The organism is Pseudochelatococcus sp., from assembly GCF_050946405.1.
Taxonomy (GTDB): domain Bacteria; phylum Pseudomonadota; class Alphaproteobacteria; order Rhizobiales; family Beijerinckiaceae; genus Pseudochelatococcus.
In genome coordinates this window covers 226,278-283,787 of sequence record NZ_JBMNUS010000004.1, presented here as the reverse complement: position 1 = coordinate 283,787, position 57,510 = coordinate 226,278, and the positions used below count along the sequence as shown (strand labels likewise).

Sequence of the window (57,510 nt, the reverse complement as noted above, 5' to 3'; positions counted from 1 at the left end):
GCCGCGCGCACGGGCCTGTTGCCGGACCCGTATTTCTCGGCGACCAAGCTGGGATGGCTCCTGGATACCGTGCCCGGCGCGCGCGAAAGGGCGGAGGCGGGTGAACTGGCCTTCGGCACCATCGACAGCTTTCTGATCTGGCGGCTGACGGGGGGCAGGCGGCACGTCACCGATGCCACCAACGCCGCCCGGACCATGCTCTACAACATCGACAACGGCTGCTGGGACGCGCAGATATGCGCGCTGCTCGGCATTCCGATGGCGCTCCTGCCCGAGGTGCAGGACTGCGCCGCCGAATTCGGCGTGCTGGCGCCGGATATCCTCGGGGCACCGGTGCCGATCCGGGGCGTGGCGGGCGACCAGCAGGCGGCGGCGCTCGGCCAGGCCTGTTTCAGCCCCGGCATGGCCAAGGCCACCTTCGGCACCGGCTGCTTCATGCTGGTCAATACCGGGGCGCGGCGGGTCGACAGCCGCAACCGCCTGATCACCACCATCGCCAGCCGGATCGCCGGGCAAGTGACCTATGCGCTGGAGGGCTCCGTGTTCGTGGCCGGGGCGGTGCTGCAATGGCTCCGCGACGGGCTCGGCATCATCGGCCGGGCCAGCGAGGCGGGCGAGTTGTCGGGGCTGGCGGCGGAAGATCAATCGGTGATCATGGTCCCGGCCTTTACCGGGCTTGGCGCACCATACTGGACGCCGGAATGTCGCGGCGCCATCTACGGCCTCAGCCGGGGCACTGGCCGGGCCGAACTGGCGCTGGCCGCGCTTGAAAGCATAGGCTATCAGGCGCGCGATCTGCTTGAGGCGGTGCGGGCGGACCTGGACGCCGCCGGGGGCGACGGCGTTTCCGCCCTGCGTGTCGACGGCGGCGTGAGCGTCTCCGATCCGGCCATGCAGTTTCTGGCCGACATCACGTCCCTGCCGGTGGATCGCCCGCAGGATCAGGAGGCGACGGTGCTGGGCGCGGCCTGGCTCGCGGGCTTGCAGGCGGGCCTCTGCCCCGGCCCGCAGGAATTCGCGCGGGGCTGGCGGCTCGAACGCCGCTTCACTCCCGGGATGGCGGAAGAACGGCGAAAGGCCCGCTACCGCAGATGGACGGCGGCCGTTGCGGCGACGCTGTCCTACCATCGCGGCGCCGGGGATCTGTAGTTCCCCCCGCGCATGTTACGATCGAGCGGAATCGTTTGATCGAAGAAAACTCGCCCAAAATCACCGAATGAGAGCATTTCGGCGTTTCGTTGAAACGCAGAAATACTCCATATTATTGAATTGAAGCGTTTTCTTCACGCAAAGCGGTATCCGATTTGCTTGAAAACGCTCTAGCCCGACGGCCACGTCGCCTGAAAGCGGCCTATCGCGCCGTATTCGGCGGGCATGATGAATTTTGCGGAAACCGGGTACGCATAAGATAACATATATATCTTTTGAAACTACAAAGAATAGGTTTTTGTCGTTTCTGTTCCACGGCTAAGATCATGCAATTCCGGCCGGCATGGCGCCGCATGTTCCCGTCCATCCGAGGAGCACCAGCATGTCTGACAGAGCCAGATTCAAGCAGCCCCGCAAGAAAGATGCGCCTGGAAAGACATCCTTGGCCGCGAAGTCCGTCGGGGTGTTCCGGCGGAATGCCCGCAGGTGCCGGAACGCCGTTCGCGCGGCAGGTCGATAAAGGAGAATTTCATGAGATTTGGTCTGTTTTGCCTGATGTCCGTTCACGACAATCCGGGCGGTTTGGGGGGCGTGATCCGCGATGCCGAGCGTCTCGTCCAAATGGCCGACGACATCGGCTTCGAAACCGCCTGGTTTGCCGAGCATCACTTCTCGAACTACTCGCTTTCGGTCTCGCCCGTGATGATGGGAGCGCGGTTCAGCGGGCTGACGAAGCAGATCCGCATGGGCACAGGCGTCATCGTGCTGCCGCTTTACCATCCGCTGCGGGTGGCGCAGGAGATCGCGCTGCTCGATCAGATGACCGAAGGGCGGATCGCGATCGGCATCGGCTCGGGCTACCAGCCCTACGAATTCACCCGCTATGGGCAGGATGTCGCGCGGAAGACCGATATCTTCCTGGAATACTGGGACATCGTGGAACAGGCGCTGACCCTGGGCGAGGTCGAATACGGGGGCGAGTTCATCTCGCTTCCCAAAACCGTCATCACCGCACGCCTGAGCGGCGGCATGCCGGACATCTTCCTGACCGCGGCCGACCCGCGTGTCCTGAAGCGGTTCGACAAGCACCGGCCGATCTCCTTCGCGACGGCGGGGGCGGCGGGCACCCCGAAGCTCTATGGTCTGTACGACAACCTTCGCAACGCCTGGGAGGTTGCCGACATGCGGAGCCCGATGGCCTTCGCGCCGCAGCAATACGTCCATGTCACGGATAGCCGGGAGCAGGCGCTGAAGGTGGCGGCCCATGCCCGCGAAGTCGCCCGCGGCGTGGCGCTCCTGCGTGACCCGCAGCCCGAACTCGACGGCTCTCATCTGGTCAGCAAGCCCGTTCAGGGCGAGGTCCCGCTGGAGGAAACCGTCAGGAACATCATTTGCGGCGATGCGCATTATGTCGCCGAGCGCATCGTCGAGGAAATCCGCCGTCTCGATCCGGTGCATTACAGCACGTTCTTCAACTTCGGCGACATGCCTGTCGCATGGGCGTCGAAATCGCTGGAGCGTTTCGGCAAGGAAGTGATCCCGCTCGTCGAAAGAGAAGTCGGCCCGCTTGATCGCTTCGGGGCGCAATCCGAACTCGTCGCGGCCGACTGACGGGCTTCGTTCGATCCGCGGCACCGGCTTGCACTGTTCCGGCTCGATCGTTTTCGCGCTGTTCTGGAGTTTCATAGAAGGAAAAATTCGACCGAATGAAGCTTTTCAAGCCTTTATGTCATGCTGTGGCAGGAGAAAAGTGATGAGGATATGCTGGATCAATACGACGGCAAGAAACGAGAATTTCGAACCGCTCTATGCGAAACTGAATGAGATGGTGCGTCCCGTCCTGCACCCGGAAACCGAACTGGACTTCAGGTTTCTGCCTCAGGGGGGCGATTTTCTGCGCTCACTTTATGCCGAACACCTCAATTCGGTTCTCGTGGTCGAAGCCGCCTTGCAGGCCGAGGCGGAAGGCTTCGATGCCGTGTTCATCGGCTGCTGGAATGATCCGCTCTGGGAAGCGCGCGAGGTGCTGGGCATCCCGGTCGGTTCGGTCAGCGAGCAATCGATGCTGGCTGCCCTGACTCTGGGGCGGCGTTTCGCCGTCGTCACGGTTTCCGAGAAAACCACCGTCGCGATCGAGCGTGACCTGCGCGCCTATGGCCTTGCGGACCGGGCGATCGTGCGTCCCGTGCGCGCCATCACTCCGGAATCGGATGCCGCCATGCTGCTCGGCACGGTGGACGCGGAAACGGCGCGGGCCGAGATCGTTCCCCGTTTCGACGCGGTGGCGCGGGAATGCGTGCGCGACGGGGCCGAGGTGGTGTTGATCGGCTGCACCTTCTATTCGCCGCTGCTGCGGGCGGCGGGCTACACCGAGGTGGCCGGCACCGGCGTTCCCGTCGTCGACGCGGCGACGGTTGCGCTGAAGTACACGGAGGCGATGGGGCAGATCGCGTTGAGCACGGGCCTCGTCAAGAGCAACCGTCTGGCGCTGCGGGCGCCCGCGGCGGCCAATCTGGCGCGTGCGCGCCGCAGCCTGGGATTGATCGGGGACTGACCGCGCGGCATCTGGCCGAACGCGGCCTGGAATCGAGTAGACTGCAAGAATCATAACAAGACCAGAAATACAGAGGGTATCCATGACAAAAATTTCGCAACGTCTCGCCGGCATTCTATGCGGCTGCGCTTTCGTCGTCGCGGCGGCTCTGCCGTCCTTCGCCGCCGACAGCAATACGCTCGCCCAGGTCAAGAAACGCGGCGCGTTGAACTGCACCGGCCATAACGGTTCGTATCTCGGTCTGGCCGAGGTGGACGACAAGGGCAACTGGAAGGGCCTGGACATCGACCTTTGCCGCGCCGTCGCCACGGCCGTTTTCGGCACCTGGGAAGGGCATCTGAACATCATCCCGATCAGTTGGGCGCAGCGCTGGCCCTTGCTGCAATCGGGGGAAATCGACGCGGTCATCAAATCCTCGGGCTGGACGGCCAGCCGGGACACGGAACTGGGCGTCCAGTTCAGCAACGTCTACGTCTTCGCCTCGCAGAAGATCATGGTGCGCAAGGAACTGGGGGCGACTTCGGTGAAGGATCTGGATGGCGGGTCGCTCTGCGTGCCTGCCGGCACCTCGACCGAGAAATCGCTTGCGGACTATATGAAGCGTTCGGGGGTGGAGATGGAATTCGTCGTCTCCGAAAAAACCGAGGAAAGCCAGGCGGCCTATCTGTCGGGACGCTGCGACGCCTATGGGGAGTGGGATGTGCAGCTTGCCGTGCTGCGCCTGAAGGCCGACAATCCCGACGATCACATGATCCTGCCGGAAACGTTTGCCGCCGAGCCGACCAGCATGGTGGTGCGCGAGAACGACGATCGCTGGCTCGACTTGCTGAACCTCACGCTCTCCACGATGCTCACCGCCGAGGAAGCCGGCGTGACGCAGGCCAATGTCGACGAGATGAAAGCCAATCCTCCTTCGCCGCGGGTTGCCAAGATGCTCGGCGTCACGCCCGGCTTCGGGGCGCCGCTCGGTCTGAGCGACGATTTCGGCTACAACGTCATCAAGCGCGTCGGCAATTATGCCGATATCTGGGAACGGAACCTCGGCCGGCAATCGCCCTACAAACTGGAGCGCGGCACGAATGCGCTGTGGCAGAACGGCGGCGTGCTGTGGCCGATCCTGCTGGACTGATTGCAACGCGAATACCTGTGGAGCGTCAGCTCCGTACCGAGCCATGGCCCGTTCCTGCGGGTCATGACGACAGTATCGCCTGAGCGAGGGGATTGCGGATGTTCTCAATCCAGCATCGGAAAAGTTTTTGGATTCAGTTCGTTATCGGGACGGCCATCCTGATCGGATGCGTTCTGCTGGCGCGCGGCGCGTATCGGTCGCTGACGGAGCAGGGGATCGCCTCCGGTTTCGGGTTTCTGGACCGCGCGACCGGATGGGATGTCGGATTCAGCCTGATCCCGTATACAATCAACGATCCTTACTGGCGGGTCATTCTGGTCGGTCTGCTGAACACGATGTTTCTGGGGCTGATCGGCCTGATACTGGCGACGCTCATCGGCATCGTCATCGGGACCATGCGCATCTCGAACAATCCGGTGATGTCCTTCCTCGGCACCTGCTATGTCGAAGCGCTGCGGAACGTGCCCCTGATCCTCCAGGTTTTCTTCTGGTATGCGGTGTTCATTCACCTGCCGCAGCCCAGGCAGGCGATCACCTTTCTCGGGGCGGTCGTCCTGTCGGCGCGCGGCATATTCATTCCGGGGCTGAACGTGGCGCCGACGGCGGCGGCGGTGGCCGGGGCGGCCCTGATGGCAGGGATCGTTCTCGGCCTGGTTTTCGCGCTCCTGCCGCGCCGCAGCCTCGCGGCCCGTGAGGTGCTGCCGAAGCTGGCGCATGCCGGCCTGATCGGCGGGATCGTGGTTGCGGCGGCGGCTCTGTGGCTCGGCCGGACGCCGGACATGCCGCTGGTGCAGGTCGCTGAACTGAGGGGGTTGAACTTCCGCGGCGGCATCCGCATCGCGCCGGAATTCGCCGCGCTGCTGACCGGCATGAGTCTCTACGGCGGTGCCTTCATCGGCGAGATCGTTCGCGCGGGTTTCCTGTCGGTCGGCAAAGGGCAGGTGGAGGCGGCGCAGGCGCTGGGGCTCGGCCCCGTGCAGGTTCTCGTCCGCGTGCGCCTGCCGCTGGCGCTGCGCATGGCGTTGCCCACGCTGACCAATCAATACGTCTGGCTGCTGAAGGCCACGACACTGGGCATCGCCGTGGGTTTCGCGGACCTGTTCCTGGTGATCTCGACGTCGATCATCCAGAGCGGCCAGACGCTGGAACTGCTTGGCATCATGATGGCGGGCTTTCTGATCATGAACAATCTGCTGGCCGCGGTGATGAACTTCATCAACCGGCGCATTGCCCTGCGCGGCAACCAGCTTCGCCTGTGAATGGACGACCATGACCGATGTTTCCCTGACCATTCCGGCGCGCGGCGACCTGTTCACCGATTACCTGAAACGCCGGATGTTCCCCACGCCATTGAGCGGACTCGTCAGCCTGCTGGGCATCGCCCTGACGGTCTGGATCTTCTGGTCGTTGCTGCAATGGGCGGTGATCGACGCCGTGTTTTCCGGCCCCCCGGAGGCATGCCGCGCCGCTTCCGGCGCCTGCTGGGCGATCATCACGGCGCGCTGGCGGCTGATGTTCTTCGGCCTTTATCCGCATGAGGAACACTGGCGCTCGGCGCTGGCCTGCATGATCTTCCTCGCCGTCATCGTGCTCTCCTGCCTGCCGCGGTTCTGGAGCGCGGCGCGCCTGACGGCGTTGTGGGTCATCGGATTCGCGATCTTCGTCCTGCTGATGCGCGGCGGGACTCTGGGCCTGACCTATGTCGGCGAGGATAAATGGGGCGGGCTGACGCTCTCCATCTTCATCTTCGTGGCGACGGTCCTCATCGGCATGCCGCTGGCGGTGGCGCTGGCGCTGCTGCGCCGTTCCTCCCTGCCGCTGGTGGCGAGATTGTCCGGGGTGTTCATCGATACGGTGCGTTCGCTGCCGCTGGTGACGATCCTCTTCGCGGTGGCCGTGGTGCTGCCCATCCTGGCCCCCGGCGCGCTGGGGACCAAGCTGAGCCGGGTGATCGTCGGTATGTCGATCTTTTTCGCCGCCTATCAGGCCGAAATCATCCGCTCGGGAATCCAGTCGCTCCCGGCGGGGCAGGAGGAAGCGGCGAAGACGCTCGGTCTGCATTACTGGCAGCGCATGCGCAAGATCGTGCTGCCTCAGGCCTTTCGCCGGGCTCTCCCGCCGACCATCAGCCAGCTCTCGATCAGCTTCATGGAAGTGGCGCTGGTCATGATCGTCGGCATCTTCGACTTTCTGGCCTCGGGCAACGCCGCCTACGGCGCGGGGGAATGGTCGTTCGCCAATGTCGAGGTCTATGCCTTCATCGCCTTGGTCTACTTCGTCTTCGTATTCTGCCTGTCGCGGTACGGCGCCTATCTGGAACGCCGGATGCGGGTCGGAAAGTGAGCAGGAGCTGCCAGATGACCACCAGTTCAAATGTTGCAGTCACCATCGATCGGCTGAACAAGTATTACGGCACCTATCATGCCCTGCGCGACGTGTCGCTGCATGTCGCCAAGGGCGAGAAGGTAGTGCTTTGCGGCCCCTCGGGATCGGGAAAGTCCACCCTGATCCGCTGCATCAACCGGCTTGAGGCGCACGAGTCGGGCACGATCAACGTGCTGGGCACCGTGCTCGACGACAAGACATCCCATATCGACGAAATCCGCCGTGAAGTCGGGATGGTCTTTCAGAACTTCAACCTGTTTCCGCATATGACCATTCTGGAAAATTGCGTCCTGGCGCCGATGCTGGTGCGCGGCGCGTCCCGCCGCGAGGCGGAGGAGCAGGCGATGTATTTCCTGCACAAGGTGCGCATCCCCGAGCAGGCAATGAAGTTCCCCGGCGAATTGTCGGGCGGTCAGCAACAGCGCGTCGCCATCGCCCGCGCGCTCTGCATGCGGCCGAGCATCATGCTGTTCGATGAACCGACCTCGGCGCTGGACCCGGAAATGGTCTCCGAGGTGCTGGATGTCATGGTCTCGCTGGCGCTGGAAGGCATGACGATGATCTGCGTCACCCATGAAATGGGCTTCGCGCGTCAGGTCGCGGACCGGGTGATGTTCATGGATTGCGGCGGGATCGTGGAAACCGGGACGCCGAAGGCGTTCTTCGGCAATCCGCAGCATCAGCGCGCCCGTGATTTTCTGTCCCAGGTTCGCGTGCATTGAGCGACGGGCATGGCCGGAAGCCTCCCGTCCGGGAGGCCGTCGCAAGGATCGGACCGATCGGCCCCCACCGGCGTGTAGCGGTTTTTCTCAGGATTCTGGAGGTTTAAGGATGTCCACTGCCGAATGGATCGACACCAGCATGAAGGGTGTCACCTGGACGCGGACCTGTAAGGAAAAGCGGGTGCAGCGTGGCCCGCTCACGCAGGATGAAACCGCCGATCTGGTGGTTGTCGGTGGCGGCTTTTGCGGTTTGACCACGGCGATCACCGCCGCCAGGGCGGGGCTCAGGGTCACGGTGCTGGAGGGCGGGATCGTCGGCGTCGGCGCCTCCGGACGCACCGGCGGCTATACGGTGCCCAATCATCCCCATGGGTTGACGCCCGGCGATGTGGAAGAGCGTCTCGGCCCGCGCAAGGGACACGCGTTCAACGCGCTGGTGGCGGAAGGGCCGAACCGCGTGGCCGAACTCGTGCGCGAATACGGCATCCGGAGCGATTATCTGCAAAACGGCTGGACGTTGCCGGCGCATTCCAGCATCTCTCTGGCCAAGGTGCGGACGGCCTACGACCAATGGAAGGCGTTCGGCGCTCCCGTCCAGTGGCTCGATCGGGAGCAGATCGCCGCGGAAACCGGCGCTTCGGGCTATATCGCGGGCTGGAAGAATCCCGTCGGCGCGGTGGTCAATCCTTTCGCGCATTCGCAGGGCCTTGCCCGCGCCGCCGAGCAGGAAGGCGCGCGGATTTACGAAGACACGCGGGTGACGGCGATCGATCAGCCTGCGCCGGGCCAGGTGGTGATCACCGCCAGGGCGAACGGCGTGTCCCGCCGCGTGCAGGCCGGCAAAGTGCTGATCGCCACCAATGCCTATACGGACGATCTGGTCCCGAAACTGTCGAAGAGCATCATCACGTTGTATCTCTACACATGTGCGACCCGTCCGCTCTCGCCGGAAATCCTGAAAACCGTCGTTCCGAACAAGAATTGCTTCACCGACCTGCGCGACGCCACAGGCTTCGCGCGGCTCGACGTCGAGGGGCGGCTGATAGCGGGCGGCGCGGTATTCGTGTCGGCGATCAACCCGCGTAACTACGGGCTCAAGTATTCGCGCGACAAGGTGCTGATGCTGTTTCCGCAGCTCAGGGGACATGACATCACGTTTCAGGACTACTGGGAAGGTTATAACTGCATCACCGAAGCCTATCTGCCGCACATCCAGCGGTTGAAGCCGGATGTCTTCTCGCTGCTCGGCTGCTCGACGCGCGGTGTGTCGCTGATGCAGAATCTCGGCCTGCTGATGGGTGAATTCTTCGGCGGCCGGCGCAACCTCGACGATGTGCCCGTCGAGCTGGTGGACGGTGTGCGCACCATCCGGATGCAAGGGTTCAAGACTGCGGTCGGGCGTAATATCTTCCCGATTTTCCAGCTCAAGGACCGCCTGCGTCTCACCTGAAAGACAAACCTCCGGCTCTTGCGAGAGCCGGAGGCCGTATGTCATTCCCGGTTTCGGTTTCAAGAAAACATGCGTGCCGGCTGTCAGGCCTGCGCGCCCTTCGGCTCACGCGCGATACCGCTCGACCAATGCGGCCAGCCGCTCGACGGCGGCAAGCGCGGCGCTGTGATCCTGCGAGAAGTTCAGCCTTACGCTGTTGCCGGCGTGGGGGCTGAATTCGATGCCGGGCGTGACCACGACGCCGGCCTGAATCCGCAGCGCCTTGACGAAATCCGTGCCGGACATCCGCAGGGCGGGCAGGCGCGGGAAGAGATAGCTTCCGGCCTGCGGGGTACGGACGAAGGCTCCGTCGATACCGCGCAGCACCCGAAGCAGATCGTCGCGGATCGCCTGATGCCGGCGGATGCGGTCTTCCAGCCAGCCCGTGGGTTCGCGGAACCAGCAGCGCAGCACGGCCTGGCTGTAGCCGGCGGCGCGCAGGCTGACGATGGCCTGCACTTTTTCCATCCGGGCTATGATCTCCGGCGCGCCGAAGGCTACGCCAAGCCTGTAGCCCGACAGGGATTCGGTTTTCGACGGCCCCATGATGGTGACGACATGCGAAGCATCCCGCATCTGCGCGCGCAGATGAGTATAGGATGCTCCGGTATAGAGAAGACGGGAATAGAGCTGGTCCGCGACGACCGTGACACCGTATTCGCCGGCGAGGGCACTGATGCGGGCGATTTCAGTCGCGGAATAGATCACGCCGGCGGGGTTGTTCGGGTTCGAGAACAGGAACACCTTCGCCCCGCTCCTGAACGCCTCTTCAAGCCGCGCCAGATCGACCCCGGCGTGGCTCTCGTCGGCCGATACGTATGCGAGCGGCACCGGCACCATCTCACCTTCGAAAAATTCCACCAGCTTGCGGTTGGCGAAATAGTCGGGCTGGACGATGGCCACCTTGACGCCGCGTGAGACTGTCGCGGCCATGGCGAGGAAGAGCGCGCCTTGCGTGCCGGGCGTGATGATCAGGCCGTCGCGGGCGTCGACCGGGGCGCCGGTGAAGGCGGCGAGATGCGCCGCCACCTGTTCGCGGATGCCGATGTCGCCGCGATATTCGGTATAGGCCTGCTGCCCGCCCAGAGCCACGCCTGCGGAAAAGAATTCGAACGATCCCGGTGTCGGTTCGTGGGCATTCAGATCGCCATGCGAGAAATCGACCGCCCGGCCGGCGAGAACCTCTCCCCCGAGCAGCGCGTCGATCCCGGAGGTGTGTTGGCGGACTTCCTGCCCGGGGGCATTGTCCGTGCCCAACCGCGTGAATCTGGCTTCGATCGACATTCTGACGCTTCTCCGACAGGCTTGGACTTGCGGCGCGAGACCGTTTTGGAATTTCGTGATCCTAGCCATGGAACAGAAGCGAAAAAACCTACGTTTTTGTAGCTTTAAAAGATAAGTGAGCTTGCTTTACAGGCAGTCGTCCTTTCGAAAATTCGCCCGTGATTGCCGGGCGCCGCCCGATCCGCCACGGTCGGCCCCTTGATGATACCCGCGCGGATTGCGGCCCTGGCTTCGCCGTGGAGGTACGTGCGCTGTCTCTCCCCGGCGGGAGCTTGGAGAGAAACCGGCCTTCTGCGATGGGCAGATCGTCATTGTCGGTCGCTCGCCGCCAAAATCCGCTTCCGGGAGCCATCCGCCATTGTTCCCCTTCAAGATTGGCTTTATATGATTCCTTACAACTGTCAGGAATTTTCGGGAGGGCGACATGGAAGCAATTTCCGCACGCGATCTGGGTCTCCATGTGGGCAAGGAAGTCGGTGTATCGCAATGGCTTGAGATAAATCAGCCGCTGATCGACGCGTTCGCCGATCTGACGGGAGACCATCAGTTCATCCATGTCGATCCCGATCGCGCGGCGCGGGAAGGGCCCTTCGGGACCACCGTGGCGCATGGATTGCTGACGCTTTCGCTGCTGCCGGAACTCGCCAGAACGGCCGTGCCGCGGCTGAACGGGGTTCGCGCCAGCGTGAATTACGGCTTCGACCGCGTGCGTTTCGTATCGCCCGTCAGATCCGAGGCGCGCATTCGCGGGCGTTATACCCTGAAGGACGTGGAGGCCCGTGGCATCGATGCGATCCTGACCGTTTGGGAAGTGCGGGTCGAAATAGAAGGCGAGGATCGTCCGGCGCTGATCGCCGACTGGCTGGGCCTGCGCCATCTCGAAACGGCGACGGCGTGAGCGGCCGCGACGCCGCGCGCCGCTTGGGAAAATCGCGGCGTCCGCCGGTTTTTTGCAAGGAGTGACGGGACATGCCGCAGATCATCATGGTGCGCCACGCGCAGGCGTCGTTCGGCGCCGACGATTACGATCGCCTCTCGCCTCTCGGGCATGAGCAGGCGCGTGCGCTGGGACGGGCGCTCGCCGGGCTCGGCGGGATGGCGCCCGTGCGGGTTTACACCGGCGCCATGCGCCGCCACCGCGAGACCCTGGCCGGAATGGCCCCCGCGCTCGGTCTCGACCCGGACGACGCGGTCGAGCATGAGGGGCTGAACGAGTTCGATGCCAAGGCCCTGTTCGCCGCGCGTTTCGGCCCGGCCGGGCTGCCGGACGAGATCAGGCTGGACCGGCGGGCTTATTTCCGCGCCCTGCGCGAGGCGGTTCTCGCCTGGCAGCGCGATGAAATCGCCGATCCGCCAGAAAGCTGGCGCGCCTTTTGCGCCCGGCTGCGCGCCGCGCGCGAGGCCATGCTGGCAGAGGATGGCGATGTTCTCGCGGTCAGTTCGGGCGGCGCCATCAGCCACCTCGTCGCCGAGGCGCTTCAGGCTCCGTCGGCGCAGATGATCCGGCTGCAACTCCAGATGAAGAATTGCGGCGTCACCCGGCTCGTGGGCGGGCGGGAAACCCTGTTCCTGAACGCGTTCAACGAAACGCCGCATCTGCGCGGTATCGAGGACGAGAGACTTTCGACCTATGCCTGATCCCCGACAGATCAGCGGAAGCTGGAGAGAAAACGATGACTGATACCGGCGATGACCTGACCGTGGCGGAAGGCACCTATCCGTTTCAGCGGCTGCTGGGGTTCCGCATGCTCGGCTGGAGCGAGAATCGCGCCCGTTTCGAACTGCCGATTGCCGAGCATCTGTTCAATCGATACGGCATTCCGCACGGCGGCGTCTATGCAACCATCCTCGACACCGTGATGGGCTACAGCGGCTGCTACACCGGCGACGCCGAACGGCGGTCGCTGGCCATGACGCTGTCGCTGACCACCAATTTCCTGTCCCGCCCTACCGGATCGTTGATGATCGCGGAAGGATGGCGCACGGGCGGCGGGAATTCCACCTTCTTCGCGGAGGGGCGGGTAACGGACGAGAACGGCACGTTGCTCGCCACGGGCAGCGGCACGTTTCGCTATCGCAGGCCCGCCGCGCGGTCATGAGACATCAAGATAAAAAACAGGATATGGGGGAAAATGCAGATGGAATGGATGGGAGCGCCGCTTGAGCCGATGGCCGTGCCGGGCGAGGAGCCGTCCGATTTGCCGCGCCGCATCCGGGCGGCGGCGATCGCCCGGCCGGATCATGTGATGCTGGTCGACGGCGAGATCACGTTCACGGCCGCCGAACTTGCCGCGCGGATGGACCGTGTCGCCGCGGCGCTTGCCGCGCAGGGGCTGGAGCGCGGCGATGTGATCGCCACCCTCGCGGGCGTCACCGCCAGCCATGTCATCCTGTTTCTGGGCGCGGCGGCTCTTGGCGTGGCGGTGGCTCCCGTTCCCGTTTCGGCCCATCCCGACGCCGTCGACAGGATGCTTCGCAACGCCGATGCGGCGATGGTCTTCGGCGATGATCGCGCGGCCGGGCTCGATACGGCCGGGCTGCCGCGCCGGGATCTGGAGGATTTCGTCGACAAGGCGCGGGAAACGGACCCGCTGCCCCCGCGCGTGCTCGCACCGGAACTCCTGTTCGACATCATCTACAGCTCCGGCACGACGGGCGCGCCCAAGGGTATCGAACACGATGTGCGGTTTCGCGACCGACAGGTGTCGCGCTTCGCGCGGTTCGGGCTGGACGCCGATGCGGTGGCGCTGTTCTCCACTCCCATCTATTCCAACACCACGCTGGCGACGTTGATTCCCGCGCTGGGGCAGGGGGCGCGGGTGTGTCTGATGCGCAAGTTCGACGAGGCCGGCTTTCTGCAACTGGCGGAGCGGCATCGCGTGACCCATGCGATGATGGTGCCGGTCCAGATACGCCGCCTCGTGGAGTTTCCCGATTTCGGCCGCTACGATCTCTCGCGCTTCCAGGTCAAGTTCTCGACGAGCGCGCCGCTGCCGCCGGCGGTCGTGCGCGAGGTTCTGGCGCGCTGGCCGGGGCGGATGATCAATATCTACGGCATGACGGAAGGGGGAGTGAGCACGGTTCTCGATTGCTCGGCGCATCCCGACAAGCTGCATACGGTCGGGCGTCCCGCGCCGCATGCCGAAATCAGGATCATCGACGGCGAAGGCCGCTCCCTGCCTCCCGGCGAGGCGGGAGAGGTCGTCGGACGCTCGGGCACGCTGATGCGAGGCTATCGCAAGTCGCCCGAGACGACGCGCGGCATCGTCTGGATAAGCCCCGAGGGAGACGCTTACATCCGTTCAGGGGATATGGGCAAGTTCGATGAAGACGGTTTCCTGATGCTGCTCGACAGGCAGAAGGACGTGATTATTTCGGGCGGGTTCAATATCTATTCCGCGGATATCGAGGCCGTGTTGGAGAAGCATCCCGATGTCTATGAGGCGGCGGTGATCGGCGTGCCGAGCGCGCGCTGGGGGGAGACGCCCGTCGCCTGCGTCATTCTGCACGAGGGGGCCGAGGCCAGCGGGGATGAGATCCTGAACTGGGTGAACGCCCGGCTGGGGCGCATTCAGTGGCTGACAGGCATCGCGGTTGTGCCTGCGCTGCCGCGCAACGCGATCGGCAAGGTTCTGAAACGCGAACTGCGCGAAAACTGGGAGCGTTTGCAGGCGCCCGCCCCCGCCGCGGCGATGCCGGGCCAATAGGCGGTGCAGGCCGGCCGCGGCGTTTCGCGGCGGCGATCCGGCCGGGAGACGGGGTAGGCGCGCATCTACCCGGTCTCCCGGTTTTTCATGCAGCGCCGTCCTCGAAGCCGGCATCGTACATCCGCGCGATTTCCGCGCCGCGCTGCGCCACCCGGCGGGCTCGCGCGCCATCGCGCTCCGGGTCGGCGCTGGCGCTGCTGGCGGTGCCCTGCGCCGCCCGCGCCGCGACGCCCTGGACGATGGCGGCATAGCGAAAACAGTTGAAGGCGAGGAAAATCGCCCAGTTCGCTATCCGGTCGCGTCCGGTGCGCTCGGCATAGCGGCGCAGCATCTCCCGTTCGGTCGGCAGGCCCTCGGCGACGAGATCCTTCGCTCCCGGCAGGTCTTGCGGCAGCCTGTAGGGCAGGCAAAGATAGGCGAGATCCGACAGCGGATGGCCGATGGTCGAAAGCTCCCAGTCGAGCACGCCGACAATCCGGGGCTCGGTCGGATGCACGATGGTGTTGCCGAGGCGGAAATCGCCGTGCGTAATCGCGCTTTCCTCCGGCACGGCCGCGTTGTTCAGCAGCCAGTCGCGCAGCCAGTCCATGTCGCTGTAATCGAAATCGGCCGGAAGGGCGGATTTGGCGGCTTCGTATTGGCCGGACCAGCGCGTGGTCTGGCGCGCCAGATAGCCCTCCGGCCGCCCGTAATCGCCGAGACCGCAGGCGCGCCAGTCGACCTGATGGAGATCGGCCAGCGTGTCGATCAGCGAACGGGCGAGGATCGGGCGTTCGGCGCGGGGCAACGGCCCCATGGCGGGATCGGGAATGATGCGGCCGTCGAGAAACTCCATCAGGAAGAATTCGGCGCCGATGACATCGGGATCGGCGCAATAGGCGACCACCCGCGGCGTCGGCACCACGGTGGGCCCGAGCGCCTTCATGACGCGGTACTCGCGGTCTACCGCATGAGCCTTGGGCAGAAGCTTGCCCGGCGGTTTCTTGCGCAGGACATAGCGCTTGCCGGTCGCCGTGATGACAAGGAAGGTCGGATTCGACATTCCCCCCTGGAATTGCCGGATCTCCAGGCCGTCGGCCGGCTCGTCGAGCTGCGCGGATATCCAGCGGGCGAAGCCGGCTTCGTCGAAGCGATGTTTTGGCAACGGCGCGATCAGCGCGGGCGCCGAGATCGGTGCGGAGCTTGGTGCGGAACGGGTCATGAATTGGCCTCTGATCGCGAACCCGCCGCAAGCGGGTTCGAGCCGGTATGTCTTCAGATGCCGGCGAAGCGCGGCGCCCGCCGTTCCACGAAGCTCTTGACGCCCTCGCGGAAATCGTCGGAGCCGAAACTCTGCGTCATCTCGCTGTCCGCGACCGTCAACGCGTCGGAGAAGCTTTGCAGGCAGGCGAGTCTGACCTGACGCTTGATCACCGCCATCGCGCGCGGCGAGGCATTGCTCGCCAGTTCTCCCGCCACGGCGCGGACATGCTCCATCAGCCCGGCAGCGGGCAGCGCCGCATTGACGAGACCGATGCCGGCGGCATGCTCGCCCGTGAACTTGCGCGAGGAAAGCAGCAGATCCAGCGCATTCGCCTCGCCGATGAGACGCGGCAGCAGCCAGGCGCTTCCGTGTTCCGCGATCAGCCCGCGCGCCGCGAAGGCAGTGGTGAATTTCGCTTCCAGCGCCGCGAACCGCAGGTCGCAATACAGCGTCAGGATCAGGCCGATGCCGGCGCAGGGGCCGTTGATCGCGGCGATGACCGGCTTGGGGCAGCTGTAGAGATAGCCGAAACGTCCGGGATAATGCCCGTCGAGACCGGGGCCGGCGGCGGCCGGGAAGCTGACGTCGTCGGGATAGAGCACCTCGCGGCCGCTGCTCCTGCCACGATCCGCGGTCTTGTCCAGCGCCTCCATATCCGCGCCGGCGCAGAAGCCGCGCCCCTCGCCGGTGATGACGATCACGCGGACCTCGGGGTCGTTGCCCGCGCCGCCGACCGCATGGCGCACCTCGTCCGCCATCTCCGGCGTCCAGGCGTTCAGGCGCTCGGGCCGGTTGAGGGTGATGGTCGCGATCGCGTCCCGGACATCGTATTTCACGGAATTGAAGTCTGCCACGAAGAGCCCTCCCTGCTCGCGGATGCCGCGGTGAAAAACCCGCGGACCATTTGTTTTCGGCATCGGTTCAGAAATACTGACAAATGTCAGGCTTCGACTATAGGGTGCCCTGTCAGGCGCGTCAATTGCACCGGCGCGACTATCCCGCGCGCAGGCAAAAAAGCGGCCCAGGAGAAAATACCCCTTGTCAGAAAGGCCGGAGTGCCCTAATCCTGACATATGTCAGGGGCGATCGTGGCCTCAATTCCGGGGCACGGCGCCCCGCGACCCTTGCGCGCATACACGGAAAACCGGGGCGCGCATGCGGGCGGGAGAGGCAGCAGCCAGGGGCCTGAAACCCGCTGATCGCCAACTGGGAGGAGCAGATGGCCGACATCGTGCCCGGCATGTCCGGGATCGTTTCCGCATGGCGATCGCGGCCGGTGGCCGGCCCGCGTCCGGCTCCCCCCATCCTTTCCAACGGGGAAGAGGACAATGCATAATTCTTTGAGCAAGCTGGCTCCTGCCGACTACGTGGCCGAGGCGACGCGACGGGCGGGTCAGGTCGACGGGCTGGACCCTGCGGGCAGGCTGCGGCCGCTCGACAGCGTGGGCATCATCGGCGCGGGAACCATGGGCGGCGGCATCGCCATGAACTTCGCCACGGCGGGCATTCCCGTCGTGATCGTGGAGACGCGGCAGGAGGCGCTGGAGCGTGGCCTCGCCACCGTGCGGCGCAACTACCGGAACAGCGCGGACAAAGGCCGGTTCCCGCAGGAGGAGGTGGAAAAGCGCATGGCGCGCATTTCCGCCTCGCTGGAACTCGAGGCGCTGGCCGGCTGCGATCTGGTGATCGAGGCGGTGTATGAAAACCTCGATCTCAAGAAGCAGATCTTTGCGCGTCTCGATGCGATCGTGAAGCCGGGCGCGATCCTCGCCACCAATACTTCCGCGCTGGATGTCGATGCGATCGCTTCCGCGACGGGCCGGCCCGAAGACGTGATCGGGCTGCATTTCTTCTCGCCCGCGAACGTGATGAAGCTTCTGGAGATCGTGCGGGCGGAGCATACGCAGGACGATGTTGTCGCCACGAGCATGGATCTCGCCCGCCGCATCGGCAAGATCGCCGTGCTGGTGGGCGTCTGCCACGGTTTCGTCGGCAACCGCATGCTCGCCGCCCGCCGCGAGCAGGCCAACAAGCTCCTGTTCAAGGGGCTCGCCCCATGGGACATCGACGAGGCGATCGTCGGCTTCGGTTTCAAGATGGGGCCTTATCAGATGTCCGACCTCGCGGGGCTGGATATCGGCTGGTCGAGCGGCGCGAAGACCGGCAATCCCATCCGCGACGCGCTTTGCGAGCTGGACCGGCGCGGCCAGAAAACCGGTGCGGGTTATTATGACTATGACGCCGGCCGCAACCGCTTGCCTTCCGAAGTGGCCGCGCGGGTGATCCGCGAGGTGACGGGAGCCGAACCCGCGTCGCTGCCGGCGGAAGAGATCGTCGAGCGGCTGATGGCGCCGATGATCAACGAGGCGTTCAGGATCCTTGAGGAAAACAAGGCGCAAAGGCCCTCGGACATCGATGTGGTCTGGCTGAACGGCTATGGCTTCCCGCCCGGGCGGGGCGGTCCGATGTACTACGCCGATCAGCTCGGCGCCGCGCGCATTCTCGCCCGCATGGAGGAACTGGCGGCGGAGGACCCGGCTTTCGCGCCGGCCGCCACCTTGCGCCGGCTGGCCACGGAGGGCGGCTCGTTCCTCGATCTCGATCTGGGCGGGTTGCGCACCGGCGGCAAGAGGCAAGGGGAGACGGCATGATGACGCTGGAATTTTGCACCACCCGCCGGGAAGATCGCGTCCTCGTCGTCACCATGAACCGGCCCGAGGTTTACAATGCGATGCATGCGCCCATGCATCATGAGTTGTCGCGCATCTGGGACGACTTCGCCGCCGACGCGGATCTGTGGGTGGCGGTGTTGACGGGAGCGGGCGACAAGGCGTTTTCGGCCGGCAACGATCTCAAATACACGGCGCAGGGCGGCACGATGAAGCCCCCCGCGACCGGCTTTGCGGGCCTGTCGACCCGGCTTGATCTGGAAAAGCCGATCATTGCGGCCGTCAACGGTTTCGCCATGGGGGGCGGTTTCGAAACCGCGTTGTGCTGCGACATCGTGCTGGCCGCCGAAACCGCGCGTTTCGCCCTGCCGGAGGTCAAGGTGGGCTTTTTCGCCGCCGCGGGCGGAATCCAGCGTCTGAGCCGCCAGATCGGCCGCAAGGCGGCGGTCGAGATGATCCTGACCGGGCGCCATGTCGGCGCGGAGGAGGGCGCGCGTCTGGGATTCGTCAACGAGGTGCTGCCGGTGGACCGGCTGATGGATCGCGCCATGGCGGTGGCCCGCGAGGTCGCTTCCGTGTCGCCGTCCTCGGTGCGGGCGTCCCTGCGGGTGCTGCGGGCGATGGACGATCTCGACAATCTGCGCGCGAGCCTCCTCTACAGCCGCCAGGTCATGGCCGAGCTGCGCGAGACGGAGGATTTCCGCGAGGGCGTTTCCGCCTTTGTCGAGAAGCGCAAGCCCGAGTGGAAGAACAGATGAAAAATAGACGATCGGTGCGGGAGGAAGCGTGAATGACAAGTGCCAATATGAATGATTTGCTGAATAATCTGTCGATGTCCGAAAGCGCGCGGCCGCTGCTGAACAGGGTGGTCGAGCATGTCCGCAACCATTGTGATCCCGCTTACGAGGAATATGAGCGTCTGGGCCGCGGGCGCGCAGAGCGGTTTTCCTATGCTCCCGGCCAGCTCGACGTGCTCGACAAGCTGAAGGGCCTGGCAAAGGCTTCGGGACTGTGGAATTTCTTCCTGCCCAACGCAGAGACGGGCGAGGGCCTGTCCAATCTGGACTATGCCTATATCGCGTTCGAACTGGGCAAGAACCCGCTGGCCTCGCAATCGCTGAACTGCTCCGCGCCCGACACGGGCAACATGGAAGTGCTGGAGCGCGTCGGCACGCCGGAGCAGAAGGAACGCTGGCTCAAGCCGCTGCTCGCCGGCGAGATCCGTTCGGCCTTCGCCATGACCGAGCCGGACATGGCGTCGTCCGACGCGCGCAACATTTCCGCCAGCGCCGTGCTTGAGAACGGCGAATGGGTCATCAACGGCGAGAAATATTACATTTCGGGCGCCGGGGACCCGCGTTGCAAGATCATGATCGTGATGGTCAAGACCTCGCCCGACGCCGAGCCGTTCCGCCAGCAAAGCCAGATTCTGGTGCCGATGGACACGCCCGGCGTCGAGATCCTGGGGCCGATGTGCGTATTCGGGCATGACGACGCGCCGCATGGCCATATGCACCTTCGCTTCACCAACGTGCGCGTGCCCGAGGAAAACATTCTGCTGGGCGAGGGCAGGGGCTTCGAGATCAGCCAGTTGCGGCTGGGGCCGGGGCGGATTCACCATTGCATGCGCTCGATCGGCGCGGCCGAGAAGGCGCTGGATCTGATGATCGCGCGCGGCCTCTCGCGCGAGGCGTTCGGCAAGAAGATCATCGATCTGGGCAAGAACATGGAGACGATCAGCCGCGCGCGGATCGAGATCGAGGCCATGCGGCTCATGGTGTTGAAGGCGGCGCGCGCCATGGACCTGCTGGGCAACAAGGAAGCGCGGGTCTGGGTGTCGATGATCAAGGCCATGGTGCCCGAGAAATGTTGCCAGATCATCGATCAGGCGATCCAGATCCATGGCGCGACCGGCGTCAGCCAATGGACCGACCTGCCGGAGATGTACATGAAGCAGCGCACGCTGCGGCTGGCGGACGGCCCCGACGAGGTTCACCACGCCGTCGTCGCCCGCGCCGAGCGCAAGGCTTTCGAAAGCTCGAACGAGCGCCGCAACGCGACAGCCGCGCGCCGCAGCGCCGGCATCTTCGAGGGGCCGTGATCATGTCGGATCTGTTCAATCTGGAAGGCAAGGCGGCGCTGCTGACGGGCGCCTCGCGGGGAATGGGCAAGGAAATGGCGCTGGCGCTGGCGAAGCACGGCGCCACCGTGGTGATCTCGGCGCGCAAGCCGGAGCCGCTGGAGGCAGCGGCGGCCGAAATCAACGACGCTTGCGGCGCCGTGCGCGCCCATGCCGTCGCCGCCAACGCCGGGCGCCCGGAGGAACTGCAACTGCTGGTCGAGCGCGCCCGCGCCCTGGCGGGGCCGATCGACATCCTGATCGGCAATGCCGGCGTGAACGTTCATTACGGGCCGATATCGGAAATTCCCGACGACGCCTATCAGAAGATCATGCAGACCAACGTGCAGGCCAATCTCTGGCTTGCCCGCCTCGTGGTGCCCGACATGGTGGCGCGCGGCTGCGGCTCGATGATCTTCACCTCCAGCGTCGGCGCGCTGAAGCCTTCGCCGACACTCGGCGCCTACGGCATCTCGAAGCTGGCGCTGATCGGGCTCGTGCGCAATCTCGCGCTGGAATACGGGCCACAGGGCGTGCGCGCCAACGCGATCTGTCCGGGCGTGGTCAAGACGGATTTCGCCCGCGCGCTGTGGGATTCGCCCGAGGGCGAGGAGCGCGCCCGCACGCAGGTGCCCCTGCGCCGCTTCGGAGAGCCGCGGGATTTCGCCGGCGTGGCGGTGTTCCTCGCCTCCAGCGCCAGCAGCTTCATGACCGGGCAGGCGCTGACGCTGTGCGGCGGAACCAACATGTGGAGCTAGGACCGCCATGGAAGTTGCGGGTCGGGAGTTTGCAAATCGGGAGTTTGCAGGCTGGGAGTTTGCAGGCCGGGTAGCGGTGGTCACGGGCGCGGCGGGCGGCATCGGCCGTTCGCTCACCCTCCTGCTCGCCCGAAGCGGCGCGGCGCGGGTGGTCTGCGCCGACATCGACGCCGAGGGCGCCGCGCGCACTGCCGCGGAGATCGGCGGCATCGGCGTGGGCGCCGACATGGCGCGGGACGACGATATCCGGCGTCTGATCGACGAGGCGGAAAGCCGGGCCGGCCCCGTCGATCTTTTCTGCGGCAACGCCGGCATCATCCGCCGCGGCGGCGAGGAAGTGCCGGATGCGGACTGGCAACTTTCGTGGGATGTCAACGTGATGGCCCATGTGCGCGCCGCCCGTCATCTGGTGCCGCGCATGCGCAGCCGCGGCGGCGGCCACTTCCTCATCACGGCTTCGGCAGCCGGGCTGCTGAACCAGGTCGGCGCGGCCTCCTATGCGGTGACGAAGCATGCCGCCGTCGGTTTCGCGGAGTGGCTGGCGCTGACCTATGGCGACGACGGCATCGGCGTCACCATCCTCTGCCCGCAGGCGGTGCGCACCGGCATGACGGCCGGGCGCACGCCGGGCGTCGCCAGCATCGACGGCATGATGGAGCCCGACGATGTGGCCGAGAGCGGCTTGCAGGCCGTGCGTGAGGGGCGCTTCCTCGCGCTGCCCCATGCCGAGGTCGCCGGCTACATGCTCCGCAAGGCGGAAAATTATGATCGCTGGATTGGCGGCATGCGCAAGCTCAACCGCCGGTTCATGCCCCGGCAGGCGGGCGCATGACCGGGACCGGCGGCAGGAAAAAATCAGGGAGGAAAAAACAGTGCGTGAGGCGTTGATCGTTTCCACGGCGCGTACCCCGATCGGCAAGGCCTTTCGCGGCGCGTTCAACAACACGCAGGCGCAGGAGCTGATCGGCCATGCCGTGCGCCATGCCGTTCAGCGCGCCGGGCTCGAAGGCGGCGAGATCGAGGATTGCATCGTCGGCTGCGCGATCCAGCAGGGCTCGACGGGGAGCAACATCGGCCGTCAGGCGGTGATCCGGGCCGGGTTGCCGACCTCGGTCGCGGGCATGTCGATGGATCGCCAGTGCGCAAGCGGCATGATGGCCATCGCCACCGCCGCCAAGCAGGTGGTGCATGACGGCATGCGGATCGCCGTCGGCGGCGGCGTCGAATCCATCAGTCTCGTGCAGAACCAGAACCTGCGTCAGGATCGCCGGACCGATCCCTGGATCGTCGAGAACCGCCCGGACCTTTACATGACCATGCTGGAAACCGCCGAGGTCGTCGCCGACCGCTACGGCATTTCCCGCGAGGAGCAGGACGATTACGCGCTGCGGTCGCAGCGGCGCACCGCCGCCGCGCAGGAGGCCGGGCGCTTCGACGACGAGATCGTGCCGCTGACCGGCACCATGGCGGTCGTCGACAAGCAGACGGGCGCGGTTTCGTATCGCGAGGTCACGCTGGCGAAGGATGAGGGCAACCGTCCGGGCACGACGCGCGAGGATCTGGCCGCGCTGGCGCCGGTGTTCAGGAACGGCCTGCGCGTCGGCGAAGGGCGGCACATCACCGCCGGCAACGCCTCGCAATTGTCCGATGGCGCTTCGGCCTGCGTGGTCATGGAGGCCGGCGAGGCCGCGCGCCGGGGGCTCGCGCCGCTGGGGCGCTATGTGGGCGTGATGGCGGCAGGGCTCGACCCGGACGAGATGGGCATCGGCCCCGTCCTCGCCGTGCCGCGCCTGCTGAAGGCGCACGGGCTGACCATGGACGACATCGGCCTGTGGGAGCTGAACGAGGCCTTCGCGTGCCAGGTGATCTATTCGGCCCGCAAGCTGGGCATCCCGGACGAGCTGCTGAACGTGAACGGCGGGGCGATCTCGATCGGCCATCCCTACGGCATGTCGGGTGCGCGGATGGTCGGCCACGCGCTGATCGAGGGCAAGCGGCGGGGAGCGAAATACGTCGTCTGCACGATGTGCGTGGGCGGCGGCATGGGAGCCGCCGGCCTTTTCGAAGTGCTCTGATCGCCTGTCGGGCCTGAGGGGAAACGGGATATGGATCTGTCCTTCACGGAAGAAGAACTGGCTTTCCGCAGCGAGGTTCGGGATTTTCTCGAAACGCAGCTTCCCGCGCATATCCGCGCCGCCGTGCGGGCGGGCGGCGAGCTGCCGCGCGCAATTCATCAGGAATGGCATGAGATCCTCGGCCGCAAGGGCTGGCACGGCACCACCTGGCCGAAGGAATACGGCGGGCCGGGCTGGACGCCCGTGCAGCGCTACATCTTCGATGTGGAATGCAACCGCGTCCATGCGCCGCGCATCGTGCCCTTCGGGCCCAACATGCTGGGGCCGGTCATCCAGAAGTTCGGCACCGAGCGCCAGAAGGCGGAGATCCTGCCCCGCATTCTCTCGGGAGAAGACTGGTGGGCGCAGGGCTATTCCGAGCCGGGGGCCGGCTCGGATCTGGCCAGCCTGACCACGCGCGCCGAACGCGACGGCGATCATTACGTCGTCAACGGTCAGAAAACCTGGACCACGCTCGGCCAGCACGCCAACAGGATCTTCTGCCTCGTGCGCACCGGACAGGGCGGCAAGCCGCAGGAGGGCATCAGCTTCCTGCTCATCGACATCGCCGCTCCGGGCGTGGAGGTGCGTCCGATCCGCCTTATCGAAGGCGGGCATGAGGTCAACGAGGTCTTTTTCGACAATGTGCGCGTGCCCGTCGAAAACCTCGTCGGCGAGGAAAACAACGGCTGGACCATCGCGAAATTCCTGCTGACGCACGAGCGGACCGGCATCGCGGGCGTGGGCGCTTCCATGCAGGCGCTGGAGGAGCTGAAGGCGCTGGCGCGCAGGGTCAGGCGTCGCGGCAGGCCGCTGATCGAGGATCCGCTGTTCGCGGCGCGAATCGCGCGGGTCGAGATCGATCTGGAGGCGCTGAAGATCACCAACCTGCGGATGCTGTTTCAGGCGCGCAAGCAGGGCCAGCCGGGGCCGGAAACCTCCCTGCTCAAGATCAAGGGCAGCCAGATCGGGCAGGAGCTGCGCGATCTCGCCCGCCGGGCGCTCGGCCCGCTGGCGGCGCCGTTTCCGGGGCAGGTCACGGAAACCAATCTGGTGTTCGGGCCGGCGGATTCCGGGAACAACGCCGCGACCTATTTCAACTATCGGAAAGCGTCTATCTACGGCGGATCGAACGAGATCCAGCGCAATATCCTGACCAAGACCATGCTGGGGCTTTGAACGATGAATTTCGACCTGACCGAAGACCGCCGGATGCTCGCGGATACGCTCACCCGATATCTGTCGGACAATTACGCGATCAAGGCCCGCAACGAGATCGCCTATGCCGCGCCCTTCCACGATCCGGCCGGATGGCGGCGGATGGCGGAACTCGGGATCGTGGGCGGACTGGTGCCGGAGGAAGCGGGCGGGCTCGGCGGCGCCGGCTTCGATATCGTCGTCGTGTTCGAGGTTCTGGGCCGCCATCTCTGCCCGGAACCGTTTCTGGGCGCGCTGCTCGCCAGCCGGCTGCTGTCGGCGGCCGGCGAGGACCAGTCGGCGCTGATCGACGGTTCGTGCCGCTACGCCGTGGGGCTGGACGAAATCGACGCTCCCTACGGCCTGGAAGGAATGCGTGCCGGCGCCTGGCGCGACGGTGACGGCTATCGCGTGAGCGGACGCAAATGCGCGGCCTACGGCGCCAACGACGCCGATGTCCTGCTGGTGGCGGCGCTGCTGGAGGGCAAGCCCGCGCTTTTCCGGGTGGAGAACGCCGCGACGCGTGTCGTCGGCTACGGCATGATCGACGGCGGCGGCGCTGCCGAGATCCTGCTCGACGAGAGCCCCGCGACCCTGCTGATCGCGGATGCGGGTGAGGCGGTGGATGGGGCCGTGCAGGCAGGGCAACTGGCGCTCTGCGCCGAGGCCGTCGGCGCGATGGGGGCGGCCTACGATCTGCTGCTGGACTATCTCGGAACGCGCAGGCAGTTCGGAACCACCATCGGCAGCTTTCAGGCCATCCAGCACCGCACGGTCGATTTGTTGACCGAGATAGAGCAGGCCCGCTCCATCACCATCGCCGCCGCGGCCGAGCTTGACGGGCCGCGCGGGGCGCTGACCGTCGCCATGGCCAAGAATCTGATCGGCCGCGCGGCGCGGCTGGTGGCCGAGGAGACGATCCAGTTGCAAGGAGGTATCGCGATGACGTGGGAATATGCGGCCGCGCACTACGCCAAGCGGCTCGTCATGCTCGATCACCAGTTGGGGGATACCGATCATTGCCTCGGAGTCGTCATGGATACCTATGCCGCCTGACATGCCGGTGAGAGCCCGGCTCTTGTTCTGACCGGGCCACGGCCGGACGCGCGCCGCAGCGAGCCGTAGGGAGCCCTGCGGGGAAGAAGGAAGAGAGCGTTTCAGGAAAATTGTTAACAGTAGTCTATTGACACAATGGTCGATCCACGCGATGTTGTGACCGCTTCATCGCGTGGACGGGCGCGTGCTCAAACTGTGGAAATTTGAATGAACGGCTCCAACCCTATCGCCGCCCCAAACCTGATTCAGAGTTCTCTGATCCAGGGGCCTCGCACGATTCCGCAGCAGATCGCCGATGCCTGCGGCATGATGATCATCGACGGTCATTTCGCGCCGGGGCAGCACATGGTGGAGCAGCAGATCGCCGAGCAGTTCGGTGTCAGTCGCGGTCCGGTGCGCGAGGCGTTCCGCATCTTGCAGGGGCGGCATCTGCTGGAGATCGCGCCGCGAAAGGGGGCCTATGTGCTGCCGGTGTCGATCGACTCGGTGCGGGATCTCTTCAACGTGCGCATCGCGCTGGCCTGTCTCGCCGTGCGGACGGTTTGCGAGAATCCGCCGGATGAGCAGACCCTGTTTCATCTGCGGGACCGGGTGCAGCGCCTTGAGGAAATGGCGGAGAATCCCGACTGCGACCATGTTCCCTTCGCCTTCGGGGTGTCGCGCGCCGTTCATGCGCTTGTTCGCGGCAGCGGCAATCGTCTCGTTCTGCGCATGATGCAGGAGCTGAGCGAGCAAACCATCTGGACCACGATCTGGAAAAAGCCGCTGGACTATGACGGCGTCGAGGTTCGGCGCGAGCGGGCGGGGCAGTTCCGGGTGGTTTCGCGGAATGTCGAGGCGCGCAGGGGTGATGCAGCCGAAATCAATCTGCGTCTTGCGCTCGAAAGCAGCCGCGATCGCGCGCTCGAGGTGTTGCGCGCGCAAGCCTTCGGCGTCGCCTGAGAGCTGATGGCTTCGCCTTGTCCGGTTGCAGGCGATTGTCATTGAAAGGCTTGCACGCATTTTGTTCCGTTCTTGCCATCGATAGGCCGATTTTGCCTATGATTGTCTACAGTCTATATCTTTTCATCGGATGACTGTTGACAATAATGACGCTTGGTGATTTCTTTCTTTTATGTCGCGGCGTTTTGGGGGCGCTGCGGCAGGGGAGGGAGAAAAACAATGCGATATTCAGTGCGCGGGACTTCGTGCCCGCTGCGCCAGGCCCTTACCGGCAGCAACGCCTGCAACGGGGGGTGCGCCTGCACCGGCGGATCTTCCAGGGCTTGTCTCCGGTCGCATCCTGCGGAGGGGCGGCAATGGCAAACCACGTTCATTTGAGGCCGGTCGCGCCGCCCGTGGCGGCCGGCGCCAATGAGCTCTTGCTCCGTGTCGAGGGGGTGAGCATCGCTTTCGGCGACGTGCAGATCACCCGGGACGTGTCGTTCTCCATCGCGCGCGGCGAGCGTGTCGGCCTTGTCGGCGAGAGCGGCTGCGGCAAGTCGGTGACGGGCCTTTCCCTGCTCCGGTTGCTGCCGCACGGGGTGCGGCTGGGCGGCAGGATGATCTTCGAGGGCGAGGACATCCTGACGATGTCGCCGGCGCGGCTGCGCCAGATGCGCGGCAACCGGATGGCGATGGTCTTTCAGGAGCCGATGAGCGCGCTCGATCCCGTATTCACCATCGGCGACCAGATCGGCGAGGCGCTTCGCCTGCATCGCAGGATGACCCGTCGCGAGTGCAGGGAGGCGGTGATTCAGGCGCTGCGCGACGTGGGCATTCCCGCCCCCGAGCGGCGCTATGACGAATATCCGCATCAGCTTTCGGGCGGCATGCGCCAGCGGGCGATGATCGCCATGGCGCTGATCTGCCGTCCGAAACTGCTGATCGCGGATGAGCCGACCACAGCGCTGGACGTGACGATCCAGGCCCAGATCATGGATCTGCTGTGCCGGCTCAGCGAGGAAGTGGGCACCGCCCTGCTGTTCATCACCCATGATCTCGGTGTCGTCGCCGAGACCTGCACGCGGATGCTGACCATGTATGCCGGCCAGATCGTCGAGGACGGCCCGGTGGACGACGTGCTGCTCAGGCCGCGGCATCCCTATACGTCGGGCCTGCTGCGCTCCCTGCCGCGGCTGAACCAGAAGCGGGGCGAACTGGCCTTCATTCCGGGGCGGGTGCCCGCGCCGGCGCACATGCCCGAAGGATGCCGGTTTCGCGCCCGCTGCGGCTTTGATGTTTCCGGTTGCGAGGCGCCGCAGGTGCTGGAGTCCTTTGCCGCGGGCGAACGGCATGTGCGTTGCTGGCGCAGCCGGGAACTTGAACTGGAAGGAGCAGTCGGATGACGGAAAGCGCAGCGCAACCCGCCGGCCGGCCCGTGGTCGAGGTCAAGGGACTGAAGATCCGCTTCCCCTCGCTCGGCGGGACGGAGACGGTCAAGGCCGTGGATGGCGTCGATTTCACCATCATGCCCGGCGAAACCTTCGGCATCATCGGCGAATCCGGCTCGGGCAAGACCACTATCGGCCGGGCGCTGGCCGGCCTGCTGCCCGCCACCGAGGGCGACATCCTCTATGAGGGCGACGACCTCCGCAAGCTCACGCGTAACCAGTACCGGCACCGGCGCCAGCGCTATCAGATCATCTTTCAGGACCCGAACGCGGCGCTCAATCCGCGCATGACCATTCTCGACAGCCTGCTGGAGCCGATGATCATCCAGGGCGGGCTGTCGCAGGAGGAGATGCGCCACAAGGCCCATGAGTCGCTCGATCGCGCCGGCCTGCGCGCCGATCTCGCCGCCCGCTACCCGCATCAGCTTTCGGGCGGGCAGAAGCAGCGGGTCAATATCGCGCGCATCCTTCCGCTGGCGCCGAAACTCGTGGTCTGCGATGAGGTCGTGGCTGCGCTGGACGTCTCGATACGGGGCGAGATTCTCAATCTCTTCAATAGCATGCAGAAGGAATTCGGCCTGTCCTATGCGTTCATCGCGCATGACATCTCCGTCGTGGCCCACGTCAGCGACCGGGTCGCCGTGACCTATCTGGGCCGGTTCATGGAGATGGGGCCGACCGAGGACGTCATTCACCGTCCGCTGCATCCCTATACGGTCGCGCTGCTTTCGGCCGAGCCGGTTCCGCTGCCGCGCCATATGCGGACGTCGCGCAGGATCGAGCTGAAAGGCGAGATTCCAAGTCCCGTTTCGCCGCCGAGCGGTTGCCGGTTCCGCACCCGTTGCCCTTATGCGGCAGCGCGGTGCGAACGGGAAGTCCCCGCGTGGCAGGAAATGCGTCCGGGACATTTCGTCTCCTGCCATTTCGCCGGCTCGGAGACGTTTACGGCGCCGGCGTAGCGCAAACGCCCGCCGTCAATAATCAAAGGGAGGAAAAAACAATGACTTTATCCAGGGATGACAAGATCGAACTCGCCAGGCTGCTGCCGGACATGCGCCGGCGCATGTTTCTGATCGGCATAGCCGCCGCCGCGACGGTCGGCGTGACGGGGCTGCCCGCGCGCGGGAATGCGCAGGCGGCGAGCGGCCGCCTTCGGGTGGCGTCGCTCGCCAACCCCTCGAGCCTCGACCCGGCGACCGGCGGGGCGGGCTCCGACCACGTATCGCTCTACAATTTCTACGACACGCTGGTGGACTTGGACCCGGATACGCTTTCGGCGAAGCCCGGTCTGGCGCGCAGCTTCGTGTTCAGCGATCCGGCGACGCTGGTTCTGGATCTTCAGGAGGGCGTGACGTTCCATGACGGCACGCCGCTGGATGCCGAAGCGGTCAAGTTCAACCTCGATCGCAACCGCTCCGCGCAGGTGTCGAACATTCGCGGAGACCTCGCCAGCGTCGAGAGCGTGGAAGCGAGCGGCCCGCTTCAGGTCACGCTGCGGCTCAAGCAGCCCGACGCCGCGCTGCCGCTGATCCTCTCGGACCGCGCCGGAATGATGGTGTCGCCGACGGCGCTCAAGGCGGCCGCCGACGGCCGCGTCGATCGGGCGCCGGTCGGGGCGGGGCCGTGGAAATTCGTGAGCTGGACCGACGGAGAGCGCATCGTGGCCGAGGCCCATGCGGGCTATTGGCAGGAGAATCTTCCCGGCGTGCGCCAGCTCGAACTGACCATCATCCCCGAGGCTTCGACGCGCCTGCGCGCCGTGCAGTCGGGGCAGGTGGACATCGCCTATCAGATATCGGAGCGCCAGCTCCCGATGGTCGAGCGCAATCCCAATCTCGTTCTGAAAAGCAGCCCGACGCTCTACAATTATCTCCTGTATCTGAACTGCTCGCGGGGGCCGCTCAAGGATGTGCGGGTTCGTCAGGCCATGAATCTGGCCGTCGACCGCGAGGCTTACGTCTTCGCCACCCAGGCGGGCGTCGGCGAGGTGGCGCGGATGAACCTGCCCAAGTCGCACTGGGCCTATTCCGCCGACGCGGAGGAATTCACCGTCCACGATCCCGACCGCGCCCGCGCCCTGATGGCGGAAGCCGGTTTCGCGAACGGGATCGAGCTCGACTTCCGCGGTTTCCCGGATCAGGCCCATGTCCAGCGTCAGGAGGTGGTGCTCAGCCAGCTCGCCAAGATCGGCGTGCGCGGCCGCTTCACCAACGCCCCCATCGCCGAAGCCTCGGGCCGCTTCTTCGGCGAGGAGAAACTCGGCGACGTGCATCTTTCGGCCTGGACCGGCCGCCCGGACCCGACACTCACCTACGCGCTGCTCTATTCGAAGGATTCCTACTTCAATTCGGGCCGCGTTCCTCCGCCGGCGGGCTTTGACGAGGCGATCGCGGCCAGCCGCTCTTCCTCCGATCAGGCCGAGCGCGCGAAGGCGCTGGCGACGGTGCAGCGGCTGGCGATGGAGGCGGCGATGACCATTCCGCTCTCGTTCCGCTCCGAGGTCGACGCCGTGGCCAGGAACGTGCGCGACCATCAGGCCAATCTGTTGGGCAAGCCGAAGTTCCGTCAAGTGACCTTTGCCGGATGACGGGCGCTTCCCTGATGTGATCAAGAACGATCGAGGTCGTCATGCTGAACAAGACACAGCGCCGGATGGTCGTCAGCCGGTCGCTGCAAGCCATCCCCGTTCTCATCCTCGCGACGTTCATGGTGTTCACGCTGATGCAGCTTCTGCCGGGGGATGTCGCCATCACCCTGGCGGGAGAGAACGCCACGGCCGAACGCATCGCCGAGATCAGGACGCTTTACGGATTGGACCGGCCTTTTCTGGTGCAATACTTCTCATGGTTGGGGAAAGCGATTCAGGGCGACCTCTCACTCTCGCTGCTTTCCGGCGAGGCCGTGCTGGATACGGTCATGCGCGTGTTTCCCAACACGCTCTTCATCGTCTTTTATGCGATCGCGCTCTCGGTCGCGGTCGGCGTGCCGCTGGGTATCCTCGCGGCCAGCCGTCCGCGCTCGCGGATCGACGGTTTCGTGATGACGATGTCGTCGATCGGCATCGCCCTGCCGAACTTCTGGATCGCCATGATCTTCGTCGCCGCCTTCGCCATCAGCCGGCCGTGGTTTCCGGCGACGGGTTTCGTCTCGCCCTTCGACGATCTGGGCCAGGCGATCCTGCATTCGACGCTGCCGGCGGTCGCTCTCGCCTCGACGGGCATTGCCGAGGTGGCGCGCCAGTTGCGCAGTTCGCTGACGGAGATCCTCTCCTCGCAATATGTCCGCACCCTGCATGCCAAGGGCCTGCCGCCGTCAGTCATCCTGTGGAAGCACGGATTGCGCAATGTCAGCGTCAACCTGCTCACGGTCATCAGCCTGCTCGTGAACCGCACGCTGGCGGCGACCGTGGTCGTCGAGGTGGTGTTCGCCATCCCCGGCATGGGAAATTCAATCGTCAACGCCGCGCTTCAGAGGGATTTCCCGGTGGTTCAGGGAATCGTTCTGGTGATGGTGATCACCGTGATCCTGGTGAATCTCATCACGGACATGCTCTACAGCGTCCTTGACCCGAGGATCAGCCAGAAATGACCAACCTCAACATGACCGGAAGCAGGCCGGGCGCCGCCCGGGTGGTGACGCGCTGGCTGTTCCGCGACCTGCGCACGCCGCTGAGCGCGCTCGTGCTGGTCGTCATCGTCGGTTGCTCGCTGCTCGCGCCCTGGATCGCTCCTTACGATCCGACCGCGCAAAACTACATGGCGATCCTCGAGCCCGCCAGCAGCACCTATCTGCTGGGAACGGACGACCTGGGGCGCGACATTTTCAGCCGCCTCGTCTACGGCGCATCCGCGTCGATATACGCTTCCTTCCTCGCGGTCGGCGTGGCCGCGATCCTCGGGATTCCGGTCGGGCTCATCGCGGGCTATGTCGGCGGGCGGCTCGATGCCGTCATCAGCCGGATCATCGACACGTTCCTCTCCTTTCCCTCGATCGTTCTCGCCATCGCGGTGACGGGGGTGCTGGGGATCGGCCTGACGAACGCGATGATCTCGGTCGGCATCGTCTTCGCGCCGCAGCTTGCCCGTCTGGTCCGCGCGCGCACGCTTGTGCTGCGGCAGGAGCTTTATGTCGACGCCGCGCGCTGCTTCGGGGCGACCACCAGCCGCATTCTCCTGCGCCATGTGCTGCCCAACGCCATTCAGCCGGTTCTGGTGCAGATGACGCTGCTGATGGCGGTGGCCCTGCTGGCGGAGGCCAGCCTGAGCTTCCTCGGGCTGGGGATGCAGCCGCCGGATTCGAGCTGGGGATCGATGCTCGCCCGCGCCTATCTCTACATCGAGATGGAGCCGGCCCAGATGTATGCGCCGGGTCTGGCCATTCTGGCGACCGCGCTGGCCTTCAACAGCCTGGGAGAATCGCTGCGCGAGGCGCTCGATCCGACTGCGCGCGAGTAGCGCCGCTTTCCGCCGTGAGCGGGCGGCGCCTGATATCCCTACCTGAAACATCGCCGGAATCCCCGGCGCATTCGGAGATGATCCGATGATCGACGAGAGTGCTTATCTCGATGAACTGGCCCGCATCCGCGCGAGAACGTGGCCGGGATCGGTGCCGAGCGAAGTGCGTTATCCGCTGGGCGAGCGCCCGCTGAGCGACTACCTGCGCCACTGGGGCGAGGCGCGCGGCGATGCGGCGGCCATCATCTATTACGGCCGCGAGATCAGCTATCGCGAGCTGGACGGCAACAGCGAGCGTTTCGCCAATGTGCTCAAGGGGCTGGGCATCGCAAAGGGCGACCGCGTGGCGGTGTTCCTGCCCAACTGCCCGCAGTTCCATTTCGCGTTCTTCGGCATCCTGAAGCTCGGTGCGATCCACGTGCCCATCAGCCCGCTGTCGCGGGAATATGAATTGTCGTACCAGCTCAGGGACGCCGGCGCGACGGTTCTCGTTACGCTCGACAGCCTGATGCCGGTCGTCAGGGGCGTGCGGGACGAGGTTCCCCTGAAGGCGGTGTTCGCGACCGGCCTGTCGCAGATGCTGCCGGAGCATCCCACGCTTCCGGTGCCGTCCGCCGTGGCCGCAGCGCCGCAGGAATGCCCGGACGCGGAGGACTTCCTCGCCGCCATCCGATCGGCGTCGGCGGAACGTTGCACGGGCGCGGACCTCGATTCGATCGCAGCGCTGAACTATACGGGCGGCACGACGGGAATGCCCAAGGGCTGCATCCACACGCAGCGCGACATGGTGTTCACGGGCGCCGCGAACTGGTCGGTCGCCATGCAGGGCGACGAGAGCATCGTCTGGCTGTCGTACTTCCCGGAGTTCTGGATCGCAGGCGAGAATGCCGCGCTCATCTTCCCGGTGATCACCGGGCGGCCGCTGGTGCTGATGACCCGCTGGGATCCCCAAGCGCTACTGGAGGCGATCGCCCGCTATCGCGTCACCCATATGGCGCTGATGGTGGATGGCGCGGTCGAACTGATGGAGCATCCGGGTTTCGACAGGTTCGATCTTTCGTCGCTGCGCAGGGTGCGGGTGACGTCCTTCGTCAAGAAGCTGAACGTCGGCTATCGCGAGCGCTGGTTCGCGCTGACCGGCGTCACGCTGACGGAATCCTCGTGGGGGATGACCGAAACCCATACCTCGAACACGTTCACGACCGGCATGCAGGATGACGATTTCGACCTGAAGGTGCAGCCGGTTTTTGTCGGGATGCCGATTCCGGGAACGGATTTCAAGATCTGCGATTTCGACACCGGCGCGATCCTGCCGCTGGATGCCGAAGGTGAAATCGTCGTGCGCACGCCGGCCCTGTTCAAGGGTTACTGGAACAAGCCCGAAGAGACGGCGGCCGCGCTGCGGGACGGGTGGCTGTACACCGGCGATATCGGCGTGATCGACGGTCTGGGCTTCCTGCACTATCTCGGCCGGCGCAAGGAGATGCTCAAGGTCAAGGGCATGAGCGTGTTTCCGGCCGAACTTGAGGCGCTGATCGGCAAGCATCCGGCAGTGGCGGGATCGGGCGTGATCGGCCGGGAGGCCGAGGACAAGGGGCAGGTGCCGGTGGCCTTCGTCCAGCTCAAGCCCGAACATGTGGGCGAGGTCAGTGCCGGGGACATCGACCGCTGGCTGCGCGATCACGTCGCGGCGTTCAAGGTGCCCGAGGTGCATCTGATCGACGCGCTGCCCATGACCCCGACCGGCAAGGTGAAGAAGACGGAGCTGGCGCCGCTGCTCGACGCAGCGGATTGAACAATGCCGCCGGGCCGACGTACACAGGGAGATTTCCACCATGACCGCATTTTTCGATACGCCGATAGAGGAGGCGGGCAACGAGCTGAAAGGCCCGTTCCGCGCGCCCCGTCAGATGCTCGGTTCGCAAAGCTATGACGGCCACGCCTCCATTCACGATGACGCCACCGCGCAGAAACTGGGCTTTCGCGGCGGGACCATAGAAGGCCCGACCCATTTCAGCCAGTTCGACCCGCTGGCGGCGCGGCTTTTCGGTGAAGACTGGTTCGAGAGCGGATGCATTTCGTCGCATTTCCGCAATCCGGTTTTCGAGGGCGACAAGGTGCGCGCCATCGTCTCGCTCCCGGAAACGCACCTGCAACGCGCCGCGATCCGCATGGAGCGCGAGGACGGGCTGGAAGTGTTGCGCGGAACGATATCGGTGGGGCCGGACCATCCCCCGTCGGCGCTGGACGAGCGGCTCGCCGGATTGGCGCCGCTCGAAGGCGCGCGGATTCTCGCCGATGTCGGCATCGGGATGCGGACGCCGCGCCGTCGCATCGGCATGGATTTCGACCAGCACATGGGTGAGCTTTATCCGTTCACCCTCGCGCAGAAGCTGGAGCGGATCACCGAGCCGTCGCCGCTTTACCGGGAGGGCGCGGGGCGCTGGACGAAGCCGGTGATCCCGTTCGAGATGCTCAGCGTGCTGTTCTGCCATATCAACAAGCGCGATCCCTTCCCGGTGCGTGGCCCGGTGGTGGGGCTGTTCGCCGATCAGGAAATACGCCTGTTGCGCGGGCCGCTGCATGTCGGGCAGGTCTACGACATCGAGCGCGAGGTCGTGGCGCTGTCGGGCAGCCGGCGCACGGAAAGCATGTGGGTGCGTTCGACCGTCTATGACGTGGGCGGCACGGAGCCGCTCGCCTCGATGCTGCTCAACCAGGCGAGCCTGAAGGCATCCTATTCCGGTTATGACGAGGCCAGTTCATGACACTCTTTTCCAATCGCTTCACGCAGCTCTTCGGTATCGATCATCCGGTGGTGCAGGGGGGCATGCAATGGGTCAGCAAGGCGGAGCTGGTGGCGGCGGTCGCCAATGCGGGCGCGCTCGGCTTCCTCTCGGCGCTGACGCAGCCCACGCCCGAGGCGCTGGCCGGCGAAATCCGCCGCTGCCGCGCGATGACCGACAAGCCCTTCGGCGTCAACCTCACCATGCTGCCGGCCATCAACCCGCCGCCCTATGCGGAATATCGCGATGCGATCATCTCCGAGGGGGTGAAGATCGTCGAGACCGCCGGCAATCGCCCGGCCGAGCATCTGCCGGCCCTGAAGGCCGCCGGCGTGAAGGTGATCCACAAATGCACCTCCGTCCGCCATGCCCTCTCGGCGGAGCGCATGGGCGTCGACGCGATCTCGATCGACGGCTTCGAATGCGCCGGGCATCCGGGCGAGGACGATATTCCCGGTCTCGTGCTGGTGCCGGCGGCGGCGCGGGCGCTGCGGATTCCGATGGTCGCCTCGGGCGGATTCGCCGATGGCCGCGGGCTCGTGGCGGCGCTGGCGCTGGGGGCGGATGGGATCAACATGGGCACCCGCTTCCTGTGCACCGCCGAGGCGCCGGTTCATGAGGCGGTCAAGGCGCGGATCGTGGCGAGCGACGAGCGCGAAACCGATCTGATCTTCCGCAGCCTGCGCAATACCTCGCGCGTTTCGCGCAACCGCGTCAGCGCCGAGGTGCTGGAGCGGGAGGCGGCCGGCGCGGACTTCGACCAGATCCGCGATCTGGTCTCGGGCCAGCGCGGGCGCAAGGTCTACGAAACCGGCGACACGGACTACGGCATCTGGTCTGTCGGCATGGTGCAGGGGCTGATCGACGACGTGCCGACGGTGGCGGAGCTGGTCGGGCGCATCATGGGAGAGGCGAGCGATATCGTTTCCAGCCGCCTGACGGGTCTGCTGGGCGATTGCGCCGGCGACAAGGCCGTCGCCAGGGTAGTTGCGGTGTCTCGCTGATGCCGGCAGGCCCGGCGGCGCCTCATTCCGCCGGGCCGCTCAGCCGCCGGCGCAGCCGTTCGCGCAGGGCGGGGCCGACCCCGATCCGGGCGATGTATCCGTCGATGCCGCCGTGCTCGTCGCGTATCCGGTCCAGCACCCGTTGCATGGCGTCTGGCGGCGTCGAGAGCAGCGCCGCGACATGCTCGGGCCGTCGGCCCCGCGCCGCGGCCGTCTCGCGCAGGCGGCGCAGAAGCGGCTCCGCGAGCGTCGAGGTCAGCGTATAGTCGGCCACGATGGCGTCGTCCCCGACGCCGACCATGCCCAGCAGGAAAGCGGCTATCAGCCCCGTGCGGTCCTTGCCCGCCGTGCAGTGGAACAGCAGCGGGGCGTCGTCGGCCTCCGCGATCGCCGTCAGCACGCCGGCGATCGCCGCGCCGCACTGCGCGATCGCGTCCAGATAGCGTTGTCCCAGATCGAAATCCTGCGCGGCCATCGCCATGTTGATGGGGGCGAGCGCCGAGAACAGCGGAATCCGCAAACAGGTGAATCCGGGTTCGTCGACCAGCCTGCCGGGCTGATACGCCGCTTCCTGCTGGCTGCGCAGATCGATGACGGTGCGCAGGCCGATCCCGCGCAACCGGTCGACGTCCTGCTCGGTCAGCGCATGCAGGCCGTCGGAGCGGAGCAGCCTTCGCCAGGCTGTCGCGCCGCCGCGGCCGGTCGGATAGCCGCCGAGGTCACGCAGGTTATGCGCGCCGGCGAGTGGGATCTGGCGCGTCGGCGCGACTGTGTTCATGCCCTATTCCGCCTCGTCGAAGGTGTGCGGACCGGCTTCAGCCGGCGCCGCGCAGGCTTGTGGGTTCCAGACTCACGACGCCGCTCGAAACGGCATCGTAGAAGGATTCGTCGCTTTCGCCCAGCAGGCCGGTCATCACCGCGCTGGTATCGGCGCCCAGCAGCGGGGCCACTCCCCGCAAGGGCATCCGCCGCCCGTCCACCAGCATGGCGAGCGCGCATTGCCGCTGGTGCCCGATATGGGGCCGCTCCGTGTCGTGAAAGAAGCCGCGCGCCTCAAGGTGCGGGTCGGTCATCGCGTCTTCCGGCGAGAGCACGGGAGCGGCGACGATGCCGGCGTCTTGCAGGTCGCGGGCGGCGCTTGCGGCGTCGCGGCTGCTTACCCATTCCGCGAGGGCGGCGTCGATCTCCGGTTCGTGGCGTCGCCGGGCCTCGACCGTGCCGTATTCTTCCCCGAGCCATTCCCGACGCCCGAGAAGTTCCGCCAGCGCCGCGAAGGCGCTGTCCGTTTCGGCGGCGACGGCGATCCAGCAATCCTCGCCCGCCGCCCGGTAGATACCATGCGGCACCATATGGGTGTGGCGATTGCCGATCCGGGGCGGCTCCTTCCCCGTCGCGCCGCGCGCCAGCACGGCGTTGGCCGTGAAGGGCAGGAGGCATTCCACCTGACTGAGGTTCATCCACTGGCCGTGCCCCGTGCGGCGGCGATGATACAGCCCGGCCAGCAGCGCCGCGGCGCCGTAAAGCCCGCCGACGGGGTCGCCGTAGGCGATATGCCCCATCACCGGCGGCTCGCCTTCCTCGCCGCGAAAACGGGGCATGCCGGCCGCCTGTTCCAGCGTGGAGCCGTAGGCGCGCGTATCTGACCACACGTTGCCCGCGCCGAAGGCCGACATGGAGACCATCACGAGATCGTCGCGCTCGCGGCTCAGGTCCTGCCAGCCGAGCCCCAGACGGTCGATGACCCCGGAAGCATGGTTCTCGATCACGGCGTCGCTGAGCGCGGCGAGCTTGCGCGCCAGCGCAAGCCCCTGCGGCGTGGTCAGATCGAAGCTGACGCTTTTCTTGCCGCGATTGAGCGCGGCGAAACGGCGGCTGGTTTCATATTGCTTGCCGGCAATGGCCTCCGGCGTCCATTGCGTGGCGCGCCACCAGTCGGGATAGCGCCCCGCCTCGATCTTGATCACCTCCGCGCCCAGATCGGACAGCATGCGCGTCGCCAGCGGCCCGGCCCATCCCATCGAGAAATCCGCGATGCGGATGCCGTCGAGCGGCGCTTCCCCGGCGGTTTCCGGCGTCGCGCGCGAGGACATGCCGTCGCCGGGAACGCCATCGCCGGGAGCACAGGCGCGGATCGGTGAAGCGGGGGCGAGAAGCGTGCCGCAGGCGGCCCGCACCGGCGCCAGCGAGCCGCGGGCACGGAAGACGGGATGCTCCAGTATGGCGGCGGCGTCGGGAACATCCACGATGGGAATGCGCATGTCGCGGCCGAGCCGCGCCCATTCGCCGGACGTGCGCGCGAGCAGGGCGGCGTCGATCTCCGCTTCCAGCTCCCCGGCGCGGAGCGCGCGCAGATGGATGGTGGCAAGGTCCGGGTCCCGCGCCAGATCGGGCCGGTCGATCAGCGCGCAGAAGCCATGCCATTGCGCCGGCGTGAGCAGCGTCAGCCCGAGCCAGCCTTCCTTGCACCTGTGGATGCTGAGCGGACAGGTGGGCGAGAAGCGGTTGATGCCGAGCCGCGGCGTGGGGCGGTTGAGAAAGCGCACGTCGGCCGCCTGCAACTCGCCGAGAACCATGGCGGCTTCAAGAATGCTGACCTCGAACGCCATGGGCTTCCGGTCCGCGAGCAGCAAGGTCAGCGCCGCCGAAACCGCCGTTGCCCCGCCGACCAGCGCCGATTGCAGATCGCCCAACTGGCGCGGCGGCCCTTCCATGGGGCCGGCGGGATAGATCGCGCCGCTCAGCGCCTGAATGGCGATGTCCGCGCCGCGCCAGTTCGCATAGGGGCCGGCCGTGCCGAACCACGAGAGCCGCACCGTGCCGTGGCGCAAGGCGATGGCGGGAGGCGGGCCGTCGAAATCCTCGCCGAGAATCAGCAGATCGGCGCTGCGCCCGTCGTGTTCGGGAGAGGCGGCGATCGTCTTGCCGCCGTTCAGCCAGGCATGGATCAGCCCTTCCGTCTCCGGCGCTTCGGGCAGCTCGCGCCGCCGCCGCAAGGGATCGCCCGACGCGGGCTCCACGCGCGTTACCGCGGCCCCAAGGTCGGCCAGCAGCCTGCCGCACCATGCGCCAGCGACCCCGCCGGCCATCTCGACGACCTCGATGCCGCTCAATGGCGCGGCATGGCCCCGACTCTCCGTCGCTTCCGACATTTGGCATTCCTCCCCCGAAAGCCGGTATTTTCCGGCCGTCGCTTCCCATTCTTCGTTATGCGAGATAGGGGGAAAGCTTAGACTGACATATGTCAGGATTCAAGCGCGAAAAAGGACAGCCGTGTTTCGACGACACGGAAGGGCCGGAAAGCGGACAGCCGCCCCGGCGCCGTTCGTGCTGTTGGAACGGGATGTCAGGTAGAGGGCGGCTCGCCCTGGGCCTTGAGGTGCTCCAGCATGGCCGTTACGCCGGCTGCGATGGTGCCGGCCATGAGTTCCTCGTCGATGTCGCGCTGAACCCAGTCTCGCATCGGCCCGAAAGCGGTGAGGAAGATGATGAGGTTTGCGACGATCTCGGGGCGTTTGTCGTCGGCCGGCAGGCCGGTTCTCTCGCGCAGATGGCGGGCGAGCAGGGTGATCAGCCGCGTATCGTGCGCCCGCATGGCCTTCCTGTCGTCGCTTTGCAGGTGCGGAATGGAGCGATAGGCCAGGAGCGTGCCCTTGCGCTTGATGCGCCAGGTATCGCGGAAATAGCTGGTGAGGATATCCTCGAAATCGGCGTCCCCGAAGGCTTCGAGCCGTTCGGGCAGGGTCGGCACATCCGGGCGGAACCAGAGCTGGTTCAGCAGGCGGCGCAGGATGTCGTTCTTGTTCTCGATATAGTCGTAGATGCTGGCCTGATTGACGCCCGACCGCGCGCAGATGTCGCGAATCGTCGTCGAGGCGATGCCCTTCTCAAGAAAAAGCTCCAGCGCCGCATCGCAAATCTGCGCCCGGCGCGTCTGGATCAACTGCTCGTTCTTGACGCCACTGACTTCCGGCTTGACGAGGATCTCGATCGGCGACGCATTGACGGAAACGTCTTCCTTGTCAGCAGGCAACCCGGCTCTCCCGCACCTCGAACGATTTCCCGTCACGGTAACAGACGCGGCAATCCGCGACAAGTTGAGCGGTTGCGAAATCGCCGCCGCCGTCCCGCGCCCGCAGCCTGTTTCCCGCTTGACCGGGGGTGTCAATCAAACTAACCTGACATTTGTCAGTAAATAAGAAGCGCCGGCCGCGAGAGCGTTATGCCGGCGCCCGCCAGGGGAAAGAGCTGGCAGGGGAGGGCATGGATGAGGAACCGCGTCCGGGTGCGTCCCGGAAACGGAGTCCTTGTTCCTTGCGGCCTGACGGCGGTCCCGGATCGGTGATCGCGCGGGCGGCGAGGCGGTTCTCTCCGGTGTTCAGGTCAATCGAGCGGGTGGCGGTTTCCGGGATGGAGGAGATCTGTGATGATGTGTGAGCGGCGGAGACTGGCATGAGCACGACGCCCATCAAGAAGCTGCTTGTGGCCAACCGCGGCGAGATCGCGCTGCGCATTTTTCGTACTGCGTCCGAACTGGGCATCGGGACTGCGGCGATCTGCGCCACCGACGACAGCGACAGTCCGCATGTCCGTGGCGCCGATTGCAAGGTGGTGCTGCCGGGGCGGGGCGTGCGCGCCTATCTCGACATCGACGCGGTGCTGAATGCGGCGGTCGAAACCGGCGCCGACGCCATTCACCCCGGCTATGGCTTCCTTGCCGAAAATGCCGGCTTCGCCCGCCGTGCGGAGGAGCGCGGCCTGCGTTTCATCGGCCCGCGGCCGGACGCGCTGGCGCTGCTGGGCGACAAGATCGCCGCGAAGGCGCTGGCCCGTGAGCTGGGCGTGCCCGTGATCGGCGGCACCACGGACCCGACCGGGCTGGACGAGGCGCGCGCCTTCTTCGACACGCTGCCCGAGGGAACGGCGATGCTCGTCAAGGCGGTCGCCGGGGGCGGCGGGCGCGGCATGCGCGTGGTTCACACGGCGGGGGAAGTCGCGGAAGCCTGGCGGCGCTGCCGCTCCGAAGCGGAGGCGGCGTTCGGCGATCCCGGCGTCTATGTCGAGCATTTCCTGCCGAGAGCCCGCCATATCGAGGTGCAGGTGCTGGGCGACGGCACCGGCGCTTGCGTGCATTTCGGCGAGCGGGAATGCACCCTGCAACGCCGCCACCAGAAAGTGGTCGAACTGGCGCCGAGCCCCTCGCTGAGCGAGGAGGAGCGCGAGCGCCTGACCGAGCGGGCGCTCAGGCTGGCGCGGAATGTGAACTACCGCTCGCTGGGAACGTTCGAGTTCCTGATGGCGGTCGATGCCCGCGAGGGCGAGAACCTGTTCTTCATCGAGGCGAACCCGCGCATCCAGGTCGAGCATACCGTCACCGAGGAGGTTTACGGGCAGGATCTTGTCGCGTTGCAGCTTGCGGTCGCGGAGGGCCGCCGCCTGTCCGATCTGGGGCTGGCGGACCAGGCGGCGCTGAAACCTCGCGGCCGGGCGATCCAGTTGCGCGTCAACATGGAACGGATGGATGCGGCGGGCGACGCCGTGCCGACGGGTGGCATCGTCGACATCTACGAACCGCCCACCGGCCCCGGCATTCGCGTCGACGGCTTCGCCCGCTCCGGCTACCGGACATCGACCAGCTACGACAGCCTGCTGGCGAAGCTGATCGTGCATACCCGTTCCCCGGACTACGAAACCGCCCTGCGCAAGGCGGGGCAGGCGCTCGGCGAGTTCCGCATCACGGGGCTGGAGACCAATATTCCCTGGCTGCGCGCGCTGCTCTCGCAGCCCGAGGTGCATGACAACGACATCACGACCCGCTTCATCGAGCAACGCGCCGCCCGTCTGGCGGAATCCACTTCGACGTTCGCCCCGGTCGAGGAGCCCGGCGCCCGTTCATCGCAGGCCGCCGCCCATCGCCCGGCGGAAGAACTGGCGGAGGGGCTCGAGGCGGTGCGCGCGCCGATGCAGTCGACCGTGCTGACCATCCTGACGGCGGAGGGAGAAGCGGTCAGCGCCGGCCAGCAGCTCGCCATTCTCGAAGCCATGAAGATGGAGCACGTGATCGTCGCGCCGTGCGGCGGCCGGGTGGCGGGGCTGTTTGCCGCCGAGGGCGAGACGGTGATGACGGGCGAGCTCATTCTCGCCGTCGAACCCGGCGAAGGCGCGGGCGACGCCGTGACCGGGCCGGAGGAGATCGATCTCGACCGCATTCGCGACGACCTGCGGGAAATCGAGCAGCGCCGGGCGTTCGCCCGCGACGGCGTCCGCGCCGGGTTCGTCGACAAGCGCCACGCGCGCGGCCAGCAATCGGCGCGCGAGAATCTGGCGCAAGTCTGCGATCCGGGCACCTTCATCGAATACGGCGAGTTCGCCATCGCCGCCCAGCGGCAGCGCCGTTCCATGGAGGACCTGATCCGCAACACCACCGGCGACGGCATGCTGACCGGCATCGGCGCGGTCAACGGCGATGCGTTCGGGCAGGAGCTGGCGCGCTGCGCCTTCGCCGTCGGCGATTACGGCGTCCTTGCCGGCACGCAGGGCCAGCGCCACCACCGCAAGCTGGACCGGATCTTCCACGTCGCGGGCGAGTGGAATCTGCCCGTCGTGCTTTTCGCCGAAGGCGGCGGCGGCCGGCCGGGCGACACCGAGCGCCACACCTATGCCGGCATCTCGAACGGCACTTTCAGCCGTTTCGCCAGTCTCAGCGGCCAGGTGCCGCTGGTCGGCGTGGTCTCCGGGCGCTGCTTCGCGGGCAACGCCGCCCTGCTCGGCTGCTGCGACGTCATCATCGCGCATGAGAACAGCAACATCGGCATGGCCGGCCCGGCGATGATCGAGGGCGGGGGGCTCGGCGTCTATCCGCCCGAAGCCATCGGCCCGATTGATGTTCAGGCCGGTAACGGCGTGGTGGATATCCGCGTCAAGGACGAGGCCGAAGCCTGCCGCATGGTGCGCAAGTACCTGTCCTACTTTCAGGGGCCGGTCGATGACTGGGAGGCTCCCGATCAGCGCAGGCTGCGCCATGTGGTGCCGGAGAACCGGCTGCGGGTCTACGAGATGCGCGATGCGCTGGAGACCATCGCCGACGTCGGCTCGGTGCTGGAGCTGCGGCGCGATTTCGGCGTCGGCATCATCACCGCCTTCATCCGCGTCGAGGGCAAGCCCTTCGGCGTGCTCGCCAACAATCCCAAGCATCTGGGCGGGGCGATCGACGCGCCGGCGGCGGACAAGGCGGCGCATTTCGTCCAGTTGTGCGACGCCTTCGACATTCCCATCCTGTCGTTGTGCGACACGCCCGGCTTCATGGTGGGTCCCGAGGCGGAGAAGACCGGCCTCGTGCGCCATGTCTGCCGCATGTTCGTCACCGGCCGCTCGATCACGGTGCCGCTCTTCGCCGTCGTGCTGCGCAAGTTCTACGGGCTCGGCGCGCAGGCCATGGTCGCCGGCGGCACCTACGACAACTTCTTCACCGTTTCGTGGCCGACCGGGGAATTCGGCCCCATGGGCCTTGAGGGCGCGGTGCGGCTCGGTTTCCGGCGCGAGCTGGACGAGCTTGACGATCCGCGGGAGAAGCAGGCGCTCTACGACCGGTTGCTGGCGGACTATCGCGAGCAGGGCAAGGCGATTTCCGTGGCTTCGACACTGGAGATCGATGCCGTGATCGACCCGGTGGAGACGCGCAACTGGATCGCGTCGGGCCTGCGGTCGGTCAGGCTGCGCCCGCCGCTTTCGGGGCGCAAGCGGCCTTTCGTCGATAGCTGGTAAAGCGCGGATCGCGATCCGAAGAGATCATTTCGCCACAGGAACGGTATCAAATGACAGATGTGCTTTTGCGTGAGCGGCAGGACGGCCTGCTCATCCTGACCATGAACCGGCCGGACCGCCGCAACGCGCTGGACGCCGATCTCGCCCGGTCGCTGTGCGACGCAACCGCCGCCGCCGCCGAAGACCCTTCGGTGCGCGCCGTTCTGCTGCGCGGCGCGGGCGGTCATTTCTGCGTCGGCGGTGATGTGAAGGCCATGAACGACGGCAAGGGGATGGATCTCCCCACGGAGGAGCGCATGCGCTCTCTGCGCGCGCGCATGGAAACGTCGCGCCATCTGCATCAGATGCCCAAGCCCACCATCGCGGCCATCGAGGGATCGGTGGCCGGCGCCGGGCTGTCGCTGGCGCTCGCCTGCGATTTCCGCATCTGCGCCGAAGACGCCAAGATCGCCACCGCCTTCGCGAAGGTCGCGCTGTCCGGCGACTTCGGCGGCACCTATTTCCTGTCGCAGATGCTCGGCTCGGCCAAGGCGCGCGAGCTTTTCCTGCTCTCGCCGGTGGTGTCCGGCAAGGAGGCCGCCGCTCTCGGTCTCGTCACCCGCGCGGTTGCTTCCGGGCAGGTGATGGAGGAAGCTTTCGCCCTGGGCCGGCGCCTCGCCGCCGGACCGACGCTGACGCTCGGCCGGATCAAGCAGAATCTCGCTCTGGCCGAAGCGGGCGGCAGCCTTGAGGCCTGCTTCGATCAGGAAGCGCGCAACCATGTCCTGTCGACGGAGACCGGCGATCATCGGGAAGCGGCGGCTGCCTTCGTGGAAAAGCGCCAGCCGAGTTTCATCGGGGCTTGATCCGGCCGAAGGAAGGCCATACGGAGGCGGCGGTCGCCGGCGCTATCGCGGAAAATCCGGGCCTCCGCCGTTTCCGCGAATGTGCGCCTCCGGGAGATCTGCACGAGGTTTCAGGCCGTGAACATCGATCAACCGGACGGCGCTTCCATGACGAAGCGCGCAGGCGGCGCGCGCGTGCGGGCCGCCGCATCCCTGTGCATGCTGCTGCTGCTGCCGGGAGCCGACGCGCGAGCCCTGTTCGGATGGGATGGCGGAGCGATCGTCGCCGCGGTGTTTCTGGCCGCCTATCTGATCCTGTGCTGGGGGCGCCTCATGCGCGTCGTCCGTGCCCTGCTGCTCGTATGCGCCGGGCTTGCGGCGCTGACCCTGTTCAGGGACGGCGACGGGCAGACGTTGATCCGCGCCCTGGGGCCGACCACGCTGCTGCCCGCATTCCTGGCGATGCTCGGGTTGCTGCGGGCGGCGGCGGGCGCATCGCAGACGACGTTTCTGGCGGGAAGGCTGCTCGTCAACCAGCCGCCGGCGCGCCGCTATGCGTCGCTCACGCTCGGCGGGCATATCTTCGGCATTCTCCTGAACATCGGCGGCTTCGCCCTGCTCATCGACATGACGCGGCGCGCCAACACGCTGGAGGCGGGCAACGGCAACCCGGCCGTCGTCGAATGGCGGCGGCGGCGCATGACGCTGGCGGTGATACGCGGCTTCGCCTGCATCGCGCTCTGGTCTCCGCTGGGGCTCGCGCTCAATCTGCTGCTGGCGGCGGCGCCGCAGGTGGCGTGGATCGACGTCGCGCCCTATGGCCTGGCGGCGGCGCTCGGCTTCGGCCTGCTCGGGATGCTGTTCGATCATCTCGAAAGCCCGCGCGCCCCGCCCGCCGCCGTGCGCGCGCCGGACCCGGAGGGAGGCGGGGCGCTGCTCTGGTTGCTGGGCCACATCGTGGCCCTGTCGGGCCTGACGATGATCGTGGAGACCGTCACGCATCTGCCGTTTCAGGCCATCCTGATCAATGTCGTGCCGCTTTACGCGTTCTGCTGGCTGCTGGCCATCGGCGGCCGGCGAAACGCCGGCGTGCCGCCGCTGCGTTTCGCGTTCCGCGTCCTGCGCAACGACGGGGTTGGCCGCTGGCCGGATTACGCCAACGAGGTCGGCATCTTTTCCGTCTCGGGGCTGCTCGGCATCCTTGCCGCCGATCTGGTGCCGCGCGAATTCGTCGAGCAGGTGTTCGCCGTGGCAGCGCTGCCGCCCGGCGTCGTTCTGGCGGGGTTGGCGTCGAGCGTGATCGTTCTGGGCCTCATCGGCATCAACCCGATCATCTCGATCTCGATCCTGGCCACGACCGTGGCCGGCGCCGCGCCGCCCGGCCTGCCGCCGGAGGCGGTCGTGCTCGCGCTTGCCGGCGGGTGGGCCTGCGTCGTCGGCGCGGCGCCGATGGGGTCGATGCTCGTCATCGCCGGCAACGCGATCGGCCGTTCGCCGATGGAGATCGGCCTGCGCTGGAACGGCCGTTTCACGCTGGCGGCGAGCCTGATCTGTGTGACGATCCTTCTGCTCGCGCCGATATAACCTGTGCGGCGCGGGGCGTGCGTCGACCGGTGAAGAAATCGACGCGCCCGCAGTACATCCGCGTTTTCGTGCCGACGAAGGGAGAGGACCATGGCCATCAATACCCGCATCCTGCTTGCCGCGCGCCCGGACGGGCCGCCGAAACCGGACGATTTCAGGATAGAAGACGCTCCCGTGCCCGAGCCGGCCGAGGGCGAGATCCTGCTGAAAATATTGTATCTGTCGCTCGATCCCTACATGCGCGGGCGCATGAGCGCCGCGAAATCCTATGCCGCTCCGGTCGAGATCGGCGCGGTGATGGAGGGCGGCACCGTGGCGCGTGTCGAGAAATCCCGGCATCCGCATTATGCTGAAGGCGATATCGTGCTGTCGCATTCCGGCTGGCAGAGTTACGCGCTTTCCGACGGCAGGGGCCTGAGAAAGCTCGATCCCGCCGTCGCGCCCGTCAGCACCGCGCTCGGCGTTCTCGGCATGCCCGGCTTCACGGCCTGGTCCGGGCTTTTGATCATCGGCCAGCCGAAACCGGGTGAAACAGTGGTGGTTGCCGCCGCGAGCGGCGCTGTCGGATCGGTCGTGGGACAGATTGCCCGCATCAGGGGCGCACGCACTGTCGGCATCGCCGGCGGCGAGGAGAAATGCGCCTGGGTGCGGGATGAACTCGGCTTCGACGCCGCCGTCGATCACCGCGCCCCCGATTTCGAGCGGCAGCTTGCCGCCGCCTGCCCGGACGGCATCGACGTCTATTTCGAGAATGTCGGCGGCAAGGTGTGGGACGCGGTGTTCCCGCTGCTCAACACTTATGCGCGCGTGCCGGTCTGCGGGCTGATTTCAGCCTACAACGCGCGGCCGGGCGAGAACGGCGGGCAGGATCGGTTGCCGGGTTTCTTTCGCGCCGTTCTCACACGCAGCCTGCAAGTGCGCGGTTTCATCCAGCGCGAGTTCGCCGACCGTTTCCCGGAGTTCCACCGCGAGGCGGCGCACTGGATCGCCTCCGGGCAACTGCGTTACCGGGAGGATATCGTGGATGGTCTTGCCAATGCGCCGCAATCATTCATCGGTCTGCTGGAGGGCAGGAACTTCGGCAAGCTTCTCATTCGCGTCTCGCATGAGGGCGGCATCCAGAGCGGCGTGCATTCAATTGGAATCGTCACGCCGCTCTAAATTCTATATTTTACCGCAACTTGCATTCAATTCGATGGATCGGTTTGAACGCAAACTGCTCTAGCTGCGCTCAGGTGTCGCCGGGGCCCGCCGAGCTCCGTTCCGGCGCGGCGGCCTGAAATTCGGGGAGCTTTGCGCAGTTTCCGGCAATGGTCGAGACGCGTGGCAAATGACGATACTCCACCCCCCAGCGCTCGGCGTTGTAAAGCTGCGGGATGAGCGCGCAATCGGCCATTCCGGGTGTCGAGCCGTGGCAGAACGCACCCGTATAACCGGGGTAGCGCAGCAGCTTCTCCACGGCCTCGAGCCCGGCGGCGATGTTCTCGCGGTTCCAGGCCGCCCGCGCTTCGGCCCCGGCCAGCGCCTCGATCCTGGAAAGGACGCGCAGGTTCGAGACCGGATGGATGTCGCAGGCGATGGCGAGCGCCACGGCGCGCACATGGGAGCGCGCCGCCGGATCGGCGGGCAGCAGGGCGGGGAGGGGCCGGGTGTCGTCCAGATATTCGATGATCGCCAGCGATTGCGTCAGCACCTTGCCGTCGATCTCCAGCGCCGGAACCAGACCCTGAGGGTTCAGCGCCAGATGGTCGGCGCTTCGTTGCGCGCCCGCCACCAGATCGACCGGCACGCGCTCATAAGCGACCCGTTTCAGCTCCAGCGCGATCCGTACCCGATAGGATGCGGAGGAGCGCCAGTAATCATGCAGGATAACGCGGCCGCCTGCGGGACCGATCCCCGGCTCGGATCGGGACATGCTCATTCCCTCGCGGGCAGGATCTTGCCGGTGCAAGGGCCGAAGCCGATGCAATAGCCATCGCCATGGGCGCGGGCGAAGAGGCCGATCTCATCGCCATCCTCGATAAAGGTGCGTGTCTCGCCGTTGACATCGACCGGATTCCGGCCCGCCTGCGTCATTTCCAGAAGCGCCCCGGTTTGATCGAGGCTTGGCCCGGAGATCGTGCCCGACCCCAGCAGATCGCCCACCCGCATGGGGCAGCCCGATTCGGTATGGTGCGCCAGTTGTTGGGCGCTGGAGTAGTACATTACATTGTAATTCGTGCGGCCCATGACCTGGCCGTTCATGGTCCAGCCGATTTCCAGATCGTAGAGGCCGGGGCGCTGCTCCTGCAAATAGGGCAGCAGCGGCGTATCGCGCTCGGCGCCGGCGCAGCGGAACGGCTCCAACGCGGCCCGGGTCACGATCCACGGGCCGATGGTCGTGCCGAGCGCCTTGGACTGGAACGGCCCCAGCGGCTGATACTCCCATGCCTGGATGTCGCGCGCCGACCAGTCGTTCAGCAGCACATAGCCGAAGATCATCTCCTCGGCCCGCTCGACGCTGACGCGCTCGCCCATGCGGCTATCGGCGCCGACAACGGCGCCGAGTTCGAGCTCCAGATCAAGCCGGCGGCAGGCGACCCATTCCGGGCCGTGTTCGCCTTTTACCTGCCCCATCGGCCGGCGGATCGGCGCGCCCGACACGACGATCGAAGAGGCACGCCCGTTATAACCGATAGGCATATGCGTCCATTGCGGCGGCAGCGCGTTCTCGGGGCCGCGAAACAGCACGCCCACGTTGAAAGCGTGGTTTCTGGAGGCATAGAAATCCGTGAACTCCGTCACCCGGATGGGCAGGTGCAAGGTGGCGTCCGCCATGGCCACCAGCGGTACATCCTCGCCCGCTCCCTCGGCCAGCAGCGCCGTCAGTCGCGCGCGCACCGCGTTCCATCGCTCCCGCCCCAGCGCGATAAACTCGTTCAGCCGCGGCTGCGAGAAGGCTCCGCCCCCGTCAAGCAGGCCCCGCGCCTCGCATTCGGCGAGATCGACGATCATGTCGCCGATGGCCGCCCCGCAACGCGCCGCACCGCCCGCGACCGAAAACACCCCGTAGGGCAGGTTGTTCAGGGGAAAAGGACAATCAGCCCCGTTGGCGCTTTCCACCCTGGACCGGATCAGGGCCATTCCCGTCTCCTGTTCTTTCTCGATGAATATTGCATGAGATCCCGGGGGAAGGAGGATAAACTTCCCGCCGGGCGACGGGACGTGTCACTTGACGCCGGGCGTGCCGTCGAACTTCTTTTCAAGCCGGTTCCATACCTCGATGTATTCCTCCTGCATCGGCGCCTCGCGCGCGGCGAATTCGGTGAGATGCTGCGGGAAACGGGTCTCGAACATGAAGCTCATGGTCTCATCCAGCTTTTCGGGCTTGAGCTCGCCGTTCGAGGCGCCCTCGAAGGCGTCCCTGTCGGGGCCGTGCGGCAGCATGCAGTTGTGCAGACTGATCCCGCCCGGCGCAAAACCCTGCGGCTTGGCGTCGTAGACGCCGTAGATGTTGCCCATCAGCTCCGACATGATGTTCTTGTGATACCAGGGCGGCCGGAAGCTGTGCTCTGCCACCAGCCAGCGTTCGCGGAACAGCACGAAGTCGATGTTCGCCGTCCCCTCCTGCCCGGAGGGCGCGGTCAGCACGGTAAAGATCGAAGGATCGGGGTGGTCGAACAGGATCGCGCCCACCGGAGAATAGGTCCGCAGGTCGTATTTATAGGCGCAGTAGTTGCCGTGCCAGGCGACGACATCCAGCGGGGAATGGTCGATCCAGGTCTCATGGAACTGGCCGCACCATTTGATCACGACGCGCGAACGCACTTCGCGGTCCTCGAAGGCGGCCACGGGGCATTTGAAATCGCGCGGGTTGGCCAGACAGTTCGCGCCGATCGGCCCACGGCCGGGCAAGTCGAACTTCTGTCCGTAGTTTTCGCAAACGAAGCCGCGCGCCGGCCCCTCCAGAACCTCGACGCGATAGACCAGACCGCGCGGGATCAGCGCGATCTCCCTGGGTTCGAGATCGATGATGCCGAGCTCGGTCGCAAAGCGCAGCCGCCCCTCCTGCGGCACGATCAGCAACTCGCTGTCGGCCGAGAAGAAATACTCGTCCTGCATGGAGCGCGTGACCAGATAGACATGGCTCGCCATGCCGACCTGGATATTCACGTCGCCCGCCGTGGTCATCGTGCGCATGCCGGTGATCCAGGTGAGATCCTCGTCGGCCGCGGGCAGCGGAACGGGATCCCAGCGGTATTGACCCAGGCTCATGATGTTCTGCCGGTTCGGGTCATGGGGCAGGATGTTCGGCGCGGTTTTCCAGTAAGGCACGTCGACCGGCGAGAAACGGCCGGTGTGGTGCACCGAGGGGCGGATGCGGTAGCACCAGGTCCGCTCGTTCTGGCCGCGCGGCGCGGTGAAGGCCGTGCCGGAAAGCTGTTCGGCATAAAGGCCGTAGTTGCATTTTTGCGGGCTGTTCTGTCCTTGCGGCAGGGCGCCCGGCAGGGCCTCGGTTTCGAAATCGTTGCCGAAGCCGGGCATGTAACCTTCTACCGTGCCGGTGGTGACGGTAGCGCGGATCATCTCGTGTTTCGTCATCGGGGCCTCCTCCCGGGTATCGTTGCGTTTGCAATGAAAATAACGTTGCTTTAGCAACGATGTCAATCGCGATTTGTGCCGTCGGCGTTTTTTAATGTGATTGCAACGATTATGTGATGATTTGGCCGCATCGGGAGAAACGAATGGCCTTCGATCTGGATGGATTCCTGCCTTATCGGCTGAGTGTTGCGGCTGCGCAGGTCAGCCGCCGGTTTGCCGAGCGCTACGCGGTGGAAGCCGGGCTCAGCATGCCGGAATGGCGGGTGCTGGCCCATCTGAACAACTCCGGCCCGGTCAGCGTGCGTGACATCAACACCCGGGTCAATCTGGACAAGTCGTTGGTCAGCAGGGCGGCGACACGGCTTGAGCAGGCGGGGCTCCTGCGCAAATCCAGCCATGAGACGGACCACCGGCTGGTGGCGCTGGAACTGACCGGAGCCGGGCAGGAGCTGATGTGCCGCCTGGGCCGCATCGCGGAGGAGTATCAGGCCGAGCTTGTGGCGGAACTGGGCGAGGACGCGGAGCGGTTCAGCCGGGCGTTGACCCGCCTGTGCGCGCAATCGCGCTGATGGAAAGCGCGCGACGCCGATGACCGTTGCGGCCGGCGGCTGATTATTTCCTTGCCGGCGCCGGCTCGTCCAATGTCGATTTGGAGCCGGACCGATCCGGCTCATTCTGAAAACTTCCGACCGCCTTGCCCAGCGCGGCGATGCCGCGTTCCAGCGCTGCGCGATCCTCCTCGGGCATGGCGCGCAACACCGCGCTCGCCCGCGCCTCCACCGCGTCGAAGGCGCGGTTGAACAGGTCGCGCCCCTTCTCGGTGATGACGTAGTCGCGCAGTCGCCGGTCCTCGTCGCGAACCGAGCGAATGATCAGCCCTTTCGCTTCGAGCCGCGAGGCGGCGCGGCTGACCTGCACCTTGTCGAGCGACGTGCGTGCGGACAGTTGCAGCGAATCCAGCATGCGGGCGTCCTCAAGCAGAAACAGCAATCGCCATTCCTCGCGCGAAAGACCGTGCTCGGCGCCGTAAACCTTGACGAGCTGACGCGAGAATGCCTCGGCCGTAACCGCGAGGCGATAGGGAAAGAAGGTTTCTAGGCTCATTCCGCCACTACAGGATAAGACATTTCGAATGAAACAATCTGCTTCGGCCTGATGCGGGAATCAAGTCTTCGCCTTTCCTGTCCGCATCGGGCATCCCCGTCGTCGTGATTCAAGGGCGCGCGGCCGGATGGCCGGGACGGGAGCCCGGCCATCGTTTCGCTCCGGCTTCAGCCGGCGGCGGGGACGGCCTTGGGTTCGGTCGTCAGCGAAACCGCGATGGCGACCGCAAAGGCCAGAGGCACTGTCACGAGCGTCGGATAGTCCGAGGGGAAGACCGCGGCGCTGTTGCCGAAAACCTTGACCCACACCGAAGGGCTGAGGATGATCAGCGTAACCGACGAGACAAGCCCCGCGAAACCGCCTGCCAACGCGCCCGCCGCCGTCGTGCGCTTCCAGTAAAGCGCCAGGATCAGAACCGGGAAGTTGGTCGAGGCGGCGATGGCAAACACCAGCGCGGCGAGGAAGGCCACGTTCTCGTGCTGGAACAGGATTGCCAGCAACACCGCCGCCATCGAGATCGCAACCGTCGCGAGGCGGAAGATCAGCACTTCGGTCTTGTCCGAGACCGGCTTGCCGCGCAGGGTGTTGACAAGATCGTGCGAGCTTGCCGAAGCCGCTGAAATCGTCAGGCCCGCGACCACCGCGAGAATGGTTGCGAAGGCGATGCCGGACATGATCCCGAAGAAGGGCAGGCCCCCCAACGCGGTCGCGAGATGCAGCACCGCCATGTTGCCGCCGCCGATGATGCCCTTGCCGTCGGGCGTCTGATAGGCCGGATCGCCCATCACCAGCGCGATCGCGCCGGGGCCGATGATGGCGAAGAGCGCCATGAACACCAGTCCGATGATCCAGACCGCGACGACGATGGATTTGCGCGCGGCGGCTTCGTCCGGCACGGTAAAGAAGCGGATCAGCAGATGCGGCAGGCCGAGGATGCCCAACGACTGCCCGACCGCGAAGGAGAGCGCCGAGAACATGTCCATGTGAAGCCCGCCCGGCGCGAACACCTTGCCGCCCAGCGCGTGCAGCTCAGCGACGCGGGCGTAGAGCGCCCCCGGCCCGCCAACATGGCTCAACACCAGCAGGCTCATCCCCGCCACCGAGGCGACGAGCAGCACCGCCTTGACGATCTGCACCCAGGTCGCAGCCAGCATTCCGCCAAAGGCGACGTAGATCGTGACGAGAACGCCGGTGGTCAGAACGGCGGAAGTGAAGCTGAGGCCGAAGAGCACCGAGATCAGCGTGCCCGCGCCCACCATCTGCGCGATCAGGTAGATCAGGGCGATGGCAATCGAGCTGGTCGCCGCGAAGAGCCGCATCCGGTCGTCGCCCAGCTTGGCGACCATGACATCGCCGATGGTGAACCGCCCGAGCCGCCGCAACGGGCCGGCGATCAGCAGAAGCATCAGCGCAAAGCCCACGAGCGGGCAGATGTAATAGAGCGCCGTGTCGGCGCCGGCTGCGAAGAACAGCGCCGTCGTGCCGAGCAGCGTGGTGGCCGAGAGGAAATCGCCCGCGATGGCCAGACCGTTCTGGCCGCCGCTGATCTCACCCCCGGCGGTATAGAGCGCGGCCTTGCTTTGCCCGCGCCGCGCCGCCCAGACGGTAATCGCCAGGGTGACGATGATGGTGGCGAAAAAACTGATGATACTCGCCGACATCTCAGGCCTCCATCCGCGCGCTGAAGGCGGAATTCGATTGAGCCAGCAGGATGAACAGCAGAAGATAGGCCGGGATCACCACGATGGCGGCCGGAACGCCCAGCCAGTCGCCGGAGAGAAATTCCATCAGCGCCGGACGAGCGGCGACGATCGGGGTAGGCAGGAACAGCAACGCGATCAGCAGAACGCGTGCCCAGGGACGCGGGGCTTTCGACAAAATGAACTCCTCCCAGGATTGTTTCATATGAAATGAATTTGCCTTCCCGGGGATGGTCTGTCTGTCCGCAGCCCTATGGACAGGGGATCGTGATTTCAGGAGAGGACCGCGGCCAGAAGGTCGTTTGACTTGTTCAGCCCGAGCTTCTGGTAGGCGCGCTGGCGATAGGTCAGCACGGTGCCCACGCTCAACGTCAGATCTTCGCCGATCTGCCGCGCGGTTTCGCCGGTGAGTGTGCGGGCACAGACCTCGCGTTCGCGCGCGGTAAGGTTGGGGTGGGCCTGTGCCAGACGCTTCACGACCTCTTGCAGCAGCGGCGGCTGCGTCTGTGTGATTCGCGTCAGCCCCGTGATCGCGAGCTGCGCCAGCGCCGAAAGCCGGGTCATGTCCGGCTCGGCGTCGCCGTGACGCTGATAGAACGTCACCACGAGGTCGTAATCGGACTTGCGCCAGCCGAAACAGATTTTCTCGACGAATCGGGGGCGCTCGAAACAGAGTTTGCGATACTCGCCGAGTTCGATCGCACGGGCCGGTATCCGAATGACGAAGCCGTTGCCCGGTTGCGCGCTCTTTCGCGCCTTCGCGGCCGGATCGCTGCGGTGAAAGCGGCGGGTATAGGCGCCGGCGCGCTCGCTCACATCTCCAAGCCCGCTGGTCGAGGCCAGCACCTGCGGCGCCCCCGGGCCGATGCGGTAGGCGAACAGTTCCTCCACGCCGGAGATGCTGTGGGCGATGTCGAGAAGGCGCGAGGCGAAGAGGCCGTTTTCACGTGCATCAAGCAGGTTCGACCCCAGATCGGGGTCGATCAGACCGACCGAAGTCATTGATTTCCTCCTGTCCTGGGCGCCGCGATCGCTTTCTGGATGCTGTCATTAGGTCTGCTGACTGACGGGCCCGGATCGTTTCATTAGAAATGATTTACAGGCAAGTTTCTTCAAATGGCAAGAGAAAGAGCGGCAATGAGCAAACCTTTCGCGTCCTCGGCCGATACCGGGTCGAAAACCGACACGCTGGAGATTCTCGGGGAGGGCGTCTACGCACTGACCGCGGAGGGCGACCCGAACGTGGGCGCCGTCGAGGGCGAGGATTTCGTCGTCGCCATCGAATCGCGCGCTACGCCCGCCGCTTCGCGCGACTGGCTGAAGATCCTGCGTGAGCAGACGACGAAGCCGGTGCGCTATCTCATCCTGACCCACTATCACGCCGTGCGGGTTCTGGGCGCCAGCGCTTTCGAGGCGCAGGATATCGTCATGTCGACAGCCAGCCGCGATCTCATCGCCGAGCGCGGCGAGCAGGACTGGAAAAGCGAGTTCGGCCGTATGCCGCGACTGGCGAAAAATGCCGAGGAAGTCCCCGGCCTGACCTGGCCCACCATCACTTTCGACCGGGAATACGACATCGAGCTCGGCGGCGACCGCGGCCGGCTGGAACTGCGCTTTCTGGGGCGCGGCCACACGGGTGGCGACATCGTCGTATGGCACGACAGGACGCGCACGCTCTATGCCGGCGACCTGGTCGAGTCGAAGGCCGCGCTTTACACCGGAGACGCCTATAACTTCGATTGGGCCACCCGGACGCTGGATAACGTCAAGGCCTATCGCGCCGAAAATCTCATCGGCGGACGCGGGGCGGTGTCGCGCGGAATCGCGCAGACGGACGCGGCGGTCGAACAGACCCGCAAGTTCCTGAACGGCATGATCGAGAACGTCGGCCGTGTCCACAAGGCTGGCGGCGACCTCAGAGAAGCGTTCGAGGCCACGCGCGATGCGCTCGGTCCCGAGTTCGGAGCCTGGCCGATCTTCGAGCATTGTTTGCCCTTCGACGTGCAACGGCTCTGGGACGAGTTTGACGGGGTTGAACATCCGCGGATCTGGACGGCCGAGCGCGACCGCGAAGTCTGGGCGAAGCTTCAAGGCTAGCGTGGTTTGCGTTCAAGCCGATTTATCGATTTGAACGCAAGTTGATGTAAAATATAGAATTTGGAGCGGCGTAACGATTACTCTCGAATGCACGCCGCTCTAAAAACGTTTCGATCGAATGGATTCATTTGATCGGCAATAATTCGCTCGAATTCGACGAATGAAACCGGTTTTCGATCGGCTGCGGCCGCAAAAGGCGTGAGAGGAAAAACGATGGCGAATGTGCAAGGCATTCCTGTCTACAAGGAGATGGGCGCCAGTCCGACGCCGCAGGGGACGCAGGATGGCACCCGCGTGGTAATCGTGGGCGCGGGTCCGGTGGGCCTCGCCATGGCGTTGGACCTCGGCCGGCGCGGGCATGAGGTGACGGTGCTGAACCGTCTGGATTTCGTGGCGCATTGCTCCAAGGCGATCTGCTTTTCCAAGCGGTCGCTTGACATCCTGGATCGGCTGGGGGTCTGCGATCCCGCGGTGGAAAAGGGCGTCACCTGGAATGTCGGCAAGGTATTCTGGGGTGCGGGCGACGATCCGATCTATCAATTCGACATGCTGCCGGTGAAGGGGCAGAAGCGCCCCGGCTTCATCAACATTCAACAGTATTACATCGAAGAGTACCTGCTGAACGGATGTCGGGCGCTACCCAACGTCGATATTCGCTGGGGGCATCGTGTCGATGCGGTCTCTTCTTTGAATGACGGGGCCGAGCTTTCGGTCTCGACCGAAACCGGCGGCTATACGTTGCGCGCGGAATGGCTGATCGCCTGCGACGGCTCGCGCTCGACGGTGCGGGAGAAGCTGGGACTGGATTTCGAGGGCCGCGTCTTCGAGGATAACTTCCTGATCGCCGACATCCGCATGAAGCACGAGATGCCGTCCGAACGCTGGTTCTGGTTCGATCCGCCCTTCAATCCGGGCAAGTCGGCCCTGATGCACAAACAGCCCGACGATGTGTGGCGGCTGGACTTCCAGCTTGGCTGGAACATCGACCGCGAGGCCGCGATACGTCCCGAGAACGTCGAGCCCTTTATCCGCGCCATGCTGGGCGAGGGGGTCGATTTCGAGCGTGAATGGTATTCCGTCTATACCTTTCAATGCCGCCGCATGGCGCGCTTCGTTCATGGGCGGATCATCTTCGCCGGAGATGCGGCGCATCTCGTCTCTCCCTTCGGGGCGCGTGGCTGCAACGGCGGCTTCGCCGATATCGACAATCTCGGTTGGAAGCTGGATCTGGTGCTGCGCGGCGAGGCCGACGACAGCCTGATCGAGACCTATAACGACGAGGCCGTCGCGACGGCGGACGAGAACATCCTGAACTCGACCCGCTCGACCGATTTCCTGACGCCGAAATCGACCGCCAGTCAGGCGCTGCGCGACGCGGTGCTGGAATTGGCGCAGGATCACGCTTTCGCGCGGCCGTTCGTCAATTCCGGGCGGCTGTCCACGCCTGTCGCCTATCCGGCAAGCAGCCTGTCCACGCCCGATCGCGACGAGTGGCGGGAAGGCGCGGCGCCCGGAACGCCGGTGCTGGATGCGCCCCATGCCGGCGGCTGGCTGCTGGAACGGATCGGCGGGGATTTCGTATTGCTGGCGCGAGACTGGCATCACGAACTGCCGCGGGGCGTGCGGCTGGTCGAGGTCGACGGCCTCGCCGCCGAGCGTCTGGGGCTG

Annotated in this window: 48 protein-coding genes and 1 pseudogene (2 of these 49 running past the window's edge); 36 read left to right on the top strand and 13 right to left on the bottom strand. The window is 65.8% G+C overall.

Annotated features, from left to right (window positions below):
* The 8 genes from glpK to ACOYJQ_RS09055 all read left to right on the top strand — a co-directional run.
* Positions 1-1,149, top strand: the 3' portion of a protein-coding gene (gene glpK / locus ACOYJQ_RS09090) for a glycerol kinase GlpK (protein WP_433457813.1). Its footprint begins 363 nt before the window's first position; 1,149 of the gene's 1,512 nt are visible here — the last part of the coding sequence; its start codon lies beyond the left edge, outside the window; it ends in the stop codon at positions 1,147-1,149.
* Between the two features lie 531 nt (positions 1,150-1,680).
* Positions 1,681-2,760 (top strand): LLM class flavin-dependent oxidoreductase, encoded by a 1,080-nt coding sequence (locus ACOYJQ_RS09085; RefSeq protein ID WP_433457812.1) that lies wholly within the window; start codon positions 1,681-1,683, stop codon positions 2,758-2,760.
* Positions 2,761-2,875: 115 nt separating this feature from the next.
* A complete protein-coding gene (locus tag ACOYJQ_RS09080; protein ID WP_433457810.1) occupies positions 2,876-3,703 on the top strand; it encodes an aspartate/glutamate racemase family protein in 828 nt (275 codons plus the stop codon).
* A gap of 82 nt (positions 3,704-3,785) precedes the next feature.
* Positions 3,786-4,832, top strand: a complete 1,047-nt coding sequence (locus tag ACOYJQ_RS09075; RefSeq protein WP_433457809.1) for an amino acid ABC transporter substrate-binding protein — start codon at positions 3,786-3,788, stop codon at positions 4,830-4,832.
* 98 nt (positions 4,833-4,930) lie between these two features.
* The gene (locus tag ACOYJQ_RS09070; protein ID WP_433457807.1) at positions 4,931-6,091 is read left to right on the top strand and encodes an ABC transporter permease subunit; all 1,161 of its coding nucleotides are present in this window, start codon (positions 4,931-4,933) and stop codon (positions 6,089-6,091) included.
* 10 nt (positions 6,092-6,101) lie between these two features.
* The gene (locus ACOYJQ_RS09065) at positions 6,102-7,175 is read left to right on the top strand and encodes an amino acid ABC transporter permease (RefSeq protein ID WP_433457806.1); all 1,074 of its coding nucleotides are present in this window, start codon (positions 6,102-6,104) and stop codon (positions 7,173-7,175) included.
* Between the two features lie 14 nt (positions 7,176-7,189).
* The gene (locus tag ACOYJQ_RS09060) at positions 7,190-7,939 is read left to right on the top strand and encodes an amino acid ABC transporter ATP-binding protein (RefSeq protein WP_433457804.1); all 750 of its coding nucleotides are present in this window, start codon (positions 7,190-7,192) and stop codon (positions 7,937-7,939) included.
* Between the two features lie 109 nt (positions 7,940-8,048).
* Positions 8,049-9,389, top strand: coding sequence for an NAD(P)/FAD-dependent oxidoreductase (locus ACOYJQ_RS09055; protein ID WP_433457803.1), 1,341 nt, complete (start codon positions 8,049-8,051; stop codon positions 9,387-9,389).
* 105 nt (positions 9,390-9,494) lie between these two features.
* Here the strand turns inward: ACOYJQ_RS09055 and ACOYJQ_RS09050 are convergent, their stop codons facing one another.
* Positions 9,495-10,712 (bottom strand): pyridoxal phosphate-dependent aminotransferase, encoded by a 1,218-nt coding sequence (locus tag ACOYJQ_RS09050; protein ID WP_433457802.1) that lies wholly within the window; start codon positions 10,710-10,712, stop codon positions 9,495-9,497.
* Positions 10,713-11,136: 424 nt separating this feature from the next.
* Between ACOYJQ_RS09050 and ACOYJQ_RS09045 the strand changes: the two genes are divergently transcribed.
* The 4 genes from ACOYJQ_RS09045 (at position 11,137) to ACOYJQ_RS09030 (ending at position 14,419) form a co-directional block, all read left to right on the top strand.
* The gene (locus tag ACOYJQ_RS09045) at positions 11,137-11,610 is read left to right on the top strand and encodes a MaoC family dehydratase (protein WP_433457800.1); all 474 of its coding nucleotides are present in this window, start codon (positions 11,137-11,139) and stop codon (positions 11,608-11,610) included.
* Between the two features lie 71 nt (positions 11,611-11,681).
* A complete protein-coding gene (locus ACOYJQ_RS09040; RefSeq protein ID WP_433457798.1) occupies positions 11,682-12,350 on the top strand; it encodes a histidine phosphatase family protein in 669 nt (222 codons plus the stop codon).
* A gap of 35 nt (positions 12,351-12,385) precedes the next feature.
* Positions 12,386-12,811, top strand: coding sequence for a PaaI family thioesterase (locus ACOYJQ_RS09035; RefSeq protein WP_433457796.1), 426 nt, complete (start codon positions 12,386-12,388; stop codon positions 12,809-12,811).
* A 39-nt stretch (positions 12,812-12,850) separates the two neighbouring features.
* Positions 12,851-14,419, top strand: coding sequence for a class I adenylate-forming enzyme family protein (locus ACOYJQ_RS09030; RefSeq protein ID WP_433457795.1), 1,569 nt, complete (start codon positions 12,851-12,853; stop codon positions 14,417-14,419).
* Positions 14,420-14,504: 85 nt separating this feature from the next.
* On the opposite strand, the gene ACOYJQ_RS09025 is transcribed toward ACOYJQ_RS09030, so the two are convergent.
* Together ACOYJQ_RS09025 and ACOYJQ_RS09020 are read right to left on the bottom strand one after the other, a co-directional pair.
* Positions 14,505-15,620: a phosphotransferase family protein gene (locus tag ACOYJQ_RS09025; protein ID WP_433457793.1), complete on the bottom strand. Its 1,116-nt coding sequence runs from the start codon at positions 15,618-15,620 to the stop codon at positions 14,505-14,507.
* Positions 15,621-15,673: 53 nt separating this feature from the next.
* Entirely contained in the window at positions 15,674-16,516 is an 843-nt protein-coding gene (locus ACOYJQ_RS09020; protein WP_433457792.1) for an enoyl-CoA hydratase, read from the bottom strand.
* Between the two features lie 474 nt (positions 16,517-16,990).
* Here ACOYJQ_RS09020 and ACOYJQ_RS09015 point away from each other — a divergent pair, with 474 nt between their 5' ends.
* The 17 genes and pseudogenes from ACOYJQ_RS09015 (at position 16,991) to ACOYJQ_RS08935 (ending at position 36,191) form a co-directional block, all read left to right on the top strand.
* The gene (locus ACOYJQ_RS09015; RefSeq protein WP_433457790.1) at positions 16,991-18,313 is read left to right on the top strand and encodes a 3-hydroxyacyl-CoA dehydrogenase NAD-binding domain-containing protein; all 1,323 of its coding nucleotides are present in this window, start codon (positions 16,991-16,993) and stop codon (positions 18,311-18,313) included.
* Entirely contained in the window at positions 18,313-19,089 is a 777-nt protein-coding gene (locus tag ACOYJQ_RS09010; protein ID WP_433457860.1) for an enoyl-CoA hydratase-related protein, read from the top strand. The genes ACOYJQ_RS09015 and ACOYJQ_RS09010 overlap by 1 nt, the downstream gene beginning before the upstream one ends.
* A 32-nt stretch (positions 19,090-19,121) precedes the next feature.
* A pseudogene (locus ACOYJQ_RS09005) lies at positions 19,122-20,351 on the top strand (acyl-CoA dehydrogenase family protein); the annotation flags it as partial.
* A gap of 83 nt (positions 20,352-20,434) precedes the next feature.
* The gene (locus tag ACOYJQ_RS09000; RefSeq protein WP_433457789.1) at positions 20,435-21,208 is read left to right on the top strand and encodes an SDR family NAD(P)-dependent oxidoreductase; all 774 of its coding nucleotides are present in this window, start codon (positions 20,435-20,437) and stop codon (positions 21,206-21,208) included.
* A 7-nt stretch (positions 21,209-21,215) separates the two neighbouring features.
* On the top strand, positions 21,216-22,040 hold the full coding sequence (locus ACOYJQ_RS08995; protein WP_433457787.1) for an SDR family oxidoreductase: 825 nt from the start codon (positions 21,216-21,218) through the stop codon (positions 22,038-22,040).
* 40 nt (positions 22,041-22,080) lie between these two features.
* Positions 22,081-23,283, top strand: coding sequence for an acetyl-CoA C-acyltransferase (locus ACOYJQ_RS08990; RefSeq protein WP_433457786.1), 1,203 nt, complete (start codon positions 22,081-22,083; stop codon positions 23,281-23,283).
* A 30-nt stretch (positions 23,284-23,313) separates the two neighbouring features.
* On the top strand, positions 23,314-24,501 hold the full coding sequence (locus ACOYJQ_RS08985; RefSeq protein WP_433457784.1) for an acyl-CoA dehydrogenase family protein: 1,188 nt from the start codon (positions 23,314-23,316) through the stop codon (positions 24,499-24,501).
* A gap of 3 nt (positions 24,502-24,504) precedes the next feature.
* Positions 24,505-25,575, top strand: a complete 1,071-nt coding sequence (locus ACOYJQ_RS08980) for an acyl-CoA dehydrogenase family protein (RefSeq protein ID WP_433457782.1) — start codon at positions 24,505-24,507, stop codon at positions 25,573-25,575.
* A gap of 207 nt (positions 25,576-25,782) precedes the next feature.
* The gene (locus ACOYJQ_RS08975; RefSeq protein WP_433457781.1) at positions 25,783-26,517 is read left to right on the top strand and encodes a GntR family transcriptional regulator; all 735 of its coding nucleotides are present in this window, start codon (positions 25,783-25,785) and stop codon (positions 26,515-26,517) included.
* A gap of 356 nt (positions 26,518-26,873) precedes the next feature.
* Entirely contained in the window at positions 26,874-27,902 is a 1,029-nt protein-coding gene (locus ACOYJQ_RS08970) for an ABC transporter ATP-binding protein (protein ID WP_433457780.1), read from the top strand.
* Positions 27,899-28,906 (top strand): ABC transporter ATP-binding protein, encoded by a 1,008-nt coding sequence (locus tag ACOYJQ_RS08965; protein ID WP_433457778.1) that lies wholly within the window; start codon positions 27,899-27,901, stop codon positions 28,904-28,906. Before ACOYJQ_RS08970 ends, ACOYJQ_RS08965 begins: the two co-directional genes overlap by 4 nt.
* Before the next feature lie 41 nt (positions 28,907-28,947).
* Entirely contained in the window at positions 28,948-30,534 is a 1,587-nt protein-coding gene (locus tag ACOYJQ_RS08960; protein WP_433457776.1) for an ABC transporter substrate-binding protein, read from the top strand.
* Positions 30,535-30,575: 41 nt separating this feature from the next.
* Complete coding sequence (locus ACOYJQ_RS08955; RefSeq protein ID WP_433457774.1) at positions 30,576-31,535, top strand: ABC transporter permease; 960 nt, start codon at positions 30,576-30,578, stop codon at positions 31,533-31,535.
* Positions 31,532-32,401, top strand: coding sequence for an ABC transporter permease (locus ACOYJQ_RS08950; RefSeq protein WP_433457772.1), 870 nt, complete (start codon positions 31,532-31,534; stop codon positions 32,399-32,401). The genes ACOYJQ_RS08955 and ACOYJQ_RS08950 overlap by 4 nt, the downstream gene beginning before the upstream one ends.
* 85 nt (positions 32,402-32,486) lie before the next feature.
* On the top strand, positions 32,487-34,196 hold the full coding sequence (locus tag ACOYJQ_RS08945; protein ID WP_433457770.1) for an AMP-binding protein: 1,710 nt from the start codon (positions 32,487-32,489) through the stop codon (positions 34,194-34,196).
* Positions 34,197-34,236: 40 nt separating this feature from the next.
* Entirely contained in the window at positions 34,237-35,169 is a 933-nt protein-coding gene (locus ACOYJQ_RS08940; protein ID WP_433457768.1) for a hypothetical protein, read from the top strand.
* On the top strand, positions 35,166-36,191 hold the full coding sequence (locus ACOYJQ_RS08935) for an NAD(P)H-dependent flavin oxidoreductase (protein WP_433457767.1): 1,026 nt from the start codon (positions 35,166-35,168) through the stop codon (positions 36,189-36,191). The genes ACOYJQ_RS08940 and ACOYJQ_RS08935 overlap by 4 nt, the downstream gene beginning before the upstream one ends.
* 22 nt (positions 36,192-36,213) lie before the next feature.
* Here the strand turns inward: ACOYJQ_RS08935 and ACOYJQ_RS08930 are convergent, their stop codons facing one another.
* The 3 genes from ACOYJQ_RS08930 to ACOYJQ_RS08920 all read right to left on the bottom strand — a co-directional run bounded on the left by ACOYJQ_RS08930 (position 36,214) and on the right by ACOYJQ_RS08920 (position 40,221).
* Positions 36,214-36,969: a tyrosine-protein phosphatase gene (locus ACOYJQ_RS08930; protein ID WP_433457766.1), complete on the bottom strand. Its 756-nt coding sequence runs from the start codon at positions 36,967-36,969 to the stop codon at positions 36,214-36,216.
* Positions 36,970-37,006: 37 nt separating this feature from the next.
* The gene (locus ACOYJQ_RS08925) at positions 37,007-39,340 is read right to left on the bottom strand and encodes a CoA transferase (protein WP_433457764.1); all 2,334 of its coding nucleotides are present in this window, start codon (positions 39,338-39,340) and stop codon (positions 37,007-37,009) included.
* A 194-nt stretch (positions 39,341-39,534) separates the two neighbouring features.
* Positions 39,535-40,221 (bottom strand): TetR/AcrR family transcriptional regulator, encoded by a 687-nt coding sequence (locus ACOYJQ_RS08920; protein WP_433457762.1) that lies wholly within the window; start codon positions 40,219-40,221, stop codon positions 39,535-39,537.
* Between the two features lie 419 nt (positions 40,222-40,640).
* On the opposite strand from ACOYJQ_RS08920, the gene ACOYJQ_RS08915 reads away from it, so the two are divergent.
* The 4 genes from ACOYJQ_RS08915 (at position 40,641) to ACOYJQ_RS08900 (ending at position 47,521) form a co-directional block, all read left to right on the top strand.
* Positions 40,641-43,952: a carboxyl transferase domain-containing protein gene (locus tag ACOYJQ_RS08915; RefSeq protein WP_433457760.1), complete on the top strand. Its 3,312-nt coding sequence runs from the start codon at positions 40,641-40,643 to the stop codon at positions 43,950-43,952.
* Between the two features lie 50 nt (positions 43,953-44,002).
* The gene (locus tag ACOYJQ_RS08910; protein ID WP_433457758.1) at positions 44,003-44,797 is read left to right on the top strand and encodes an enoyl-CoA hydratase; all 795 of its coding nucleotides are present in this window, start codon (positions 44,003-44,005) and stop codon (positions 44,795-44,797) included.
* 147 nt (positions 44,798-44,944) lie between these two features.
* Positions 44,945-46,360 (top strand): hypothetical protein, encoded by a 1,416-nt coding sequence (locus ACOYJQ_RS08905; protein ID WP_433457756.1) that lies wholly within the window; start codon positions 44,945-44,947, stop codon positions 46,358-46,360.
* Between the two features lie 90 nt (positions 46,361-46,450).
* Complete coding sequence (locus tag ACOYJQ_RS08900; protein ID WP_433457754.1) at positions 46,451-47,521, top strand: NADP-dependent oxidoreductase; 1,071 nt, start codon at positions 46,451-46,453, stop codon at positions 47,519-47,521.
* 70 nt (positions 47,522-47,591) lie between these two features.
* On the opposite strand, the gene maiA is transcribed toward ACOYJQ_RS08900, so the two are convergent.
* The 3 genes from maiA to hmgA all read right to left on the bottom strand — a co-directional run bounded on the left by maiA (position 47,592) and on the right by hmgA (position 50,941).
* A complete protein-coding gene (gene maiA / locus ACOYJQ_RS08895) occupies positions 47,592-48,275 on the bottom strand; it encodes a maleylacetoacetate isomerase (protein WP_433457752.1) in 684 nt (227 codons plus the stop codon).
* Between the two features lie 2 nt (positions 48,276-48,277).
* A complete protein-coding gene (fahA, locus tag ACOYJQ_RS08890; protein ID WP_433457750.1) occupies positions 48,278-49,483 on the bottom strand; it encodes a fumarylacetoacetase in 1,206 nt (401 codons plus the stop codon).
* A gap of 84 nt (positions 49,484-49,567) precedes the next feature.
* Positions 49,568-50,941, bottom strand: a complete 1,374-nt coding sequence (gene hmgA / locus ACOYJQ_RS08885) for a homogentisate 1,2-dioxygenase (protein ID WP_433457748.1) — start codon at positions 50,939-50,941, stop codon at positions 49,568-49,570.
* Between the two features lie 143 nt (positions 50,942-51,084).
* On the opposite strand from hmgA, the gene ACOYJQ_RS08880 reads away from it, so the two are divergent.
* On the top strand, positions 51,085-51,510 hold the full coding sequence (locus ACOYJQ_RS08880; RefSeq protein WP_433457747.1) for a MarR family winged helix-turn-helix transcriptional regulator: 426 nt from the start codon (positions 51,085-51,087) through the stop codon (positions 51,508-51,510).
* A 43-nt stretch (positions 51,511-51,553) separates the two neighbouring features.
* Here the strand turns inward: ACOYJQ_RS08880 and ACOYJQ_RS08875 are convergent, their stop codons facing one another.
* From ACOYJQ_RS08875 to ACOYJQ_RS08860, 4 genes are all read right to left on the bottom strand, one after another.
* Positions 51,554-52,045: a MarR family winged helix-turn-helix transcriptional regulator gene (locus ACOYJQ_RS08875; protein WP_433457745.1), complete on the bottom strand. Its 492-nt coding sequence runs from the start codon at positions 52,043-52,045 to the stop codon at positions 51,554-51,556.
* A gap of 167 nt (positions 52,046-52,212) precedes the next feature.
* Positions 52,213-53,706, bottom strand: coding sequence for a sodium:solute symporter family transporter (locus ACOYJQ_RS08870; protein WP_433457743.1), 1,494 nt, complete (start codon positions 53,704-53,706; stop codon positions 52,213-52,215).
* Position 53,707: 1 nt separating this feature from the next.
* A complete protein-coding gene (locus ACOYJQ_RS08865; protein WP_433457742.1) occupies positions 53,708-53,923 on the bottom strand; it encodes a hypothetical protein in 216 nt (71 codons plus the stop codon).
* Positions 53,924-54,018: 95 nt separating this feature from the next.
* Positions 54,019-54,747: a helix-turn-helix transcriptional regulator gene (locus ACOYJQ_RS08860; RefSeq protein WP_433457741.1), complete on the bottom strand. Its 729-nt coding sequence runs from the start codon at positions 54,745-54,747 to the stop codon at positions 54,019-54,021.
* Between the two features lie 135 nt (positions 54,748-54,882).
* On the opposite strand from ACOYJQ_RS08860, the gene ACOYJQ_RS08855 reads away from it, so the two are divergent.
* Positions 54,883-55,842 (top strand): MBL fold metallo-hydrolase, encoded by a 960-nt coding sequence (locus ACOYJQ_RS08855; RefSeq protein ID WP_433457740.1) that lies wholly within the window; start codon positions 54,883-54,885, stop codon positions 55,840-55,842.
* Between the two features lie 213 nt (positions 55,843-56,055).
* Positions 56,056-57,510 carry the 5' portion of an FAD-dependent oxidoreductase gene (locus ACOYJQ_RS08850; protein WP_433457738.1) on the top strand. 126 nt of this gene lie beyond the right edge of the window, so 1,455 of the gene's 1,581 nt are visible here — the first part of the coding sequence; it begins with the start codon at positions 56,056-56,058; its stop codon lies off the right edge, out of view.

Coding starts and splice junctions, on each gene's coding strand:
- ACOYJQ_RS08950 (WP_433457772.1), top strand. CDS start 31,532: ATGACCAACCTCAACATGACCGGAAGCAGGCCGGGCGCCGCCCGGGTG.
- maiA (WP_433457752.1), bottom strand. CDS start 48,275: ATGTCCCGATCCGAGCCGGGGATCGGTCCCGCAGGCGGCCGCGTTATC.
- ACOYJQ_RS09070 (WP_433457807.1), top strand. CDS start 4,931: ATGTTCTCAATCCAGCATCGGAAAAGTTTTTGGATTCAGTTCGTTATC.
- ACOYJQ_RS09055 (WP_433457803.1), top strand. CDS start 8,049: ATGTCCACTGCCGAATGGATCGACACCAGCATGAAGGGTGTCACCTGG.
- ACOYJQ_RS09010 (WP_433457860.1), top strand. CDS start 18,313: ATGACGCTGGAATTTTGCACCACCCGCCGGGAAGATCGCGTCCTCGTC.
- ACOYJQ_RS09025 (WP_433457793.1), bottom strand. CDS start 15,620: ATGACCCGTTCCGCACCAAGCTCCGCACCGATCTCGGCGCCCGCGCTG.
- fahA (WP_433457750.1), bottom strand. CDS start 49,483: ATGGCCCTGATCCGGTCCAGGGTGGAAAGCGCCAACGGGGCTGATTGT.
- ACOYJQ_RS09035 (WP_433457796.1), top strand. CDS start 12,386: ATGACTGATACCGGCGATGACCTGACCGTGGCGGAAGGCACCTATCCG.
- ACOYJQ_RS09045 (WP_433457800.1), top strand. CDS start 11,137: ATGGAAGCAATTTCCGCACGCGATCTGGGTCTCCATGTGGGCAAGGAA.
- ACOYJQ_RS08980 (WP_433457782.1), top strand. CDS start 24,505: ATGAATTTCGACCTGACCGAAGACCGCCGGATGCTCGCGGATACGCTC.
- ACOYJQ_RS08925 (WP_433457764.1), bottom strand. CDS start 39,340: ATGTCGGAAGCGACGGAGAGTCGGGGCCATGCCGCGCCATTGAGCGGC.
- ACOYJQ_RS08905 (WP_433457756.1), top strand. CDS start 44,945: ATGACGAAGCGCGCAGGCGGCGCGCGCGTGCGGGCCGCCGCATCCCTG.
- ACOYJQ_RS08935 (WP_433457767.1), top strand. CDS start 35,166: ATGACACTCTTTTCCAATCGCTTCACGCAGCTCTTCGGTATCGATCAT.
- ACOYJQ_RS09030 (WP_433457795.1), top strand. CDS start 12,851: ATGGAATGGATGGGAGCGCCGCTTGAGCCGATGGCCGTGCCGGGCGAG.
- ACOYJQ_RS08855 (WP_433457740.1), top strand. CDS start 54,883: ATGAGCAAACCTTTCGCGTCCTCGGCCGATACCGGGTCGAAAACCGAC.
- ACOYJQ_RS08930 (WP_433457766.1), bottom strand. CDS start 36,969: ATGAACACAGTCGCGCCGACGCGCCAGATCCCACTCGCCGGCGCGCAT.
- ACOYJQ_RS09015 (WP_433457790.1), top strand. CDS start 16,991: ATGCATAATTCTTTGAGCAAGCTGGCTCCTGCCGACTACGTGGCCGAG.
- ACOYJQ_RS08915 (WP_433457760.1), top strand. CDS start 40,641: ATGAGCACGACGCCCATCAAGAAGCTGCTTGTGGCCAACCGCGGCGAG.
- ACOYJQ_RS09080 (WP_433457810.1), top strand. CDS start 2,876: ATGTCATGCTGTGGCAGGAGAAAAGTGATGAGGATATGCTGGATCAAT.
- ACOYJQ_RS08910 (WP_433457758.1), top strand. CDS start 44,003: ATGACAGATGTGCTTTTGCGTGAGCGGCAGGACGGCCTGCTCATCCTG.
- ACOYJQ_RS08900 (WP_433457754.1), top strand. CDS start 46,451: ATGGCCATCAATACCCGCATCCTGCTTGCCGCGCGCCCGGACGGGCCG.
- hmgA (WP_433457748.1), bottom strand. CDS start 50,941: ATGACGAAACACGAGATGATCCGCGCTACCGTCACCACCGGCACGGTA.
- ACOYJQ_RS08940 (WP_433457768.1), top strand. CDS start 34,237: ATGACCGCATTTTTCGATACGCCGATAGAGGAGGCGGGCAACGAGCTG.
- ACOYJQ_RS08995 (WP_433457787.1), top strand. CDS start 21,216: ATGGAAGTTGCGGGTCGGGAGTTTGCAAATCGGGAGTTTGCAGGCTGG.
- ACOYJQ_RS08880 (WP_433457747.1), top strand. CDS start 51,085: ATGGCCTTCGATCTGGATGGATTCCTGCCTTATCGGCTGAGTGTTGCG.
- ACOYJQ_RS08965 (WP_433457778.1), top strand. CDS start 27,899: ATGACGGAAAGCGCAGCGCAACCCGCCGGCCGGCCCGTGGTCGAGGTC.
- ACOYJQ_RS08870 (WP_433457743.1), bottom strand. CDS start 53,706: ATGTCGGCGAGTATCATCAGTTTTTTCGCCACCATCATCGTCACCCTG.
- ACOYJQ_RS08970 (WP_433457780.1), top strand. CDS start 26,874: ATGGCAAACCACGTTCATTTGAGGCCGGTCGCGCCGCCCGTGGCGGCC.
- ACOYJQ_RS08875 (WP_433457745.1), bottom strand. CDS start 52,045: ATGAGCCTAGAAACCTTCTTTCCCTATCGCCTCGCGGTTACGGCCGAG.
- ACOYJQ_RS09075 (WP_433457809.1), top strand. CDS start 3,786: ATGACAAAAATTTCGCAACGTCTCGCCGGCATTCTATGCGGCTGCGCT.
- ACOYJQ_RS09085 (WP_433457812.1), top strand. CDS start 1,681: ATGAGATTTGGTCTGTTTTGCCTGATGTCCGTTCACGACAATCCGGGC.
- ACOYJQ_RS08960 (WP_433457776.1), top strand. CDS start 28,948: ATGACTTTATCCAGGGATGACAAGATCGAACTCGCCAGGCTGCTGCCG.
- ACOYJQ_RS09040 (WP_433457798.1), top strand. CDS start 11,682: ATGCCGCAGATCATCATGGTGCGCCACGCGCAGGCGTCGTTCGGCGCC.
- ACOYJQ_RS08975 (WP_433457781.1), top strand. CDS start 25,783: ATGAACGGCTCCAACCCTATCGCCGCCCCAAACCTGATTCAGAGTTCT.
- ACOYJQ_RS09065 (WP_433457806.1), top strand. CDS start 6,102: ATGACCGATGTTTCCCTGACCATTCCGGCGCGCGGCGACCTGTTCACC.
- ACOYJQ_RS08860 (WP_433457741.1), bottom strand. CDS start 54,747: ATGACTTCGGTCGGTCTGATCGACCCCGATCTGGGGTCGAACCTGCTT.
- ACOYJQ_RS08955 (WP_433457774.1), top strand. CDS start 30,576: ATGCTGAACAAGACACAGCGCCGGATGGTCGTCAGCCGGTCGCTGCAA.
- ACOYJQ_RS08945 (WP_433457770.1), top strand. CDS start 32,487: ATGATCGACGAGAGTGCTTATCTCGATGAACTGGCCCGCATCCGCGCG.
- ACOYJQ_RS09060 (WP_433457804.1), top strand. CDS start 7,190: ATGACCACCAGTTCAAATGTTGCAGTCACCATCGATCGGCTGAACAAG.
- ACOYJQ_RS08985 (WP_433457784.1), top strand. CDS start 23,314: ATGGATCTGTCCTTCACGGAAGAAGAACTGGCTTTCCGCAGCGAGGTT.
- ACOYJQ_RS09050 (WP_433457802.1), bottom strand. CDS start 10,712: ATGTCGATCGAAGCCAGATTCACGCGGTTGGGCACGGACAATGCCCCC.
- ACOYJQ_RS09000 (WP_433457789.1), top strand. CDS start 20,435: ATGTCGGATCTGTTCAATCTGGAAGGCAAGGCGGCGCTGCTGACGGGC.